The 55,295-nt window shown below is 67.3% G+C and carries 52 protein-coding genes and 1 pseudogene (1 of these 53 running past the window's edge); 19 read left to right on the top strand and 34 right to left on the bottom strand.

Going from position 1 to position 55,295, the window contains the following annotated elements:
• From CyaNS01_RS00260 to CyaNS01_RS14695, 10 genes are all read right to left on the bottom strand, one after another.
• A protein-coding gene (locus CyaNS01_RS00260; RefSeq protein WP_186697934.1) for a M48 family metallopeptidase crosses the window boundary here: on the bottom strand, window positions 1–460 show its 5' portion. Its footprint begins 260 nt before the window's first position; the window shows 460 of its 720 coding nt (coding positions 1–460); the start codon lies at window positions 458–460; its stop codon lies off the left edge, out of view.
• Window positions 460–3,504 carry a type I restriction endonuclease subunit R gene (locus tag CyaNS01_RS00255; protein ID WP_186697932.1) on the bottom strand — a complete coding sequence of 1,015 codons (3,045 nt, stop codon included), beginning with the start codon at window positions 3,502–3,504 and terminating at the stop codon, window positions 460–462. The genes CyaNS01_RS00260 and CyaNS01_RS00255 overlap by 1 nt, the downstream gene beginning before the upstream one ends.
• A complete protein-coding gene (locus CyaNS01_RS00250) occupies window positions 3,501–3,671 on the bottom strand; it encodes a hypothetical protein (RefSeq protein ID WP_186697930.1) in 171 nt (56 codons plus the stop codon). Before CyaNS01_RS00250 ends, CyaNS01_RS00255 begins: the two co-directional genes overlap by 4 nt.
• Window positions 3,668–4,252, bottom strand: coding sequence for a zeta toxin family protein (locus tag CyaNS01_RS00245; RefSeq protein ID WP_186697928.1), 585 nt, complete (start codon window positions 4,250–4,252; stop codon window positions 3,668–3,670). Before CyaNS01_RS00245 ends, CyaNS01_RS00250 begins: the two co-directional genes overlap by 4 nt.
• Window positions 4,249–6,198 (bottom strand): DUF262 domain-containing protein, encoded by a 1,950-nt coding sequence (locus tag CyaNS01_RS00240; protein WP_186697927.1) that lies wholly within the window; start codon window positions 6,196–6,198, stop codon window positions 4,249–4,251. The genes CyaNS01_RS00245 and CyaNS01_RS00240 overlap by 4 nt, the downstream gene beginning before the upstream one ends.
• Complete coding sequence (locus CyaNS01_RS00235; RefSeq protein ID WP_186697925.1) at window positions 6,195–7,439, bottom strand: restriction endonuclease subunit S; 1,245 nt, start codon at window positions 7,437–7,439, stop codon at window positions 6,195–6,197. The genes CyaNS01_RS00240 and CyaNS01_RS00235 overlap by 4 nt, the downstream gene beginning before the upstream one ends.
• On the bottom strand, window positions 7,430–9,838 hold the full coding sequence (locus CyaNS01_RS00230; protein ID WP_186697923.1) for a class I SAM-dependent DNA methyltransferase: 2,409 nt from the start codon (window positions 9,836–9,838) through the stop codon (window positions 7,430–7,432). Before CyaNS01_RS00230 ends, CyaNS01_RS00235 begins: the two co-directional genes overlap by 10 nt.
• A gap of 3 nt (window positions 9,839–9,841) precedes the next feature.
• Window positions 9,842–11,692 carry an N-6 DNA methylase gene (locus tag CyaNS01_RS00225; RefSeq protein WP_186697921.1) on the bottom strand — a complete coding sequence of 617 codons (1,851 nt, stop codon included), beginning with the start codon at window positions 11,690–11,692 and terminating at the stop codon, window positions 9,842–9,844.
• Complete coding sequence (locus tag CyaNS01_RS00220; RefSeq protein WP_186697919.1) at window positions 11,692–11,952, bottom strand: hypothetical protein; 261 nt, start codon at window positions 11,950–11,952, stop codon at window positions 11,692–11,694. Before CyaNS01_RS00220 ends, CyaNS01_RS00225 begins: the two co-directional genes overlap by 1 nt.
• A gap of 107 nt (window positions 11,953–12,059) precedes the next feature.
• Complete coding sequence (locus tag CyaNS01_RS14695) at window positions 12,060–12,194, bottom strand: hypothetical protein (protein ID WP_255460106.1); 135 nt, start codon at window positions 12,192–12,194, stop codon at window positions 12,060–12,062.
• A 124-nt stretch (window positions 12,195–12,318) separates the two neighbouring features.
• On the opposite strand from CyaNS01_RS14695, the gene CyaNS01_RS00215 reads away from it, so the two are divergent.
• Entirely contained in the window at window positions 12,319–12,561 is a 243-nt protein-coding gene (locus CyaNS01_RS00215) for a hypothetical protein (RefSeq protein WP_186697917.1), read from the top strand.
• 297 nt (window positions 12,562–12,858) lie between these two features.
• Here the strand turns inward: CyaNS01_RS00215 and CyaNS01_RS00210 are convergent, their stop codons facing one another.
• From CyaNS01_RS00210 to CyaNS01_RS00200, 3 genes are all read right to left on the bottom strand, one after another.
• Window positions 12,859–13,014, bottom strand: a complete 156-nt coding sequence (locus tag CyaNS01_RS00210; RefSeq protein ID WP_186700897.1) for a hypothetical protein — start codon at window positions 13,012–13,014, stop codon at window positions 12,859–12,861.
• A 395-nt stretch (window positions 13,015–13,409) separates the two neighbouring features.
• Window positions 13,410–13,556 (bottom strand): hypothetical protein, encoded by a 147-nt coding sequence (locus tag CyaNS01_RS14870; protein WP_186697915.1) that lies wholly within the window; start codon window positions 13,554–13,556, stop codon window positions 13,410–13,412.
• Between the two features lie 165 nt (window positions 13,557–13,721).
• Window positions 13,722–14,078, bottom strand: coding sequence for a hypothetical protein (locus CyaNS01_RS00200; protein WP_186697913.1), 357 nt, complete (start codon window positions 14,076–14,078; stop codon window positions 13,722–13,724).
• Window positions 14,079–14,144: 66 nt separating this feature from the next.
• Here CyaNS01_RS00200 and CyaNS01_RS00195 point away from each other — a divergent pair, with 66 nt between their 5' ends.
• From CyaNS01_RS00195 to CyaNS01_RS00185, 3 genes are all read left to right on the top strand, one after another.
• The gene (locus CyaNS01_RS00195) at window positions 14,145–14,660 is read left to right on the top strand and encodes an AbrB family transcriptional regulator (protein ID WP_186697911.1); all 516 of its coding nucleotides are present in this window, start codon (window positions 14,145–14,147) and stop codon (window positions 14,658–14,660) included.
• 68 nt (window positions 14,661–14,728) lie between these two features.
• A complete protein-coding gene (locus CyaNS01_RS14365; protein WP_225875709.1) occupies window positions 14,729–15,160 on the top strand; it encodes a DUF6554 family protein in 432 nt (143 codons plus the stop codon).
• Window positions 15,161–15,179: 19 nt separating this feature from the next.
• Window positions 15,180–15,539, top strand: coding sequence for a hypothetical protein (locus tag CyaNS01_RS00185; protein ID WP_186697909.1), 360 nt, complete (start codon window positions 15,180–15,182; stop codon window positions 15,537–15,539).
• A gap of 2 nt (window positions 15,540–15,541) precedes the next feature.
• Here CyaNS01_RS00185 and CyaNS01_RS00180 read toward each other — a convergent pair whose 3' ends face one another.
• Complete coding sequence (locus CyaNS01_RS00180) at window positions 15,542–17,128, bottom strand: DEAD/DEAH box helicase (protein WP_186699982.1); 1,587 nt, start codon at window positions 17,126–17,128, stop codon at window positions 15,542–15,544.
• Between the two features lie 74 nt (window positions 17,129–17,202).
• Between CyaNS01_RS00180 and CyaNS01_RS00175 the strand changes: the two are divergent.
• Both CyaNS01_RS00175 and CyaNS01_RS00170 read left to right on the top strand, forming a co-directional pair.
• Window positions 17,203–17,586: pseudogene (locus CyaNS01_RS00175) on the top strand (HNH endonuclease); the annotation flags it as partial.
• 366 nt (window positions 17,587–17,952) lie between these two features.
• Entirely contained in the window at window positions 17,953–18,828 is an 876-nt protein-coding gene (locus CyaNS01_RS00170) for an SDR family oxidoreductase (protein WP_186697905.1), read from the top strand.
• Here the strand turns inward: CyaNS01_RS00170 and CyaNS01_RS00165 are convergent.
• A complete protein-coding gene (locus tag CyaNS01_RS00165; protein ID WP_186697903.1) occupies window positions 18,792–18,989 on the bottom strand; it encodes a hypothetical protein in 198 nt (65 codons plus the stop codon). The two genes, CyaNS01_RS00170 and CyaNS01_RS00165, sit on opposite strands and share 37 nt — an antisense overlap.
• Before the next feature lie 13 nt (window positions 18,990–19,002).
• Here CyaNS01_RS00165 and pdxA point away from each other — a divergent pair, with 13 nt between their 5' ends.
• A complete protein-coding gene (gene pdxA / locus CyaNS01_RS00160) occupies window positions 19,003–20,013 on the top strand; it encodes a 4-hydroxythreonine-4-phosphate dehydrogenase PdxA (RefSeq protein WP_370561611.1) in 1,011 nt (336 codons plus the stop codon).
• 2 nt (window positions 20,014–20,015) lie between these two features.
• Here pdxA and accB read toward each other — a convergent pair whose 3' ends face one another.
• Window positions 20,016–20,504 (bottom strand): acetyl-CoA carboxylase biotin carboxyl carrier protein, encoded by a 489-nt coding sequence (gene accB, locus CyaNS01_RS00155; RefSeq protein WP_186697900.1) that lies wholly within the window; start codon window positions 20,502–20,504, stop codon window positions 20,016–20,018.
• A gap of 5 nt (window positions 20,505–20,509) precedes the next feature.
• On the bottom strand, window positions 20,510–21,070 hold the full coding sequence (gene efp, locus CyaNS01_RS00150) for an elongation factor P (RefSeq protein WP_186697898.1): 561 nt from the start codon (window positions 21,068–21,070) through the stop codon (window positions 20,510–20,512).
• Window positions 21,071–21,160: 90 nt separating this feature from the next.
• On the opposite strand from efp, the gene CyaNS01_RS00145 reads away from it, so the two are divergent.
• Both CyaNS01_RS00145 and thiL read left to right on the top strand, forming a co-directional pair.
• Entirely contained in the window at window positions 21,161–22,285 is a 1,125-nt protein-coding gene (locus CyaNS01_RS00145) for a peptidylprolyl isomerase (RefSeq protein WP_370561610.1), read from the top strand.
• Between the two features lie 12 nt (window positions 22,286–22,297).
• Window positions 22,298–23,326 carry a thiamine-phosphate kinase gene (gene thiL, locus CyaNS01_RS00140; protein ID WP_186697896.1) on the top strand — a complete coding sequence of 343 codons (1,029 nt, stop codon included), beginning with the start codon at window positions 22,298–22,300 and terminating at the stop codon, window positions 23,324–23,326.
• A 53-nt stretch (window positions 23,327–23,379) separates the two neighbouring features.
• On the opposite strand, the gene CyaNS01_RS00135 is transcribed toward thiL, so the two are convergent.
• Window positions 23,380–24,402, bottom strand: coding sequence for a type I glyceraldehyde-3-phosphate dehydrogenase (locus CyaNS01_RS00135; RefSeq protein ID WP_186697894.1), 1,023 nt, complete (start codon window positions 24,400–24,402; stop codon window positions 23,380–23,382).
• Window positions 24,403–24,593: 191 nt separating this feature from the next.
• On the opposite strand from CyaNS01_RS00135, the gene murC reads away from it, so the two are divergent.
• Genes murC through CyaNS01_RS00120 form a run of 3 tightly spaced genes read left to right on the top strand, consistent with a single transcriptional unit; the run spans window position 24,594 to window position 27,327 of the window.
• Window positions 24,594–26,030, top strand: a complete 1,437-nt coding sequence (murC, locus tag CyaNS01_RS00130; RefSeq protein WP_370561608.1) for a UDP-N-acetylmuramate--L-alanine ligase — start codon at window positions 24,594–24,596, stop codon at window positions 26,028–26,030.
• 4 nt (window positions 26,031–26,034) lie between these two features.
• Complete coding sequence (gene murB / locus CyaNS01_RS00125; RefSeq protein ID WP_186697892.1) at window positions 26,035–26,940, top strand: UDP-N-acetylmuramate dehydrogenase; 906 nt, start codon at window positions 26,035–26,037, stop codon at window positions 26,938–26,940.
• 45 nt (window positions 26,941–26,985) lie between these two features.
• Window positions 26,986–27,327: a YbaB/EbfC family nucleoid-associated protein gene (locus CyaNS01_RS00120; RefSeq protein WP_186697890.1), complete on the top strand. Its 342-nt coding sequence runs from the start codon at window positions 26,986–26,988 to the stop codon at window positions 27,325–27,327.
• Between the two features lie 5 nt (window positions 27,328–27,332).
• Here CyaNS01_RS00120 and rsgA read toward each other — a convergent pair whose 3' ends face one another.
• From rsgA to grpE, 4 genes are read right to left on the bottom strand one after another with little or no spacing between them, the layout of a single operon-like run.
• Window positions 27,333–28,394 carry a ribosome small subunit-dependent GTPase A gene (gene rsgA, locus CyaNS01_RS00115; RefSeq protein WP_186697888.1) on the bottom strand — a complete coding sequence of 354 codons (1,062 nt, stop codon included), beginning with the start codon at window positions 28,392–28,394 and terminating at the stop codon, window positions 27,333–27,335.
• The gene (locus tag CyaNS01_RS00110; protein ID WP_186697887.1) at window positions 28,384–28,638 is read right to left on the bottom strand and encodes a sulfurtransferase TusA family protein; all 255 of its coding nucleotides are present in this window, start codon (window positions 28,636–28,638) and stop codon (window positions 28,384–28,386) included. Before CyaNS01_RS00110 ends, rsgA begins: the two co-directional genes overlap by 11 nt.
• Before the next feature lie 3 nt (window positions 28,639–28,641).
• Window positions 28,642–29,766 (bottom strand): molecular chaperone DnaJ, encoded by a 1,125-nt coding sequence (gene dnaJ / locus CyaNS01_RS00105; RefSeq protein ID WP_186697885.1) that lies wholly within the window; start codon window positions 29,764–29,766, stop codon window positions 28,642–28,644.
• A 2-nt stretch (window positions 29,767–29,768) separates the two neighbouring features.
• Entirely contained in the window at window positions 29,769–30,539 is a 771-nt protein-coding gene (gene grpE, locus CyaNS01_RS00100; RefSeq protein WP_225875708.1) for a nucleotide exchange factor GrpE, read from the bottom strand.
• A gap of 98 nt (window positions 30,540–30,637) precedes the next feature.
• On the opposite strand from grpE, the gene CyaNS01_RS00095 reads away from it, so the two are divergent.
• The 3 genes from CyaNS01_RS00095 to CyaNS01_RS00085 all read left to right on the top strand — a co-directional run bounded on the left by CyaNS01_RS00095 (window position 30,638) and on the right by CyaNS01_RS00085 (window position 34,915).
• Window positions 30,638–32,488 carry a GspE/PulE family protein gene (locus CyaNS01_RS00095; RefSeq protein ID WP_186697883.1) on the top strand — a complete coding sequence of 617 codons (1,851 nt, stop codon included), beginning with the start codon at window positions 30,638–30,640 and terminating at the stop codon, window positions 32,486–32,488.
• A 76-nt stretch (window positions 32,489–32,564) separates the two neighbouring features.
• A complete protein-coding gene (locus tag CyaNS01_RS00090) occupies window positions 32,565–33,644 on the top strand; it encodes a type IV pilus twitching motility protein PilT (protein WP_186697881.1) in 1,080 nt (359 codons plus the stop codon).
• Window positions 33,645–33,658: 14 nt separating this feature from the next.
• Entirely contained in the window at window positions 33,659–34,915 is a 1,257-nt protein-coding gene (locus CyaNS01_RS00085) for a type II secretion system F family protein (protein WP_186697880.1), read from the top strand.
• Window positions 34,916–34,925: 10 nt separating this feature from the next.
• Here the strand turns inward: CyaNS01_RS00085 and CyaNS01_RS00080 are convergent, their stop codons facing one another.
• A complete protein-coding gene (locus CyaNS01_RS00080) occupies window positions 34,926–36,149 on the bottom strand; it encodes an NAD(P)/FAD-dependent oxidoreductase (protein WP_255460157.1) in 1,224 nt (407 codons plus the stop codon).
• Between the two features lie 130 nt (window positions 36,150–36,279).
• On the opposite strand from CyaNS01_RS00080, the gene dusA reads away from it, so the two are divergent.
• Window positions 36,280–37,305, top strand: a complete 1,026-nt coding sequence (gene dusA, locus CyaNS01_RS00075) for a tRNA dihydrouridine(20/20a) synthase DusA (RefSeq protein ID WP_186697876.1) — start codon at window positions 36,280–36,282, stop codon at window positions 37,303–37,305.
• 31 nt (window positions 37,306–37,336) lie between these two features.
• On the opposite strand, the gene CyaNS01_RS00070 is transcribed toward dusA, so the two are convergent.
• From CyaNS01_RS00070 to CyaNS01_RS00040, 7 genes are all read right to left on the bottom strand, one after another.
• Entirely contained in the window at window positions 37,337–37,792 is a 456-nt protein-coding gene (locus tag CyaNS01_RS00070) for an RNA-binding protein (RefSeq protein ID WP_186697874.1), read from the bottom strand.
• A gap of 64 nt (window positions 37,793–37,856) precedes the next feature.
• Window positions 37,857–39,284: an argininosuccinate lyase gene (gene argH, locus CyaNS01_RS00065; RefSeq protein ID WP_186697872.1), complete on the bottom strand. Its 1,428-nt coding sequence runs from the start codon at window positions 39,282–39,284 to the stop codon at window positions 37,857–37,859.
• Window positions 39,285–39,319: 35 nt separating this feature from the next.
• Entirely contained in the window at window positions 39,320–40,732 is a 1,413-nt protein-coding gene (locus CyaNS01_RS00060) for a PP2C family protein-serine/threonine phosphatase (protein ID WP_370561607.1), read from the bottom strand.
• Between the two features lie 35 nt (window positions 40,733–40,767).
• Window positions 40,768–42,327, bottom strand: coding sequence for a signal recognition particle-docking protein FtsY (ftsY, locus tag CyaNS01_RS00055; RefSeq protein WP_186697870.1), 1,560 nt, complete (start codon window positions 42,325–42,327; stop codon window positions 40,768–40,770).
• Window positions 42,327–42,986 carry a transcription antitermination factor NusB gene (gene nusB, locus CyaNS01_RS00050; protein ID WP_186697868.1) on the bottom strand — a complete coding sequence of 220 codons (660 nt, stop codon included), beginning with the start codon at window positions 42,984–42,986 and terminating at the stop codon, window positions 42,327–42,329. The genes ftsY and nusB overlap by 1 nt, the downstream gene beginning before the upstream one ends.
• Entirely contained in the window at window positions 42,986–43,711 is a 726-nt protein-coding gene (locus CyaNS01_RS00045) for a DUF502 domain-containing protein (RefSeq protein ID WP_186697866.1), read from the bottom strand. Before CyaNS01_RS00045 ends, nusB begins: the two co-directional genes overlap by 1 nt.
• A gap of 69 nt (window positions 43,712–43,780) precedes the next feature.
• Window positions 43,781–44,449 (bottom strand): HpsJ family protein, encoded by a 669-nt coding sequence (locus tag CyaNS01_RS00040; protein ID WP_186697864.1) that lies wholly within the window; start codon window positions 44,447–44,449, stop codon window positions 43,781–43,783.
• A gap of 45 nt (window positions 44,450–44,494) precedes the next feature.
• Between CyaNS01_RS00040 and queG the strand changes: the two genes are divergently transcribed.
• From queG to CyaNS01_RS00025, 3 genes are all read left to right on the top strand, one after another.
• Complete coding sequence (queG, locus tag CyaNS01_RS00035) at window positions 44,495–45,529, top strand: tRNA epoxyqueuosine(34) reductase QueG (RefSeq protein WP_186697862.1); 1,035 nt, start codon at window positions 44,495–44,497, stop codon at window positions 45,527–45,529.
• Between the two features lie 9 nt (window positions 45,530–45,538).
• Window positions 45,539–46,426, top strand: coding sequence for a tetratricopeptide repeat protein (locus CyaNS01_RS00030; RefSeq protein ID WP_186699972.1), 888 nt, complete (start codon window positions 45,539–45,541; stop codon window positions 46,424–46,426).
• A 112-nt stretch (window positions 46,427–46,538) separates the two neighbouring features.
• Entirely contained in the window at window positions 46,539–49,046 is a 2,508-nt protein-coding gene (locus CyaNS01_RS00025) for a DNA topoisomerase (ATP-hydrolyzing) subunit A (protein WP_186697860.1), read from the top strand.
• Between the two features lie 10 nt (window positions 49,047–49,056).
• Here CyaNS01_RS00025 and purF read toward each other — a convergent pair whose 3' ends face one another.
• Genes purF through dnaN form a run of 4 tightly spaced genes read right to left on the bottom strand, consistent with a single transcriptional unit; the run spans window position 49,057 to window position 55,122 of the window.
• Window positions 49,057–50,550, bottom strand: coding sequence for an amidophosphoribosyltransferase (purF, locus tag CyaNS01_RS00020; protein ID WP_225875707.1), 1,494 nt, complete (start codon window positions 50,548–50,550; stop codon window positions 49,057–49,059).
• Window positions 50,551–50,605: 55 nt separating this feature from the next.
• Window positions 50,606–53,008: a phosphoribosylformylglycinamidine synthase subunit PurL gene (gene purL / locus CyaNS01_RS00015; RefSeq protein WP_186697856.1), complete on the bottom strand. Its 2,403-nt coding sequence runs from the start codon at window positions 53,006–53,008 to the stop codon at window positions 50,606–50,608.
• A gap of 54 nt (window positions 53,009–53,062) precedes the next feature.
• Window positions 53,063–53,989: an RNA methyltransferase gene (locus tag CyaNS01_RS00010; RefSeq protein WP_186697854.1), complete on the bottom strand. Its 927-nt coding sequence runs from the start codon at window positions 53,987–53,989 to the stop codon at window positions 53,063–53,065.
• A gap of 5 nt (window positions 53,990–53,994) precedes the next feature.
• Entirely contained in the window at window positions 53,995–55,122 is a 1,128-nt protein-coding gene (dnaN, locus tag CyaNS01_RS00005; protein WP_186697852.1) for a DNA polymerase III subunit beta, read from the bottom strand.
• Between the last annotated feature and the right edge of the window lie 173 nt (window positions 55,123–55,295).

Raw genomic sequence — 55,295 nt, 5'->3', positions numbered from 1 at the left:
TCAGTTGCTGCTCCCATTTCTGGATCAGGATCGCAGCTTCCTTTCTGAGCTCATCGCGGTACCAGGCAGCGAGAATGCTCTGCCGCTTCTTTGCTGTTGAGCCGGATCGAATAAACAGCACCAGTGTGCTGGGATGCACTTCGATCCTCGGAGCCGCGTTCACTTCCTGGATCTGCAGCAGTAATCGTCGACCCCAGAGATGATGGGATTCCCGTTCCACGACCTGCCTTGGGCTTTCCCTCTGCTGGCCTTCAAGCCGGGACTGTTGCTTACGAATCCAGCTGAGCTTGCCAATGGCATAGGCCCTCACATGGTCGGGGCTCATCCGCTCCGGCGCAGAGATCCGCACGGAGCCATGGGGTGGCACCACCGAAAGGTGCAGGTGCTTGATCGGCTTCAGGGTGACCTCCACCGACAAGGACCCGATCACAAGCTGATGGCTGGGGAAAGCCAAGGTCATCAGTACTCAGGCTGGGCCACGAGGATGGGGAAGAGGCGCTCCACGTCTGCGGGATCTTGCAGGACACCGAAGAGAGCCGCCTTGATCAGCTGCTCTTTGGCTTGGGTACCACGCCAGCCATCAGGCCTGACCTCGCGAACGGTGCAGTCGATGCGGAGCGCCAGCTCCAGATTCCCATTCAGGTTGTTCCAGAGTGCTCGTTTCCCAGGCGTATCCAGCTGGGTTGGCGTGTTGTCAGCTTTCTGCTGGTTGAGCTGGCGAGCCAACTCCGCAACACGACGAAGGTACTCCTCGTAGGCCTCAGCCTGCTGTTTGCGGAAGTGGATAATTTCAGCAAGAACCTGCGACATACGATCGTAGAAAGCCGGATCATTGGCGCGCTCGCTGATGATCGTGCGGCGGATGTTGTTTTCGATTGTTTCGGCCACAGCCTTGCGGTTGCCGCGCGCCTTGCCAAACTGCTGTCGAATAGCTTCTGCAACGCCCGTCTTGATGATCAGCTCCAGCAGGCCGATGTCGTCAAAAGCTGAGATCTTTCTCGGCAGGTCAGCCTCAATGTAGGAGTCAATCAAATAGCGCATGTCGGCCTCGTAAGCCTTCAGATCGAGATTTTCGCCCGACGCAAGGCGAATCACCTGCCTCCACTCCAGTGCCTTGTCCCGTTGTCGGGTGATCCGGTTGGCTTCTGAAGCGGAGCATCCCGCCTCTGAAAGCTCATTGGCCAGGGCTGCATAGGCCCTTGTGAGCTCAGCGACGGCCTTGTAGTAAGCCATTCGCAGGGGTTCACGCTCCTGCAGGTCGTCCGGACACTCCGTGTTGCCGCAGAAGTGATGCAGAACAGCTAACTCATCCATTGGAGGCGGCACGGGCTCGGCGAGCAATGCCTCCTGCTCCAGGGCTTCCTCCAGCCGCTGCTTCGCCTTGGTGAGCCGGTCCTGGAGAAGCACATCGGGATCAGCCCCGCCTGCTGAGCGGTCCAGCTGATCGGTGGAGTACACGGCAATGGCATTCTCGACTTTCTTGAACAGGTCTTTGTAATCGACGATGCAGCCATAGGGCTTGTCGTCGCCATCGAGGCGATTGGTGCGGCAGATGGCCTGGAAGAGGCCGTGATCCTGCATCGACTTGTCGATGTAGAGCACGCTGCAGGAGGGGGCATCGAAGCCGGTGAGGAGCTTGTCGACCACGATCAGCAGCTTCATCTGAGCCGGCTGATGGATGAAGCGTTGCTTGGCCTGCTCCTCATAGGCCTCGGTGCGGGTCATTCCCGGCTGGGCGGCCATGCCATCGAGCAGGGTGGTGTAGGTGTTGTAGATGAACTGCTTATCGGTTTCGGTGTTGGCACCCACTTCTTCCCTCGTCACGTCTGCTGCCTTGGGGTCGTAGGAGGTGATCACGGCACATTTGCTCTTGAGTTCGCTCTGGTTGAACAACGCGAAGTAGCGGCAGGCCTCGTAGATACTCGAAGCCACCAGGATGGCATTGCCGCGCTGACTGGCCAATCGGGGTTGCACGGAAAAGTCGAAGAGAACATCGGCCACGATCCGGTTCATCCGTGCCTTGGAGCTCAGCACGTTCTGCAGCGTTCCCCATTGCCGCTTGAGCTCGCGCTGTTGCCAGGGATTGAGCCTCTCCGTCTTGACAGCAAACCACTGGTCCACCCTCGCCTGGGAGCTGAGGCGTTGATCAATGTCACGGGCTTCGTAGACCAGATCAAGGATCACACCATCTGCCACACCTTCGCTGAACTTGTAGGTGTGGATGTAACCTCCGAAAACTTCCAGGCTGGTGGCTTTGTCCTTCTTCAGCAAGGGGGTGCCGGTGAAGCCAATGAAGACGGCCTCGGGCAGCAGCGCCTTCATGACCCGGTGCAGCTTGCCGCTCTGGGTGCGGTGACACTCGTCGACAAAGATGAACAGCTCACCGACGGCCGGGCTGGGTTGCGCCTGGAGCTGCTCAAGGAAGGCCTCGAAGTCGTCGACGCCACGGACGCCGAACTTGTGGACCAGGGAACAGAGCAGACGGGGTGTGGGCTGGCCCAGGGCCTGCATCAGATCCCGGCCGCTGCTGCTGCGCTGGATGGTTTCGCCCGCGCCACCAAATACACCTTCAATCTGCTTGTCGAGCTCATCGCGGTCGGTGATCACGACGACCCGGGCATTGGGGTTGTTCGCAAGGATCCAACGGGCCAGCAGCACCATCACGATGCTCTTGCCGCTGCCCTGGGTGTGCCAGATGATGCCGCCACGTCGCTCACGCACATGCTGCTGAGCGGCCTTGATGCCGACGTATTGATGCACCCTGGGTAGCTTCTTGATACCGGCATCGAAGAGAACGAAGTCACGCAGCAGTTCGATCAGCCGTTCCTTGCTGCAGATCCGGCTCAGGTACTTGTCGAGCTTGAGGGAGCTGTTATCGGCTTCGTCTTCCTTCCAGGTGAGGAAGTATTTCTCCGGTGTGAGGATGGCCCCATAGCGCAGGCCCTCGGAGTCGTTGCCGGCAAACACCAACTGGTTGGTGGCAAAAAACCAGGCGTTGAACTCCGGCTGCTGGTTGGAGAGGTTCTGGCGGATGCCATCACCGATGCTGACGCGGCTGCGCTTGAGCTCGATTACGCCGACGGCAATGCCGTTCACGTAGAGCACGAGGTCGGGGCGGCGCTCCTTGGGGCCCTTCAGGGTGACCTCTTCGGCAATGGCGAAGTCGTTGGCGTCGGGTGTGTGCCAGTCGATCAGGGCCACGGTGCTGGTGGGTTGATCAGCGGCAGCCTTCACCTGCACCCCATAGCGCAGCAGGGCGTACACCCTGCGGTTGGCCTCATACAGCCCCACCTGGCTGATGTCGGCAGCAATCCGGAGCTGATACAAGGAGCCACTGATCTCTGCCGGGCTGTAGCCACGACGTTGGAGGTAGCCGGTAAGGATCTCCTCCTCGATGTTGCTGTTGCCAGCGCGGTCTTTCCAGTCCCCCAGATAGCGATAGTTCAGTTCCTCGTGGAACAGCCCGACGATGCGGTTCTGGGTGACCCGCTCCAGCGTGCTCATCCAGCCGCTGGGGGCTGGGGGGCATCAGGCCCCTGCATCAGGGCCTTGCCGTCCTGCCAGGTCACCACGTACTGGCCAAGACGGCGCTTGCGCTCCAATTCCGTGGACACGGCCTGCTGGAGCGCCACGAGGATCTGCTGATCCCTGGGGGAGAGGGCGGGAGTCATCGGGCGAGCTCCAGGAGTTGGGCATAGAGCGAGGGATCGAGAATGACGCGCTCGGCTCCGCTCTGGGAGAAGATCGGCGCCGGGTTGGGTCCGCCGTTCATGTTGCAGAGCACGTGGTTCACCGCTGGGGCGTAGGCGTTGAGCAGTAGCTGGAGGCTACGGGGAAAGCGGCGCCGCAGCACGGTTTCCGGCACGTTGTGCCCACCGTGGGCCACCCGCTCGGCCACGCGCAGGATCGAAAGCTCCAGGGAGGGGAGGGCGAGATAGATCAGCTCCACCCGCCAGCCGCAGGAGCGCAGGCGGTGGATGAGGCGCAGGTAGCCCCGCCCGGAGAGGGTGGTTTCGAAAGCGAAGCTGCGGCGTGCCGTCTCATGGCCTTCGATCTCCGCCAGCATCAGGCGACTGGCGGCCAGCAGCTGCAACTGCGGGGCCAGGGGGGAGAACCCTGCCGCGATCAGATCGGCATTGACGAAGGCCTGGGCATCGGGGAACTGGCGAAGGTAAGTGAGCGCGAAGGTGGTTTTCCCGGCACCGTTGGGGCCGGCGATGATGCGGCAGATCGGCTCCTTGGCCGGGATCATGCCATCACCGCGAGGATCTCCCGCTCCACATAGGACCGGAAGTCGGATGGCGAGGTGAAGCAGCGGAACCCGGCGGCGCTGGCCAGGGCCAGGGTGGCGGGCTCTTCGTTGAGCAGCACGGCCACGGGCTGGCTGAGTTCCTCCTGGATGCCGGCGGGCCAGGCCAGGTCGAACACGGCGCGCTGTTCGCCGGTGGCAGGGTCGGCGAAGTCGTAGGCGAGGGTGCCCAGCGGGAGTGCCTGATCGACCATCCAGGCGTTGAGGCGCAGCAACTCGGCTTCCTCTTCCTCGCTCGTGATACCGCCCACCGTTTCGGTGGCTGGCTGCGGCAAGGCAGCCGCGGGGCCGGACAGCCAGCGGGTGTCGCCATGGAGCAGCTCCTCCAGTCGGGCATTCACTTCAGCCGCGAGCAGGGCCTTGCGGGCCTCCAGGAAGGAGCGGAAGTTCCCGAGCTTCCACAGCGCTGGATCAGGCGGGATCCACTGGGAGGCCAGGGCGCCGGGATGGGCGGCCTCAATCTCCGGGAAGTAGGCCTCTGGCAGGCGATCGGTGATCTTGATGTTGGTGTCTTTGGTGAGAAAGCAGAAGTTGGCCAGGGCGTTGACCTCTGGCCTGCGGTAGTCGGCCTTGTAAAGCTGGGCCTTCGGGAAGATGTGATGCACCTCCAGGCGACTCATCTTGCCGAGCATGCCGGCCTTGAGCGGCATGCCAGTGCCCCAGTCGCGGGCAGCGCCCATGCGGGTGAGCAGGTAGAGCACGGGGTAGAAGCGGGCGCCGAGGCTCCAGCCGGTGAAGTGCCCGGGTTCAACCCGCAGCCCGCCATGCCAGAGGCGCAGCTGCTCCAGTAGGCGCTCGAGCCCGGCGCCTTCTCCCTCGAGGGCGGCGAGATCCTGATCGATGAAGGATTCGGTGGAACCGGAGAATCGTCCCCACATGCCGGCCTGCACGAACCAGAACAGCAGTCGGTCCCGCTCCACCTCATCCATGGGTCCGCTGCGCTGATCGAGATAGCGCACCATCACCGGGATGCCGAACCGCCCGAAGAACACCTGGTCGTGATCGAGGCCGAGGCGACCTGCGATCAGGTTGAGGCAGACGTCGATGTGTTTGGTGGCGCGCTTGAGCGCGTCCTGGATTTCAGGTGTGGTCTTGTCGTGCAGGTAGAGGAACTTGGCCTCACCAGTGAGCACCGTGTTCACCGAGCGCAGCAGCCAGTCGAGGTTGAAGCTGTAGCCGTGATCGGCCCACTCCTTGAGCTTGGCCTTCATGGCATCACGCCCTTCGGGCCAGTCGGCGCAGATCTTGGCGAGGGCCAGGTCGCCCTTGGAGAGCTTGGTGCCGCCACTGTTGACGCGGTTGAAAATGTCCACCACCACGTCGAGGGTCTTGTCGGCGCCGGTGACTTCTTCGATGTGGAGATCGATCTCTGTGATTCCCAGCAGCTGGCTCAGACGACCGATGAACTCTCCAACCCGCGGGGCCAGCTCGGGGTTCTGGCCGAACTCGGCGGCCAGCTTTCCGAGGCCAGCTGTCCCCATCCCGAGCAGGCTGGTGACATCGATCCACAGGGGATCGTCCTTCATCTTCACCGGCTGGTAGAAGGCAAACACTTCCTCTCCGAGATGGAAGCGGAGCCCGGTGAAGGCCTGGGCGTTGCCATCGAAGAACTTCGGAGCCTTGCCGCGCACCACGCCATAGAGGGAGGTCATGCGCTGTTGGCCATCGAGCAGCAGCTTGACCACACCAGCAGCCAGGGGACCATCGCCGCGATGGGTGGCGGTCTGCGACTCTGTGGCCCAGACCAGCAGGCCGCCGACGGGGTGGCGCTTGTAGAGGGAATCGAACAGCCCGCGCACCTGATCGCGATTCCAGACGTAACCCCTTTGGAACTCGGGCAGGGCCATATGGCCACTGTCTATGTGGTCGAGGATGGTTGAGATCTTCATTGCAGGCGGATCTTGCCGGTGAGGAGTTGCTGCATCATTCCTTGCTTAAGCTGAGAGGCCTTGAGTTTTCTTGCTTCTAACTCGTCAATCTCGATATCAACATCCTGCAGGACCTCTGAGATTGCCTTTTGTTCCGGCTGAGGTGGCAAGGAAAGCCATCTGTCATTGAAAAAAGAAGGCTTTAAGTTTGGATAAGCGCTTGTTGCGGTGTGCTCGACAAGCTTTGACCTTGCACATCTGCTCTTGAGTGCATACCCAATGAAGTGGCCATCTGCTTTGCCTCTTTGAGGCCTGATGATGCGAACAAAGTTGGACGCTGAATAGACTCCGTCTTGGTTGCAAGTCCATGACTTGCCCAAGCCGTTGCCACTTGCGGTCATTACTGTGTCACCAGGCCTGCAACCGGCCACTGAAATCTCATGATGGCTCAAAAACCTGCGTGCCGCACCGATAAGCCGTCCTTCTTCTGAGATATCGCCAGCCCTGATCACATTTGTCGAGTGTATTGCTTCGTTACCTGACTCAGTGCGCCCCCAAAAACCCGTAATTTTTTCGGAGACCTGGGATAATGCAACAGTCTCCCACTCCCCCTCAAACCCCGGCAGCCGCCGCTTGCCGGTGAGAAGCTCCTGCATGGCGGCCTGTTTAACTGCACGTTTTTTAGCGATGAGATTCTCTATCGACGCAAGGAGCTCCTCAACGGCGCCAAGGACATTTGAGACTTTTGTTTGCTCTGAAACTGTTGGTATAGGTATCGGCATTTTTTTTAGAGTGCCCGTATTTACGTTCTTTTGTGCTCCTCCGATCTGACTAGATTCGAAGAATCGCTGCCCGTGTTCAGAGTTAATAAAAAGGCATAGGAATTCACTGGTAATTTGTGCAATGTCCGGCCTTGTTATGAGAGTCGTGAAACTCTGAGCGGCTTTGTATTTAGCGGGGACGATGCATGTTGTTCCCGGATAGCCGGTTCGAGTAGTCAGGAGATCGCCTTCCAGCAGCCTCTTGTTTCGGTACGTCTTTTCGTATTCTTGATCAATAAATAGAAGATCACTATCTAAAAGGTGGCCGGGCTTAATATTCTGATTCCTGATCATGGGTATGCCGCTAAGTCGATATGCATGGGTTGCGGCACTGGCAATGCCGACCATGATCCTTAGGGATATGTTCGAAAGAGGTCTTACATCCCAATCTTCCGGGATCACCCCCACCTCCGTCTGCTTGTAACCCGGCTTCAGTTCCATGCGAACCCCATCCGCTCAAGGTGCCCGGCCACGCGTGCTTCCAGTTCCTCCACTCGCTCGCTGATCGCCGGTAGGGCCTCGCCGTAGCGCTCGCCCAGTTGTTTGAGGCGGCCGGTGAGGGCCTGGCTGACCCGTTCCACCTCGGAGGCAACCGCCTGCTCCAGGGTGGTTAGCCACTTGCCCTCCACCACCAGCTCGCGCACCTCGGCCTCTGTGAGGTTGTCGTAGCGGCCGAAGGCCTGGTCGTCGAGGTCAGCCTCGGCGGCCTTGAGGGCCTTCTTGGTGGCGGCTTCCTCGTCGCTCAGCTCCAGCCATTCCCGCAGCACGGTCAACTCCTCAGTGGCGTCGGGATCCTTCCTGATCTCCTTGATGCGAGCATTCACAGCCGCCTTGTTGATCTTGTCCAACTCACTGAAGGCGCCCTCGTCGCCGCTGTGCTCCTCCTCCAATTCGGCCAGGCGTCTGCTGGCCTCCTCCAGTTGGGCGCGGAGCGCTTCGATCATCTCCAGATCACCGGCGAACAGCTGCCGCACCAGCAGCTCCTTGGGCACCAGGTCGCAGGTCCAGCCCTTGTCCTTGGTCTTGCCCTTCTTGTCGGTCTCCAGCAGCCGGTAGGCCTCGGCGCGCCAGCCGTCAGCGCTGATCGCATACACGTCGTCCTGCATCGTCTCGGCCCACTGGTCAAGCAGCAGCTGGTACACGGCGTAGGCATCGATTAGGGGCTGGCCCTGGTAGCGGGCCAGCAGGCCCTCGCTCAGCTCGCGGATCACCGCCTTGGGGTGGCAGCCCGGCTCCAGGGAAATCAGCTGGGCCGCCGCCTGTTGCCGCCAGGCCGCAAAGTGCTCGGCCATGCCCGCCAGGAAGCCGGCGAACTGGGGATGGGCGGTGATCGTGGCCTTCAGCTCCGCCGGCGGCACCGCCAGCTCCAGATAGCCGGGCCGCAGCGGCTGGAACAGGACCTCGCGCAGCTTCGGACATACCTGCCAGTAGGCCTCCAGGGCGTCGATGTCGCGCTCGGGGATGCCGCCGCGCAGGTGGGCCTCGATGTCCTGCAGGTCTTCCGCTTCTGAACTGTCGATGTAACGGGGCAGGTTCAGGTTGTAGTCGTGCCCGGCGATCTCTTCATTGCGCACGAAGCGCGAATAGCCGGGCACCTCCAACCGGCGGGTGAACACATCCACGATCTTGTGGATGTCGCGCTCGCGCAGGCGGTTCTTGGGGCCGTCCTTGATGAAGCCCTTGCTGGCATCCACCAGGAAGATCCCCTCGCGGCTGCCGGCCCCCCGCTTGTCGACCACCACGATGCAGGCGGGGATACCAGTGCCATAGAAGAGGTTGGCGGGCAGGCCGATGATGCCCTTGAGCAGCCCCCGCTGGATCAGGTTCTTGCGGATCTCGGCTTCGGCGTTGCCGCGGAACAGCACGCCATGGGGAAGGATGCAGCTGCCGCGCCCGCTGCTCTTGAGCGTGCGCACGATGTGCAGCAGGTAGGCGTAGTCGCCCTGCTTGGCTGGGGGGATCCCGAAGCCCTCGAAGCGCCCGAAGGGATCCTTCGCTGCATCCAGGCCTGTGCTCCATCGCTTGTCGGAGAACGGCGGATTGGCGATCACGAAGTCGAACTGCTTGAGGTGGTCACCCTTGATCAGCTTCGGGTCGGCGATCGTGTTCCCCTGCCAGATCGTGGCCGTGGGGTTGCCGTGCAGGATCATGTTCATCCGCGCCAGACCGCTGGTGGCCGCGTCCTTCTCCTGGCCGTAGAGCGTCACCGGTGTGCGCGCCTGGGCGGCCACCTTCAGCAGCAGCGACCCCGATCCGCAGGTGGGGTCGCAGACCGTGGTGTCGGGGGAGGTGTCTTCCTTATCGATCTCCAGCACCTGGGCCTTGATCCGGCTCACCTCAGCTGGCGTATAGAACTGCCCCTTGCTCTTGCCGCTTTCGCTGGCGAAATGGCACATCAGGTATTCGTAGGCATCGCCGAGGATGTCGTCGTCATCCGCGCGATTACGGGCGAAGTTCAACCCCGGCTTCTCGAAGATCGCGATCAGGTTGGTGAGCCGCTCCACCAGTTCCTTGCCACTGCCGAGCTTGGCCTGGTCGTTGAAATCGGGAAAGTCGCTCTGGCTGAGCTGCTGGTTGGCCGCCACCAGCGGGGCGATGATCGTCTTGTTGATGTCATCGCCGATCTCTGCCTTGCCCTTGAGGGCCACCATGGCGTCAAATCCCGCGTCCTCGGGGATCACCAAGGGCGCATAGGGTTGGCCGGCGTACTTGTCGCTGATGTACTTGATGAACAGCAGCACCAGCACATAGTCCTTGTACTGGCTGGCATCCATGCCGCCGCGCAGTTCATCGCAGCTGGCCCAGAGGCTCGAATACAGCTCGGATTTACGGATCGCCATGGTTCAGGCGGCCTCCCCTTGGGCGCTGGCCAGCAGGGCTGGGGGGATGTCCTCCAGCCAGCCCTGCTGTGACAGCTGCTCCAGCCGGCGGCTCAGTTCCTGGACCTCCAGGCTCAGGGCCACGCACTCCTGCTCCAGGGTCTCGGCCCGATGGAGCTCGCTGGGTTGGGGGATCACGACGGGCAGGCTTTTCACTTCGCCCATGGGCAGAAAGGCCACTGCTGTTCCCTGACCTGCCTTATTCAACAGCGTCTGTCCCACGGCACTGCGGAGATACTGCCCCAGGGCGGCTGGGGTGAGCGGGGCATTAGGCCGCAGGCGGACCACGCAGAATGCCTGGCCGGGCACTGTGGGGTGCTGGAGGTCCTGAACCACTGCCACCCTGCCGAGGCCGCCCTTGATCGATAAGAGCACATCTCCCTGCTCCAGCAGCTGCTGTCGTCCCTTGGCCAAGGCAGCCTCCGGTAGCCGGATCTGCTTGGAGCCTTGGCGGAGCTGGCCGGAGTCGTCAATGTCGCCGGGAGTGACCTCCCGAACCTCGATGCCGTCGTCCTCCTGGCGGCCAAGGGAGGCCACAGGCCTTTTGATCTCGGCCAGATCACCCAGGTGCATCGTTGTCCGTGATTCCAGATAGCGCTGCAACATCCGGTCTTCTTCTGTGAGGAAGTAGCGGCTCACCTGGAAACTGAAGCCGTTTGCCTCCAGTTCCTCGGCCGGGATCAGACGGGCACATTCACCTTCACCTCTCTCGTTGAGGAGTTGGGCGAGTTCCTTGCACCCGGTTGGATTCCAGCTCTGCTTTGTGTTTCTAGCTTTCGTCGGGGTTAACAGATCGTGGGCCGCAATCATCTGAATGGGAGCACCAGCGGCACGATCCTGCTTGAGGACCAACAGCAATCCCTCGAGGTTGGTTCCTGCATGGGCCCCGGAAGGCAGGGAAATCACGGCATCCAGCCAATTCTTCTTCAATAACTCCTCGCGGAAGTACTCCAGATCTTTGGAAGTCCGAAAGCCGATTCCTGGAGACATCAGGGCGTAGGTGGTGCCACTGCAGCGCTGATGGGCGGCAAACACCCTTCGTGCTTCGCTGTCTCTGATTGCCGAGGGGCAGTCGAGCGGTGATGGCGGCAGCCAAGGGTCGTCGATCAGCAGTTCACGCATTCGCGCTCCCCAGGGTGGGGCTGCGATGGCAACAGGCCATTGGTCCTGATCCGCGATGGACTGCAGTTTCACCTCTTGCGGATAGAGGCGGAGCAATCCCAGAACCCAATGAGCCTGCGACGGATTTGCTGAACTCAACAGCACACCATGGTCCATCCCCAGGAAAGGGGCTGCTGCCACTCCCATAGGGAAGAGGCAGGCCACTGGAGCGCCAGGATGAATGGCCAGCAGGGCTTCCCAGAAGCCGCCCATGGAAGCAGAGCATTCCAGCGCCCCACCATGCCGATCGCTGGCTTTCAGCTCCGAGATCGCTTCGATCACGGCCTTGCACTGCAAGCGGTCACCACTGTTCAAAGCTCTCCCAACTGGCAACAAGGTGCTCCTCAGTCGCTCGAGAGATTCAGGCCCGAGTCGATCCGTCGCTGCTCCGGGAGGCCAAGACATTGCGGAACGTTCAGTGATGGCCTTCTGGATGGAGTTCCATTCATTTGCGTTAGCCAAGCTGCGCATGGAATCGAAGTAACCGACTAAATCCCCTTCGGAAGCTGGAACCCAGCGGGCCCAGAGCAGCACATCCAGCACGGCCTCCAGGGCCTGATCTGCAGGAAGGGCGCCTCGGAGCTCATCGCAGGCCTCCCAGATCGGCTTCTCAACGCTGGCCCGGCTGATTGAATTCGACGTCATGGTGGCCATCAGTAGCGGTTGAAGCTGTCGAAGTCGTAGGCCGTGACCAAGGCGCCGCCGCACTCGACGACGATCACGCCGCCCTTGTCCATGGCCCTGATCAGCTCCTTGCGCTCGCGATCAAGCGCCTCCAGGACCGCAAGGATCTGCTTGCGACCCAGCACCAGCTTGTCCCCGTGGGGGATGCCGTGCTGTTGGGCGAGCTCGACGGTGGCTTCACGGATGCCGCGCTGGGAGACCCGAGCGCCGTAGTGGTTGGTTTTGGCCATGCCTCTCCTGGGCTTGATATGCAGAGCATGGCAGGCAGCGAAGATCATGTCAAGCTTGTAAGGACATGTCAGCAGCTGACACATCTTTTCTCGGGGGATCGGCTGAGCTAAGGCGCGACCTGGAGCTCCAGCTGCTGATCCGGCGGGCGCCTGACGGTGATCTGCTCCACCCGCACCAGCCTGGGCTGCTCATGGGCCGCAGCCTCGTAGCTGCCCTTCACCCGCACGGCGGCATTCAGCATGCCGCTGCTCGCGCCTCGCCCCCCTGAAACTCGCGATCGCTCTTTAGGCGCCGGCTGATGGGGGTATTGAGGCTGCGGCCCGGGATCTGGCGGCTCTGCCTGGAGCCGGTGCGGGTCAGCCTTGATGCCCCCTGAGTTCGGCTTTTCTCTGCAGGCCCTGCCACGGATTGTGGGCTTATTCCAATGCTGGCCTCATCCCGAGGGCGGCCGCCTGGCGAAAGCGGTCGCGATCGAGCGAGCGCAGTTCAACTCCACCCTGCAGCAGGCGCTCGAACTGCTCCCCAGCGGCCAGGCGTGCCTCAGAACGGAGGCCGTGATGGCGCTGCTTGATGCCCAGGGCGCTGGTGTCGAGATAGACCACCAATAGGTCAGCATCACCAGCGTTCACCGCCGCGGCAGTCCTCGTTCACCAAAGGGGTGAGAGGCATGGTTGCCTGAAGCCGGCGCAGATCTGTGGCCAGGGCAGCGCGATCCAGCTTGCGCAGAGGCTCCAGGCTCAGGCGGCCATCCGGTCCAACAACGATGTCGATCTGATCGCCTTCCTGCAGCCCCGCCAGACGCAGGCAATCGGTCGGGAGTCTGTCCGCCAGGCTGTTCCCCCAGCGGCGGATCGCCTGCGGGAAGTGCTGGCAGGTGTCAGCTGAGCGAGCTTGCTGAAAGCCCCTCAACCTCGCGGCTTGATCAGCTGCAGCACCTGGGGCCCGGTATTGGCCAGGCGCCGCTCTGATTTCAGCAGTTCGAGGATCAGGCGCGCCGATTCGGCCACCTGGCCCTCGGCGGCAGCCTGCCGTGCCGCTGTATCGAGCTGGCTGATCTGCACCTGAATGTTGGCAACGGGCTGGGGCTTGGTGGGAACCCGCCTGGACTGGGGACGCCCTGGGGAGAGGGCAGAAGACCGTGGCCGGACGTGGAGATCGGGGGAAAGGGCGACTGTCATGCAAGGACGGAAGAAAGGACCGAAACGGGCTGGGTGGGCGCTAAGAGACGGCGTGGGTCAGCGTCAGTAGCCAGGCCGCAGATCCCAGCTGGAGCTGATCGATGAGCCGGCGGAAAAAGACGGGTGGTCGCTAGAGCGCCGGCACCCCATGACTGCATCAACAAACTCAGGCGCCTGGACATTGCAAGATCCAGACGCCCATCAGAGTTGGCGCAAGCCTACCATCAATGGCTATTGCCAGAACGTCGATTTGTGGGTTTGGAACAAATCCGAAACCCTCAGGTTCCTGGCTCCACCCCGCCGGCTCCAAGGGCCGAGATCTGCCGCCGCAGGCTCGCGCAACGCTCGGCGTCGCCGCGGCTCACGGCAACGGCGAGGGCAAATTCGAGCTTTTCGCGCTGGTGATCCGCCTCGCTGATCAACACCCTCGGGAACCCTGCGCCGCAGCGGGCTGAACTACTCGGTGCAGCCTGGCTGGTGGGGTGAGTGGACTGGGGGTGAGAGGGGGTGGAGTGAGAGAACGTGGGGTAAGCCATGTTTCACTTTCTTTCCATTCTGCCACCGCTGACCAGTCAGTGCTTCTTCTGCCCTCAGGCCGCCTGGTCGTAGGGCTCAGCCGTGTCGTAGGGATCAGCTGGGGCATGATCCTCGATGGGGCTGAAGGAGGTCTGGAGAGTCGTGTCCTGCACGGGATGGCCCTCGTCGGCTGGCGCGGCCTCGAGATCCAGCAGGCAGCGGCAGTCATGCAGCAGCCGTTCAACGTTGTCGAGGCTCGACATTTCCTGCAGATCGGGTTCAGCCTCCTGCTTCTGGTGGCTCTCGAGCTGCAGGGCCATGGCCTGAACATGCTGCTCCAGGGTGATCAGGCGCCTGGACAGCGCGTGAATCGTCTGGGCCAGGTCTTCAGCGTTGCGGGTGATCCGAAAGGAAACCGACTCGGGGGCCATGGCATCAGGCGCGGTGGAGCCGATGACAGCACACTTTGCTGGCGCAGCCAAGGTCAGACTGGGGCAATGAGCCACCCCTGGAACCTGGTCGTGTATGCCTGCGCCGGGCTGGCGGGCGGCCTGCTGGCGCTGCGCACCGGGATTCCCGCGGCCCCCCTGGCCGGCGCGCTGCTGGCGGCGGCGCTGGTGAGCATCGTCGGGCAGCTCGAACCGGCCCAATGGCCCGGCGGGACGCGCACCCTGCTGGAGATCGGGATCGGCACGGTGATCGGCACCGCCCTGAACAGCGCCGTGCTGCAGCAACTGCAGCAGCTGTGGCGGCCGGCCCTGGTGATCACCCTCAGCCTCGTGCTCGCCGGCTTGGCAGTGGCCCTGGCCTGCAGCCGGCTGTTCGGGGTGGACCCCACCATCGCCCTGCTGGGCGCCGCCCCGGGCGGCATCAGCGGCATGAGCCTGCTGGGGGCCGAGTTCGGCGTGGGGGCTGCCGTGGCGGCCCTGCATGCCGTGCGGCTGATCACGGTGTTGCTGGTGCTGCCCCTGGTGCTGAAGCTGGTGCTGCCCCAGGGCACGGGTTCGCCCTGAGCAGCCCACCCTCTCGACGCCGGCCGTCTCGATCGATACCTTGAGCCCTGCTTGCCGGATCTGTTCCCATGGCCCTGCGCCAGACGTTCGCCCTGTTCTCGCGGCAGCGGCCCCGGTTGCTGGCAGCCCTGGCCCTGACGCTGGGCCTGGGGCACGGGCTGCCCGCCTTCTCCCAGGCGACTGAAACCGGTGTCGTGCTGGAGGGGGCCGGGCCCAGGGGCGCCCAGATCTACTGCTTCATGCGCGGCAGCGGTAACAGCCACCAGGTGAGCTGGGATGCGGCCTATGCGGTGATCAAGCGCCAGAGCGATCAGCTGTTCAAGACCTCCCCAGAGCACGCGGCGGTGATGATCACGGAGGCCGTGGTGCAGTATTCCGGCTCCTTCCCAGACTGCGGCCGCTACCTCGGTGATCTGTTCAGCAAGCCCGAACCCGTGGAGGCCGCGCCAACCCGCATCCCGGTGTCCGGTGCCACCCGCAGCGAGCGCTTCGGCTACTGACACGGCGCCCCGGGGCCGGTTGTCACTGCCGCTGCTGGCGCTGCTGCTGCTGGCCGCCGCCGGCTGCGCCGAACAGCCCCTGCCCCAGCAGGCCATCCGCCGCGACGACTGCCTGCGCAACGTGCGCCTGGAGCGGCTCGAGCAGCAGATCAGCCGCTGTGATGCGGTGGTGGCCGCCTTTCCGGACGATCCCGGGCCCCGCAACGACCGCTACCTGCTGCGCAGCCTGGCGGGCCAGGACGCCGCGGCCTGTGATGACCTGCGGGAGGCGGTGAAGCTCGCGGAACGGCAGCCAGCCGAGGACCTCGATCCCCAGCTGCGCAGTGATCTCAAGGTGCGGCAGCAGCTCTGCAGCCAGGTCGCCAGCCCTGCGCCCTGAGCTCACCAGTTCTGCATCAGGTCCCGCACCATGGCAACCAGATCGCGGCGGCGCAGCTCCTGCTGACCGCGGCCCAGCAGCACGGCGATGCGCTCCGCCTTGCTGGCGATCAAGCCATCCACCAGCTGGTCGGCCACGCCCAGCTGCAGCCAGTGGCAGATCAGGGAACCCGCCATGCCGATGCGGTGGCAGCGGTCTTCGGCCTGCTCCGCATCCCCGGGTGTCCAGGGGCGCTCGATCAGCACCACATGGCGGGCCCTGTGCAGCGTGAAGCCCAGCCCGCCGGTGCCGTAGGTGGCGATCAGCAGCGGGCTGCGGCCCTCCTGGAAGTGGTCCACCAGCTGCTGGCGCCGGCGCGGCTCGAGGGCTCCGGTGAGCAGGGCTCCGCCCAGCTCCGCCTGCAGCAGGCTGGCGGTGGTGCGGAAGGCCGTGAACACCACCACGGCCTCGCCCGCGGCCAGCTGGCGCTGCACCAGCTCCCTGGCCGCCGCCAGCTTGGAGTGGGAGGCGATCTGGCGCAGGGCCGTGAACACGGCGAGCACCTCGGCATCGCGGCGCACCTCCCCGCGGGCGGCGCGGCGGCGGTAGGCGTCCACCTTGCGCTGCAGCCGTTGCTCGAAGCCCAGGGCCTGGTCAGGCTCCAGCTGCACGGGGATCAGGGCGCGCTGCTTGGGCGGCAGATCGAGGCAGTCCTGCTTGCGACGGTGCAGCACCAGGGGCCTGGTGAGGCGCTGCAGTTCGGCGAGGTTGGTGGCGCCCGTGGCCTGCCACACCCGCCGCCCGCCCTGGTCGCGCCAGTGCCCCTGGCAGAACAGCTCCTCGTAGGCCCGCTGATGCCGGGCCAGGGGGTGGCCGATCGCCGCCAGCAGGGGAAACAGCTGGGCCGGTCGACCGTTCTTCATCGGCGTGCCGGTGAGCAGCCAGATCGCCCGCAGCCGGGGGTGCCGGGCCAGCCGCAACAGGGCCTTGCAGCGGGCCGTGTGGGCGTTCTGGGCGAAGTGGGCCTCGTCGGCGATCAGCACCGTGCCGGCCGCAGGCAGCTCCGGCGGCAGCCGCGCCCAGCTGTGCAGCTCCAGCCGCAGACCCAGAGCCAGGGCTTCGGCGCGCCAGTGGTCGTGCAGGCCCACCGGGGCCACCACCAGGATGCGGCAGTCCGCCAGGCGCACCATGGCCCGGGCCGCCGCCAGGGCCGAGAGGGTCTTGCCGAGGCCCATCGCATCCGCCAGCACCGCCCCGCGCCGCGCCAGCAACCAGCGGCCGGCGGCGCGCTGGTGGGCCAGCAGGCGGCGGCCATCCTCGAGGGGCTGGTCCAGATCGGCGGCCCGAACCAGCTGCCGGTGGGGCGGCAGCGGCGGCAGGGGCTGCTCCAGCCAGGCCAGCCAGGTGGCCAGCTGGGGCTCCACCGGAAAGCGACCGGCCAGGGCCTGCTGCAGCGCTGCGGCGGCCTCCTGCGGAAATTCCCAGCAGCCCCGCCGCGCCAGCCACTCCCCCCGGGGCCGGATGGCCCGCAGCTGGGCGCTGGTGACCGCATCAAAGGGGCTGACCACCTCGATCAGTCCGGTGGCACCCAGCCGCAACAGGCAGCGCATGCGCGGAATGGCAGTCCTCGACACATTGCCACCCTGGACACTGGCTGCAAACTCCCCGCAACCGAGCCAAGCGCATGCAGGCCAGGGACTGGGCGGCAGGGAACGCAGGCGGCAGCAATGCCGTGTTTCTCGAAGAGCTCTGTCCCAAACTGCGTGCCCGGCGCTGGCGTCAGTCCCTGCATCAGCACACCAACCGGCGCTGCATCTACTGCGGCTGCCGCTCTGAATCGATCGACCACGTGCTGCCCAAGAGCCGGGGCGGGCCGAGCGTCAACGAAAACTGCGTGCCGGCCTGCCTCGGCTGCAATGGCCGCAAGGGCGACAGCGAGGTGTTCAGCTGGTACCGCCAGCAGCCCTTCTACGATCCGCGCCGTGCCATGGCGATCCGGGCCTGGACCCAGGGCGAGATGGCCCTGGCCACGCGCCTGCTGGCCTGGACCGCCCCACCCGCCAGTTCACCAGCCGCTGCGGCCTCCCTGGCGCCTGAAGGCCCCAAGGCCGGCGAACGCCCGGGCGACCACGACCTGGTGGCGCTCCCTCAGGCCAGCGAAGGAGCTGAGGCCGAGGCCCCTCACCAGACGCGGCAGGCCGCCGGCCCGTTGTGGCGCTGGCAGATGGCGGCCTGATCCTGGGGGGCCTCCGGGGCCAGCACCGCAGCCAGCAGCAGCAGCCCTGCCGCCAGCAGAGCGGGGAGGGGCCAGGAGCGTGCCCGAAACTGTATGGAGGCCGCTGCAGGGCGCTGCAGCGGCGGAGCCCAGCACCAGCTGGCCTGAACAGGAGAGGACACCACCATGAGAAACATCGAGAGTAATACAGGTGTACTGATGCTTTCTGAGGATGTCAAGCCCGCCGCGAATCTGCTGGTGCTCGGGGCAGGCTTCACCGGCGGCCGTCTGGCGGCCGCCGCCGCTCAGCGGGGCTGGGCGGTGACGACCACCAGCCGCCAGGCCCCGCAGAACCCAGGGCCCGGCCACTGGTTGACCTTCGACAGCAGGGAGGGCCTGGTGCCCGAGCCCGATGCTCTGGCTGGGGTGACCCATCTGTTCGTGTCCATTCCCCCGGACGGCCAGCCCGGCGATCCGGTGCTGAGGCTGCTGGGACCCGTGCTGCGCCAGCTGCCGCTCCAGTGGGTGGGCTATCTCTCCACCACCGGGGTCTACGGCGACAGCCGCGGCGCCTGGGTGGATGAGCAGGCGCCCACCCCGGCACGGCCTGGCCGCAGCCAGGCCCGCCTCGAGGCCGAGCGGGCCTGGCGCAGCAGCGGCCTGCCGGTGCAGATCTTCCGGCTGCCGGCGATCTACGGTCCGGGCCGCACCCCCTTCCGCGCCCTGCAGGCCGGCGAGAGCCGGCTGATCCACAAGCCCGGGCAGGTGTTTTCCCGCGTCCACGTCGATGACATCGTCGGCGCGGTGCTGCACTGTCTGGCCCTGCCCGCCAGCGAGCGGCCCGCCCTGCTGAACGTGGCGGATGACTGCCCCTGCTCCTCCACCGAAACCCTCAGCCACGCCGCCCATCTGCTGGGCCTGCCGCTGCCGCCCCTGCAGCGCTACGACGAGATCGAGGCCAGCCTGAGCCCGATGGCCCGCAGCTTCTGGCAGGAAAACCGACGGGTCAGCAACCGCAGGCTCTGCCAGGAGCTGGGCTACCAGCTGCGCTATCCCAGTTACCGGGAGGGCTTTGGAGCGAGCTTGTCGGCATAGGGGGATCCCTTGGGATAGCAGCGGGTGCGATCCTCGGGATCACACACGAACGGGAAGCCCATTTCCCGCATCAACAGACCCCAGCGCAGCTGCAGCCAACCCCGGTTGAATCCCGTTCCCAGGCCATACAGCAGCAGTCCGAGCAGCAGCCAGCGCACCATGGGCCTCTCCTCCTTGCCTTCCATCCCATCCAACTCCGCTGAGAGCCATCTGGCCATCGCCCTGGGGGATCCGGCGGGCATCGGTGCCGAGGTCACGCTCAAGGCCCTGGCCCAGCCCGAGGCGCGCGGCCTGGAGCCTGTGCTGGTGGGCTGCCGCCGCTGGCTGGAGGGCCAGTACGAAGCCCTGAGGCCCCTCAGCCGTGACCCCCTGCGCGATCCGGCCGAGCTCGCCATGGTGGACCTGCCCCTGGAGGAGCCCGTGGCCCCGGGCCGCAGCGGCCCGGCCTGCGGGGACGCGGGCTTCCGCTGGCTCACAGCGGCGGCGGAACTGGTGCAGCGGGGCGACTGCAAGGCCCTGGTGACCGCACCGATCGCCAAGGCCAGCTGGTATGCCGCCGGCCATGCCTACCCAGGCCAGACCGAGCGGCTGGCGGAGCTGGCCGGGGTGGCGGAGGCCTCGATGCTGTTCACCGCCCGCGCCCCGCAGGGCCACTGGCGGCTCAACACGCTGCTGGCCACCACCCACATCCCCCTGGCTGCCGTGCCGGCCAGCCTCGATCCGGCCCGGCTGCGGCGCAAGCTCGACCAGTTGCTGGCCTTCTGCCAGCGCTTTTCGCCCCGGCCGCAGCTGGTGGTGGCCGGCCTGAATCCCCACGCCGGCGAGGCCGGCCAGCTGGGACAGGAGGAGGAGGTCTGGCTCAACGACACCCTCAGCCAGTGGCAGGCCAGCCATCCCGAGGCGGAGCTGCTCGGCCCGTTGCCGCCGGACACCTGCTGGTTGAGTGCGGCGCAGGCCTGGCAGCAGGGCAGCCCAGGGCCTGATGGCTACCTGGCCCTCTACCACGATCAGGGCCTGATTCCGGTGAAGCTGCTGGCCTTTGACGCGGCGGTGAACACCACCCTGGGCCTGCCGTTTCTGCGCACCTCACCAGACCATGGCACCGGTTTCGCCATCGCCGGCCAGGGGGTGGCCCGGGCCGCCAGCATGGCGGCCGCGATCAGCACAGCCCTGGAGCTGGGTTGAACTCAGGCGGGCTTGACGCGCATCAGCACCTGGCCGAACTCCACCGGCGTGCCGTTCTCCACCAGGATCTCCACCACCTCACCGCTCAGCTCAGCCTCCAGCTCGTTCATGAGCTTCATGGCCTCGAGGATGCAGATGGTCTGACCCACCTTGATGCGGACTCCCGGGGCCACGAAGTTCGGCTCTCCCGGCGCAGGGGCGCTGTAGAAGGTGGCCACCATCGGCGCCGTGATCTCCACCAGGTCGCTGCGGCTGGCCGCCGCGGCGGGTGGGGGCGTGGAGGGGCCCGGCGGGCCTGGCTGGGCGGCGGCCACCGGGGCAGCGACCGGGACCGGCGGCTGCACTGGGGCCGGCAGCGGCGCCGGGGCGAGGCTGGGCAGGTTGCGGCGCACCTCCAGCCGGAAGTCATCGCCCTCCAGCTTGAACTCCTGGATGTCACTGTCACCCAGCAGGGCCAGGAGCTGCTGGAGCTGGTCGTGATCGAGCTGCATGGGGATCAGTTCTCCCGCCCGAGATAGCTGTCGCTGCGGGTGTCGATCTTGATCTTCTCGCCGATCGAGAGGAACAGCGGCACCATCACCTGGGCGCCGGTTTCGACGATGGCGGGCTTGGTGCCGCCGGTGGCCGTGTCGCCCTTGACGCCGGGATCGGTCTGGGTGATCTCCAGCACCACCGAGTTGGGCAGCTCCACCTCCAGGGGCTTGCCGTTCCACGACACCACGTTCACCTCCATGCCCTCCTTGAGGTACTTGCGGCTGTCGCCGATCTGCTTGGCCGTGAGGCGTGTCTCCTCGTAGCTGGCCATGTCCATGAACACGAAGTCGTCCCCCTCCATGTAGGTGTGCTGCAGAGTGCTCTTCTCCAGCACCGCCTGGGGCACCATCTCGCCGGCGCGGAAGGTCTTCTCCACCACGTTGCCGCTCTGCACGGCCTTGAGCTTGGTGCGCACGAAAGCCGAGCCCTTGCCCGGCTTCACATGCAGGAACTCAACGACCCGCCAGACCTGGCCATCCAGCTCGATCGATGTCCCGGTACGAAAGTCGTTGCTGGAGATCATTCCGGCGGATCGGATCTGGCGGATTGTACGGCTGGCTACCGGCCCCGCCCCCAAACCTTCTCTGCAGGCGGGGCTGGGCCCGGGAAGGCTGTGCCAAAGTCCGACCAGAAGGAAGACGCTGTGATGGCCGCACCGTGGATCCACCGGGCCGTGGCTCGCGCCATGGCATGGGCCCTGGCCCTGTTGCTCGCCCTCCCCCTGCAGGCCCTGCCCGCAGCCGCGGCCCTGCCCGAGGGGAACGCGGTGAAGGATCCGGCGGCGATTCTGCGCAATGCCCTGCCGGTGGAGGCTCCCGCCCTGCAGAACCTGCAGCACCGGCTCGAGGACACCAGCACCGACCTGCGGGCCAAGCGCTGGTCGGCGCTCAAGGCCACCACGCGCCGCAGCCAGTCGCAGCTGAGCAGTCGCCGCAAGGAGATTGAGGAGGGCTTCGGGGCTGGCGAAGCGGAGCAGGCCTCAGCGCTGATGGCTGAACTGGAGGGCGATCTTCAGGCGCTGGCCAGCGCGGCCGAGGTCCAGGACCGGGACGGCTTCCTGGACGCCCGCCGCCAGGCCCTCGCCACGATCGGCACGGCCGAGGCCCTGCTGGTGGGTCCCTTCCCGTTCGCCATTCCCGCTGAGTTCGACGCCCTGCCGCGCCTGCTGGGGCGGGCCACCGTGCAGATCAGCACCAGCCGCGGGCCCCTGGTGGCCGTGGTCGACGGCTACAACGCGCCCCTCACGGCCGGGGCCTTCGTGGATCTGGCCCAGAAGGGCTTCTACGACGGCCTGCCCTTCACCCGCGCCGAGGACTTCTACGTGCTCCAGACCGGCGATCCCAAAGGACCGCTGGACGGTTACGTCGATCCCACCACCAAAGAGCTGCGGCGAGTGCCCCTGGAGATCAAGATCCCCGGCGAGCCCGTGCCCTTCTACGGCCAGACCTTCGAGGATCTGGGCCGCTACAAGGCCGAGGCGGTGCTGCCCTTCGCCACCCTGGGCACCCTGGGCTGGGCCCATTCCGACCAGAGCCTCGACGATGGCTCCTCCCAGTTCTTCTTCTTTCTCTACGAAGCAGAGCTCACCCCGGCCGGCCTGAACCTGGTGGATGGCCGCTATGCCGCCTTCGGCTACGTGGTGGAGGGCTTCGACGTGCTGGAGGAACTGGGGGTGGATGACGTGATCGAGCGGGTGCAGGTGGTGGACGGGGCCGAGAACCTGCAGCCCCACGCCTGAGGAGCGCACGCCATGGGCCGCGGCCACGATCCCGCCCTGGCCGAGCTGGGAGAGGAGGAGCTGATCCGCCGCCTGGGGGCCTTCGCGCCGCCGGGCCAGTTCCAGGACGATGGGGCCATCCTGGCGGCCCGCGGCCCGCTGGTGCTCAACACCGACGTGCTGGTGGAGGGCAGACACTTCAGTGACGCCACCACCGAGCCCTTCGACGCAGGCTGGCGCGCCGCCGCCGCCAACCTCTCCGATCTGGCCGCCATGGGCTGCACTGATGCCCTCGGGATCACCGTGGGGCTGGTGGCCCCGGCCCAGACGCGCTGGTCGTGGGTGCAGGGGGTGTACGAGGGGCTGCAGGCCTGTCTGAACGCCCACGGAGCTGGAGCCATCCTGGGCGGCGATTGCAGCGGCGGCGAGCAGCGGATTCTGGCGCTGAGTGCGGTGGGTGAGCTGGCCACAGCTGTCGGGGCAGAAGCTGGCGGCGATGCGATTCGACGCGGCGATGGCCAGCCCGGCGATGTGCTCATCGCCAGCGGCCCCCATGGGCTGAGTCGCCTCGGGCTGGCCCTGCTGCAGGACACTCTGGCGCCGGGGGTGCGGGAGGGTCTTGACCCCGATCTCGTGGACCGGGCCCGGGCCGCCCACCGCAGACCCCGGGCCCGTTTCGATGTCGTGCGAGCTCTACGGGCCTCCAGGCCGGCGGCCTGCCCCTGGCGGGTGGGCGGCACCGACAGCAGTGACGGCCTGGCCGTGGCCGTGGAGGCCCTGGCAGCAGCGGGTGGCTGCCAGGCCGTGCTGCAGCGCAGCGCCCTGCCCCTCGATCCGGCCATGGCAGCACTGGATCAGGCGGAGGCCTGGTGCCTCAGTGGCGGCGAGGACTTTGAACTGGTGCTGGCCCTGGCACCGCCCTGGGCGGCAGCCCTTGTGGCGGCGCTGCCAGGGGCAGTGCCCCTGGGGGTGCTGCGCAGCAGTTTAGGAAGCGAGGCCAGGCTGATCTGGAAGGACGGCATCGCAGTGAGCGCAGGCGAAACCGCCTACCGACACTTCTAGGCCTAGGCGTATCGGGATGGCGAGGGCCAGGTGCGGGCTTAGACCGGCTGGGCTCACGTCCAGTGGCGCGCCACCAGTTCGGCCAGGTCGACCACCCGCTGGCTGTAGCCCCACTCGTTGTCGTACCAGCAGATCACCTTCACCATGTTGTCGCCCATCACCAGGGTGAGGTCGGAGTCCACGATCGTGGACTCATTCGTGCCGGCATGGTCGCTGGACACCAGCGGCAGATCCGAATACTTGATGATCCCCTTCATGCCGTTCTCGGAGGCGGCCTTGAGGGTGGCGTTCACCTCCTCGCGGCTGGTGCCGCGGCTCACTTCCAGCACCAGGTCCACCACCGACACGTTGGGGGTCGGGACCCGCAGGGCGATGCCGTTGAGCTTGCCCTTCATCGGCGGGTACACCAGAGCCACGGCCTTGGCGGCCCCGGTGCTGGTGGGCACGATGTTGATGGCGGCGGCCCGGGCACGGCGCAGGTCGCGGTGGGAGGCGTCGAGAATGCGCTGGTCACCCGTGTAGCTGTGGGTGGTGGTCATCGTGCCCTTGACGATGCCAAAGGCCTGGTCGAGGGTTTTGACGATCGGGGCCAGGCAGTTGGTGGTGCAGCTGGCGTTGGACACGATGTCCCAGTCTTCGTGGCGGTACTCGGAGTCGTTCACCCCCATCACGAAGGTGCCCACGCCGTCGCCCTTGCCAGGAGCTGTGATCAACACCTTGCTGGCCCCCGCCTGCAGGTGCTTGCCGGCACCGTCCTTGTCGATGAACACCCCGGTGGATTCAATCACCAGATCCACATCCCACTCTTTCCAGGGAAGGTTGAGGGGGTTGCGATCGGAGAAGCACTTGATCGTCTTGCCGTTGACGATGATGGCGTCGTCGGTATAGCTCACTTCCGCATCGCGGATGTGACCCAGCATCGAGTCGTACTGGAGCAGGTGGGAATTGGTCCTCGGATCTGAAGTGTCGTTGAGACCCACGACTTCGATGCCGGTGTCAGCACCACGGCTGAGCCAGCAACGCATGAAGTTGCGACCAATCCGGCCGAATCCATTGATCGCAACTTTCAGTGTCATGGCAAAAAGCGGAAGAAACCGCTTGGCAAGGGGGATTTGGCTGCCGATCATACAGAAATCCCCTCCGCCCCCCTTGCCGCTTGCAGTGGCCCAGGCGGCACGATGAGCCCAGATGCAGCATCTCGTAATGGCGCGAGAGACCCCGGCCGGACTAACTTCTGCTGCAGCAGCGTCCCGGTCCGGAACCCACCTTGATCCCCCAGCTTGAGCGCGACCAACCCCTGCACTTCATCGGGGTCGGAGGCATCGGCATGTCAGCCCTGGCAGGCATTCTGGCCGAGCGGGGGTACGCGGTGAGCGGCTCCGACCCCCGCGACAACGCCGTGCTCACCTGCCTCAGGCGCCACGGGGTGCGGGTGTTCCAGGAGCAGACCGGGGCCACGGTGGCGGCCATCTGTGCCGACGCCGCCGCGCCCCCCCAGGTGGTGATCAGCTCGGCGGTTCCGGAGACCAATCCCGAACTCATGGAGGCCCGCCGGGCCGGGCTGGCGATCTGCCATCGCTCCGATGTGCTCGCCGCCCTGATCCGCGACCAGGAGACGATCGCGGTGGCCGGCAGCCACGGCAAGACCACCACCAGCAGCCTGATTGCCACCCTGCTGGCCGCCACGGGCCACGACCCCACCGCCGTGATCGGCGGCATCGTGCCCGCCTTCGGCAGCAACGGCCGCCACGGCCTGGGCCGACTGCTGGTGGCGGAGGCCGATGAATCGGATGGTTCCCTGGTGAAGTTCACCCCATCCCTGGGGGTGCTGACCAACCTCGAACTCGACCACACCGACCACTACCCCGATCTTGACGCCCTGATCAGCACCCTGCGCCGGTTCGCCGAGGGCTCCCGCCGGCTGCTGGCCAATCGAGACTGCGCGATCCTGCGGGAGCATTTCGAGGCCGACCACTGGTGGTCCACCACGAGCGCCGAGGGGGTGGAGTTCTCCGCCCTGGCCATCGACGAACGTGGCGACGGCACCACGGCCGAGTTCTATGAGCGGGGCCAGCGGGTGGGCACCCTGCAGCTGCCCCTGCCAGGCCGCCACAACCTCAGCAACGCCGTGGCCGCCCTGGCCGCCTGCCGCCTGGAGGGGGTCGGCTTCGCCGAGCTGCAGCAGGCGGTGGCCGAGCTCAAGCCCCCGGGCCGCCGTTTCGACTTCCGCGGCATCTGGAACGGCCGCCTGGTGGTGGATGACTACGCCCACCACCCCAGCGAAGTGGCCGCCACCCTGGCGATGGCGCGGCTGATGGTGGACAGCGGCCGCAGCCCCCTGCCCGAGCCCCCCCGGCGGGTGATCGCCGTGTTCCAGCCGCACCGCTACTCGCGCACGGCCCAGTTCCTGGATGGCTTCGCCGCAGCCCTGCGCGATGCCGATACCGCGGTGATCGCACCGCTCTACGCCGCGGGAGAGGCCCCGATCCCCGGTGTGAGCAGTGGGGCGCTGGCCGCGGCGTTGCAGCAGCTCGCCCCCCAGCTGCCGGTGCTGGTGGCCGACAGCCTCGATGGCCTGGCCCAGCAGGTGGAGGCCTGCAGCCTGGCTGGGGATCTGGTGCTGGCCATGGGCGCCGGCGATGTGAACGGACTCTGGGACAGGCTCAACCGTCTCCAGCGCCCGGCCCTGGAGCTGGCGGCCTGAGCGGATGACCCCCAGCCTGAGCCAGTTGCCCGGTCTGCGTCAGGGCACGGACCTGCGAGCCTTCACCACCTGGAAAGTGGGGGGTCCGGCGGAATGGTTTGCGGAGCCCGGCTCTGATGCGGAGCTGGCGGCCCTGGCGGCCTGGGCCTGGCGGGAGGGGCTGGCGCTGCGTTGCATCGGCGCGGGGTCGAATCTGCTGATCGCCGATGCGGGCCTGGCCGGCCTGACGCTCTGCAACCGGCGGCTGCAGGGCGCCAGCCTGGATGGCGGCAGCGGCTGGGTGGAGGCCGCCGCCGGCGAACCGATCCCCACCCTGGCGCGCAAGGCGGCCAGGGCCGGCCTGAGCGGCCTCGAGTGGGCCGTGGGCATCCCCGGCACCGTGGGAGGCGCCGCCGTGATGAATGCCGGCGCCCAGGGGGGCTGCACGGCCGAGTGGCTGCACTCCGTGCGGCTGCTCGACCCGGCCCGCCCCGACCAGGTGGTGGAGCTGGAAGCCAGAGACCTGGACCTGGCCTACCGGCACAGCCGGCTCCAACAGGAGCCCTGGATCGTGCTGTCGGCCCGCTTTCAACTGCAGCCGGGCCATGACCCGGAGCTGGTGCGCGAGCGCACCAGCGCCAACCTGCACAGCCGCACCAGCACCCAGCCGTATCAGCAGCCGAGCTGCGGCAGTGTGTTCCGCAACCCCGAGCCCCACAAGGCGGGTCGGCTGATCGAGGAGCTGGGCCTCAAGGGGCTGCGTATCGGCGATGCGGAAGTGTCCAGAATCCACGCCAATTTCATCGTCAATGCCGGCGAGGCCCGGGCCGCCGACATCGACGCCCTGATCGCGGACGTGCAGCGCCGGGTGCTGGAGCGGCATGGCATCGCCCTCCATCCCGAGGTGAAGCGGCTGGGTTTCCAGCGGTAGGCCGAGGGGTGCCACCCTTAGCCTGGTCACTGCTTTTGAAACGGCATGGCCGGCTTCGGACTTCCCAATTTCGGTCAGCTCACTGAGGCCTTCAAAAAGGCCCAGGAACTCCAGCAGAACGCCCAGAAGCTCCAGGAAGAGCTCGACGCCATGGAGCTGGAAGGCAGCAGCGCCGATGGCCGCGCCAGCGTGTGGCTCTCCGGCAACCAGCAGCCCCTGAAGGTGCGTCTGGCTCCAGAGCTGCTGGCTGACGGCGTCGAGGCCTGCGAAACCGCCGTGCTGGAAGCCCTGCAAGCCGCTTACGCCAACTCCACCGGCACCATGAAGGGCCGCATGGAGGAACTGACCGGCGGCCTCAATCTCAACCTGCCGGGCCTGGGGGGCTAGGGCGCTCAGCTCTGGCCAGGGCCCCGGTCCTCCCGTTCCTCCTGCTGACGCTGACTGCGGCGGGAGCTGCGCCGGTACCGGGCTGCGAGCAGGGGTTCCAGCCGGCCGCCGCGGCGGCGCAGACCGGCTGGATCCGAGCTGGGGGCCGGGGCGCGCTCCAGGTCCTGCTGCAGATCGTCGAGGCACTGGCGGTAGAGGGGCCAGCGCTCCCAGGCCATGCCCACGGAGCAGTCAGGCTCGCCCTGGTGCAGGCAGTCGCTGAAGCGGCAGGGGCCCTGACGGGCCAGCGCGGCACGCACTTCCGGGAAGAGGGCCCCGAGGGCGGCAGGATCCCGCGGCAGCCTTGGGCGATTGAAGCCCGGGGTGTCGGCCACCAGGGCACCGGGGGCCAGACCGAACAACTCCACGTGGCGGGTGGTGTGGCGGCCTCGCTGGAGCCGGCCCGAAACCGCCGTCACCCGCAGGTCGAGGGCCGGCAGCAGGGCGTTGAGCAGGCTGCTCTTACCCACCCCGGAGGGCCCACAGATCACGGTGATGCCAGGCTGCTGGAGCTCCTGCCGCAGGGCCTCGAGACCCTGCCCCGTGGTGGCTGCCACGGCCAGCGGCGCGTAGCCCCACCCCTGCAGGCGCCGGCACCAGTCGGCCACCGCCGTGGCGGGCAGCAGGTCGGCCTTGGAGAGCACGGGCAGCACGGGGGTGCCGCTGGCCTCGGCCGTGATCAGAAAACGGCTGAGCTGCAGCGGATCGGCCACGGGCTCCGCCAGCGCCACCACCACCACGATGCGGCTCACATTGGCCACGGCGGGGCGCTCCAGCAGGTTGGTGCGGGGATGCACGGCCGCCACGGCAGCGCGCCCGGCCGGCCAGTCGATGCCCTCGACCCGCACCCGGTCCCCCACACAGATGCTCTGCCCACTCTTGGCCAGGCGCGTGCGGCGGGTGCAAAGCAGCTGGCCGGCGCCACCGGGGCCTGGCTCCTCCAGCGCCACGCTGCAGTAATTGGCCTGCAGGGCCGTCACCAGGCCGTTGAGCCCCTCGCTGACGCCGCCCGCAGGCTCAGGCCCCATGGCGGCACACCAGCAGCCGGATCGCCCCCTGCTCCGCCTCGGGATGGGGAGCCTCCTGCACCGCGTGGCCCTGCTGCCGCAGGCCGGAGCTCACCTGCTCTTGCGCTTCGCCGCGGTCCAGGTCGAGCTGGAGCCAGGAGCCCGGCTCCAGGCCTTCGAGGGCCAGTCGCGCCCTGATGAAGTTGAGGGGGCAGGGGGTACCGCGGAGATCGAGCAGGAGAGAGGGGTGTGGGGCGGAGGACACGGCTCAGTCGCGGTGGCCGAACAGGCCACCGAACAGACCGCTCTTGTGCGGATGCTTCTGGCCCCGGTTGGTGTGGTGACCCGCCAACTGCTCCAGCAGCTCCCGCTCCTCACCGCTGACCTTGGTGGGCAGCTGCACCTTGACGCTGAACAGGTGGTTGCCGCGGGCCACCGGGTTGCCCAGCTTCGGCACTCCCTTGGCCTGCATGGTGAGAATGGCGCCCGGCTGGGTGCCCGGTGGAATCGTGAGCGGCTCCGGTCCATCGACCGTCTCCACCTCGATGGTGTCGCCGAGGATCGCCTGCAGGTAGTTGAGGGCCACCTCCGAGTGGATGTTGATGCCGTCGCGGCGCAGCTGGGGATGGGGCTGGACGCTCAGGAACACGTAGAGATCCCCGGGCGGACCGCCCCGCTGGCCGGCGTTGCCCTCCTGGGCCACCCGCAGCCGGGTGCCGGAATCCACGCCGGCGGGAATGTTGATGCGCAGTTTCTTGCGCACCTGCTGGAGGCCCTGGCCGCCACAGGCGGTGCAGGGGTCGTCGATCATCTGGCCGCTGCCCTCACAGGTGGGGCAGGGGGCCACCTGGGTGAAGCTGCCGAAGGGGGTGCGGGTGGCGCGACGCACCTGGCCGGCCCCCGAGCAGGTGGTGCAGGTGGTGGGGCCGGCACCCTCCTTGGCCCCGCTGCCCTTGCAGCTGGAGCAGGTTTCGAGGTGGCGGATCTGCACCTCCCGCTCGATCCCGAAGATGGCCTCCGCAAAGCTGATCGTGAGATCGAGGCGCAGGTCGTCGCCCTGCCGGGGCCCGCGGCGGCGGGGACCACCCGCCTGGGCGCCGCCGAAGCCGCTGAAGAAGGTCTCGAACAGATCGGCAAAGCCGCCCATGTCGCCCATGTCGGGCATGCCGTCGCCGCCACCGAGGCCGGCCTCGCCGAACTGGTCGTAGCGGGCGCGGCTCTGGGGATCACTCAGCACCTCATAGGCCCGGCCGATTTCCTTGAACCGCTCCTCGGCGCCGGGATCCTTGTTGATGTCGGGGTGGTACTGGCGGGCCAGCCGCCTGTAGGCCCGCTTGAGGCTGTCCGCATCGGCATCGCGGCTCACAGCCAGCAGGTCGTAGTAGTCCGCCATGGTCAACCCTCGTGGGGAGGCGCACTGGACTCCTGCTCAGGCCCTGCCTGGGCCTCTCCTGCAGGAGAGGCGGCATTGCTGGGTCCCGGTCCCATGGACACCTTCACGAGGGCATGGCGCAGCACGCGGCCATTGAGGTGATAGCCCCGCTGCAGTTCCTCGATCACAACGTCCTCGGGGTGCTGGTCACTGGGCTCCCTCAGCACGGCTTCGTGCAGCATCGGGTCAAAGGGCTCGCCCTCCACCCGCATCGGCGAGACGCCCAGCTGCTTGAACACATCCACCAGCTGGCGGTAGAGGCCCTGGTAGCTGCGGTGCAGTGACTGGGCCTCCTCATGCTGGGGATTGAGCTGCTGACGGGCCCGATCGAAGTTGTCGAGAACCGGCAGGATCTCACCGAGGGTGGCACAGGTGATCTGCAGCCGCTGATCCTCACTGTCACGGCTCTGGCGTTTGCGGAAGTTATCGAAATCCGCCGCGAGCCGCATGTGCTGACCGTTGAGGCTCTCGTGCTGGCTCCTGAGGCTGGCCAGCTCCCGCTCCAGTTCCACCACGAGCCTGGCCGCGCCGGCGGGATCAGCCGGCGCTGACGCCTCCTGGGCCGCAGCGGCGCTGTGGTCGCCGGATCCGGCATCCGGGGGGGCTTCCCCAGCGCCTGCCGCGGCGGAAGGGTCGATCAACTCGGCCGCAGTGGAGTCCACCGCAGCCTCCATCGGAGCCTGAAGATCCTGGGTGGGGTTGGTTTCGGGAGGTACCACAGGTTCACCGCTCATGCGTGACAACAAGCACGTTCAGATCTAGACATGTTGGGGCCCTGGCGGACGGCTCACAACGGCGGAAGCCCGCACCTCCCCATCCTGGCGCCAAGCGCATGCCGCTCAGACCGTTTCCCCCCTTCCCCCCGCTGCCTCCAGGGCCCCTGCCTGGAGACCACAGCGCTGCTGGAGGTGATCAGGCCGCCGCAGGGCTGCTGCAACAACCTCTGCTCGATCGGGGAGACCTCACGCCGGAGGAGGTACGCAATCCCGGCCTGAGCTTCGAGCGCTGGGGCGAGTTTGGCGCCTGTCCCATCGCCGAACGCCCCGGAGTGCTGGTGGTGGCCGTACCGAGCGACTGGGGCCGCGAACCGCGGAGGGCCGTGCAGCTTGCCTTGAGCGCGCTGGGCCTGGAGGCGGACTTACTCCAGGCCAGGAGCAGGGATATCACCGATGCCCTCGAGCAAATGGCCCTGCTGACCTCCCTGGAACAGGAGGAGTCGTCTCGTGAAACGGCTGGGAAGGACGAGGCCAGCGACCTGATGGAGCCACGCTCGCTCACGAAGGATCTTGAGCTTCCCAGCGCCAGCGGTCAGCTGCAAGAGGTGCTGGAACTGGAAGACCTGGAGGTCAGCGAAGCCGAAACCAACTCCAGCGCCAATGCCTCACCGATCGTGAGCCTGGTGGATCGGATCCTGATCGAAGCCCTCAGCATCGGCGCCAGCGACATCCACGTCGAGCCCTACGACCAGACCCTTGAGATCCGCTTCCGGATCGACGGCGTGTTGCAGAAGCTGTTTGAGGATCTGCCCCGAAGTCTGGTGCCTGCCGTCACCTCCAGGCTGAAGATCATGGCGGAACTGGACATCGCCGAACGACGGCTGCCTCAGGACGGCCGGATCCGACGCCTGTTCCGGGGACGCAAGATGGACTTCCGCGTCAGCACCCTGCCGACACGCAATGGCGAAAAGGTGGTGCTGCGGCTGCTGGACAGCAGCTCGACTGAGCTCGGCCTGGACACGCTGATCACCAATCCCGACGCCCGCGCAACCCTGCGGGAGCTCGGCAGCAATCCTTACGGCATGGTCCTGGTCACGGGCCCCACGGGCTCCGGCAAATCCACCACGCTGTATGCGCTGCTGTCAGAGCGCAACAATCCAGACATCAACATCTCCACGGTGGAGGATCCCATTGAATACACCTTGCAGGGCATCACCCAGACCCAGGTGAACCGTGACAAGGGGCTGGACTTCCCCACCACCCTGCGGGCCTTCATGCGCCAGGACCCCGATGTGCTGCTGGTGGGAGAAACCCGCGATCTGGAAACGGCCAAAACAGCCATCGAGGCCGCCCTCACCGGGCACCTGGTGTTCACCACCCTGCACTGCAACGATGCGGCCAGTGCCATTACACGGCTGGATGAGATGGGGGTCGAACCCTTCATGGTGAGCGCTTCTCTGCTGGGCATCGTGTCGCAGCGGCTGGTGCGCCGGGTCTGCAGCCAGTGCCGCATCAGCTACCACCCCGACCCAGAAGAACTGAGTCGATTCGGACTGTTGGTAAGCGAAGTTTCCGATGTGACCTTCTATCGGGCCGACACGGGCCATGGGCGCCAGAAACGTGCCTGCCCCAACTGCAATGGCAATGGCTACAAGGGGAGGGTGGCGGCGTTTGAAGTGCTGCGCATCAACGATGCGATCTCCACCGCCATCGCCCAGCGCCAAACCACCGATGTGATCCGGCGCCTGGCCCTGGAAAGCGGTATGAAAACCCTGCTGGGCTATGGCCTTGAGCTGGTGCGGGAAGGCCACACCACCCTGGCTGAAGTGCAGCGGATTCTGCTCACGGATACAGGGCTCGAGAGTGAGCGTCGCTCCCGTGCCTTGAGCACCCTGACCTGCAAGGACTGCGGAGCCGGTCTCAGTGATGCTTGGCTGGAGTGTCCCTACTGCCTCACGCCCCGGTGAGGCTTCCCAGCCAGCCTCCCGGGCAGCCCAGGCCCCGATCCCTGGATTCCGTCGCCGATCTCTTGCTCTGAGACCCATGGCCGTGATGATCGAAGATCTGATGACTGAGCTGGTCGCTGCTGGTGGCAGTGACCTCCACATCAGTTCCGGGCTACCGCCCTATGGGCGCTTCAACGGGCAGTTGAGACCCATCGTTGAGGAACGACTCGATGAGGAGGACTGCAACAAGCTGATTTTCTCGATTCTCAATAATTCCCAGCGCAAGCGTCTTGAGCAAGACTGGGAACTTGACTGTTCCTACGGCCTCAGGGGTGTGGCCAGGTTCAGGATCAATGTCTACCGGCAGCGCGGCACCTATGCCGCCTCTCTGAGGGCCCTGGGTAGCACCATACCCTCGCTGGAGAGTCTGAACATGCCATCCATCGTCGAGGAGATGAGTCGTTCCCCTAAGGGTCTTGTACTCGTCACCGGGCCCACGGGATCAGGCAAGACCACCACCCTGGCAGCCATCCTGAATCACATCAATCAAACTCGCACTGAACATATTCTCACCATTGAAGACCCGATTGAATTCACCTATTCTTCAGACAAGAGCATGATCCATCAGCGTCAGCTGAATGACGACACCCGCAGCTTCTCCAATGCGCTGAGGTCAGCACTACGGGAAGATCCCGATGTGATTCTCGTTGGAGAAATGCGTGACCTTGAGACCATTCAGCTGGCCATCACTGCCGCTGAAACAGGGCATTTGGTGCTCGCTTCGCTGCACACGAGTTCGGCCTCTCAGACCGTGGACCGCATGGTGGATGTGTTCCCCGCTGCCCAGCAGAGCCAGGTCAGGGTTCAGCTCAGCGGCAGCCTCGTAGCGGTGTTTGCTCAGACCCTGTGTAAACGCCACAAGCCAATGCCCAATCAGCTGGGTAGGGTCATGGCCCAGGAGATCATGATCAGCACTCCGGCCATCGCCAACCTGATCCGCGAAGGGAAAACAGCTCAGCTCTACTCCCAGATTCAGATGGGTGGTGAACTGGCCATGCAGACTCTGGAGAAGTCCCTGGCTGATCTGGTGCTCAGCAACAACATTCTGATCGATGAAGCCATCACCAAAACCAGTCGACCCGAAGAGCTCAAGCGACTGCTGAACCAACTCGGCTGAGTCCAGCCACCACCATGCCGACCTTCATTGCCAGCTACGAGAAACGGGGCAAGCAGACCTCCATCAGGGTGGAAGCTGCTGACGCCCTGCAGGCGAAGCGCAGCTTGCGTTTGCGGGGGATTCGGGTCACGGAGATCAAGGCCTCATCCAACACCTCTGCGATCAGTCAGAAGGCAGTTCGACAGCTGAAGCAGAAGCTCAGAACCACCAGCCTGATCAGTGCCTTTGAAAGCAGGCCTGGCACCCGGGCCAAGGCTGTCTTCGCCAACAAGCTGGCGGCACTGGTGACGGCAGGGGTGCCGATCGTGCGCAGCATCGACCTGATGGCCTCGCAGCAGAAGATGCCGCTGTTCAAACGAGCCCTGGAATCCGTGAGCCTGGAACTGAACCAGGGCCTGAGCCTGGCGGAAGCCATGCGGCGTTGGCCGAAGGTGTTTGACCGCCTCACCCTGGCGATGGTGGGGGCCGGCGAAGCAGGTGGTGTGCTGGATGAGGCGCTGCGCAGACTGGCCAAGCTGCTGGAAGCCAATGCGCGGCTGCAGAATCAGATCCGGGGTGCGATGGCCTATCCAATCGCAGTGTTATGCATCGCCATTGCTGTGTTCCTCGGAATGACGATCTTTGTGATTCCCACCTTTGCCAAGATCTTCGAAGATCTCAACGCCGAGCTTCCTTGGTTCACTCAGTTCATGGTGGACTTCAGCCAACTACTGCGATCACCATTCTCATTTTTTCTGATTGGAGTGATTGCCATCGCAACCATTGGTGCCCTCAAGTTCTATCAGACCCCCTTCGGCAGACGCTGGATGGATGGGCTTTCTCTGAAACTCCCGGTGTTTGGTGATCTGATTCAGAAAACCGCTACAGCCCAGTTCTGCCGCACCTTCGGGTCACTCACCCAGGCTGGCGTGCCAATCCTCCAAGCCCTGGGTGTGGTTCGGGACATCACCTCCAATTCCGTGGTATCAGACACGATCCAGGGAAGTCGTCAGTCGCTGATGGAGGGCATCCCCTTGAGCGTCGCCCTCAGTCGCCGTCAGGTCCTGCCGGAGATGGCCCTGAGCATGCTGTCGATCGGTGAGGAGACTGGGGAAATGGACACCATGCTCTCCAAGGCGGCAGATTTTTATGAAGACGAAGTGGAAACAGCCGTGAAGGCACTCACCTCCCTGCTGGAGCCGATGATGATTGTGCTGGTGGGGATGATCGTGGGTGCGATTCTGATCGCCATGTATCTGCCGATGTTCTCGATCTTTGATCAGATCAAGTAATCACCTACCTTCAGATCCCCGTCTGACAGATCGCTGACTGGCTGGCCGCCGCGATCGCCCGGCCGGCCAGCCAGCCGGAGGTCCAGCAGTGCTGAAAGTTGAACCCACCGGTGACGCCATCCACATCGAGAAGTTCCCCGGCCATGTACAGGCCCGGCACGGAGCGGCTCTCCATGTGCGCCGTGCTGAGCTCATCGAGGGGCACGCCGCCGGCGCTCACGAACTCTTCCCCGAAGGGTCCGCGGCCCCGCACGCTGTAGCGGGAGCGGCGCAAGGCCTGGACCAGGGCCTGCTGGTTGCGCCTGGTGAGGTCCGCCCAGCGCTGGGCGGGATCCACCCCCTGGCTCTGCAGCAGGTGCAGCCAGAGGCGTCGACTGAGCTCAGGCCAGGGCCGGGCATTGGCCAGCTGCCGTTTCGCCTGGTCTGAGCGGGCCGCGGCCAGTAGCGCCGTGAGCTGCTGCTCCGAGCGGCCCCCGGTCCAGTCCACCAGGAGCTGAGCCCGATAGCGTGCGGCATGCAGCGCACGGGCCGCGAAGGCCGTGAGCCGCAGGGTGGCGGGCCCACTCAGCCCCCAGTGGGTGATCAACACGGGGCCGTCCTGCTGCACTCTGCTGCCGTCAGGAAGCTCCAGGGTGAGCTGCACAGGGTCCATCACCACCCCCGCCAGGGAGGTGAGCGCCTGCGCCTCCAGCGTCAGGGTGAACAGGGAGGGCACGGGAGGCACCTGGGTGTGGCCGAGGCTCACCGCCAGGCGGCGGCCACTGGGGTGGCCGCCAGTGGCCAGCACCAGCCGTTCGGCCAGCAGCGGCAGGGTGGACGCCCCACTGACGCGCACCTGAAGCGCAAAGCCCCCTTCCCGTCGCGCCACCTGCTGGGCGCTGGTGCCGAGGTGCACGGTCACCCCGGCCCGGCGGGCCGCCTGGCGCAGGGCCGAGACCACCGAGCTGGAGCGGTTCGAGCGGGGGAAGAGACGGCCATCGGCCTCTTCGACCAGATCCAGACCATGCTCAGCGAACCAGGCCACGGCATCGCCGCAGGCAAAGCGCGCGAACGGCCCGCGCAGGGCTTTCTGGCCGCGCGGGTAATGGCCCACGAGGCTGCGCGGATCCCAGCAGGCGTGGGTGACATTGCAGCGGCCGCCACCACTGATGCGCACCTTCTGCAGCGGCTCCGCCGTGGCCTCCAGCACGTGGATGTCACGCACGCCGGCTTCGGCGGCGATGATCGCCGCCATGAACCCGGCCGCACCGCCGCCCACCACCACCACCGCCGCCCGATCCGGCAGTGCCCCCGGCTCGGAACGCGGCTGGCGATCCGATGACCCCAGCGGCGGTTCAGGACCCATGGATCGGCAGCATGGGGCGATGAGGCAGCACGGCCAGAGCAGCCACCGCTTCAGCGTGGCTCCGATGATGGACTACACGGATCGGCATTTTCGGATGCTGATGCGCCAGATCACGCAGCACAGCCTGCTCTACAGCGAGATGGTGGTGGCCAATGCCCTGCACCATGCCAGGCAGGCGCCGGATGCGGCCAGGTCTGGGGGGCGATTGGAGCGGCTGCTGGGATTCCACCCGGCGGAGAAACCCCTGGCCCTGCAGATCGGGGGCGACGATCCCGCCCTGCTGGCGGCGGCCACGCAGCTGGCGGCCGACTGGGGCTACGACGAGGTGAATCTGAATGTGGGCTGCCCCAGCGAGAAGGTGCGCAAGGGGCGCTTCGGCGCCTGCCTGATGGCTGATCCAGCGCGCGTGGCGGCGTGCGTGGCCGCCATGGCCGCCGCCTCGCCCCTGCCAGTGACGGTGAAGCATCGGATCGGCATCGACGACCAGGACTCCTACGCCGAGCTGCTGGCCTTCGTGGACAGCGTGGCCGCCGCCGGCGCCAGCGGCTTCGCCGTTCACGCCCGCAAGGCCTGGCTCAACGGCCTCGACCCCAAGGCCAACCGCACGGTGCCGCCGCTGCGCTACGACCTGGTGCACCAGCTCAAGCGCGACCGGCCCCAGCTGAACCTGGAGATCAATGGCGGCCTGGAGACCCTGGAGGCCTGCCAGCTGCAGCTGCAGCTGGTGGATGGGGCCATGGTGGGCCGGGCCGCCTATGCCCATCCGATGCACTGGGTGGGGGTCGACAGCCAGATCCACGGCGATGCCAGCCGTCCTCCGGCCAGGGCCTCAGAGGTGGTGCACGGACTGATCCCCTATGCCGAGCAGTGGCTGGAGCGGGGTGAGCGGCTCTGGCCCCTGGCCCGCCACCTGGTGCACCTGGTGCAGGGGGTGAGCGGGGCGCGGCGGTGGCGGCAGCAGATCAGCACCGCCGCGAGCGGGCGGGAGGCGGGCCCGGAGGTGCTGCGACAGGCGGCCCAATGGCTGAGCAACCAGGGGCTGTGATCCTGCTTCTGGCCGTTCCATGGCTGCCGCGTCAGGCCTGCTGGGCCCCGTCACCACCACTGCTGCGCCGGCGACGGGTGCGACCCGCACCGAAGGAATCGGCGGCGCCGCCGCCGTAGCTGCGATCTTCCCAGCCCTGGGATCCTGAGCCGCGATCGCCGCCGCCGCCATAGCCGCCTCCCCCGCCGCCGTAGCCACCACCGCCGTAGCCGCCACCACCGCGACGGGGGCCACCACCGCCGCCACTGCGGGGTTCAGCCTTGTTGATGCGCAGGGGCCGGCCCATCAGCTCGGCTCCCTGCAGGGCCTCGATGGCACGGGATTCCATCTCCGGATCCGCCATCTCCACGAAGGCGAAGCCCCGCTTGCGACCACTGTCGCGCTCCAGCGGCAGGGCACAACTCACCACGTCACCGAAGGGTGAAAACAGCTCAGTCACATCCTCCTGCTCCGCGCGGAAGGGCAGATTGCCGACAAAGATGCTCACGAACCAAGGGTAGGCACTCGGGCCTCGAACGGCATCAGCCTAGGCCCGCCAAAGGGCCGCGCCCTCAGCCCTCCAGGCGACGGCGTGCCAGGTCCAGCTGCTCCCTCACCCGCTCAAAGGAGGTGCCTCCCTCACTGCGCCGGGCGGCCACCACCTGGCGAGGATCGATGGCCGCATAGATGTCATCGCGGAAGGCCGGGTGCAGGGCCTGCCAGCGCTCCAGGGGCAGATCCCGCAGCAGCACACCCTCCTGGAGACAGCCCTTCACCAGCCCTCCCACAAGCTGGTAGGCCTCCCGGAAGGGCACGCCGCGGGCCACGAGGTAGTCGGCCACATCGGTGGCATTGGAGAAATCGGCTGCCACGGCCGCCTCCAGCCGTCGGGGCCGGAACTCCAGGCCCTCCTCGAAGAGAATGGCCATGGCCTCGAGGCAGTCGAGCACGGTGGCCACCCCGTCGAAGAGGGCCTCCTTGTCTTCCTGGAAGTCCTTGTTGTAGGCGAGGGGCAACCCCTTGATCATGGTGAGCAGCCCCATCAGGTGGCCGAACACGCGGCCGCTCTTGCCGCGCACCAGTTCGGGCACATCCGGGTTCTTCTTCTGAGGCATCAGGCTGCTGCCGGTGGCGCAGCGGTCGCTGAGGGCCACGAAGCCGAACTCCTCGCTGGCCCAGAGGATCACCTCCTCGCTGAGCCGGCTGAGGTGGGCCAGCACCAGGGAGGCGGCCGCCATGAACTCCACGCTGAAATCCCTGTCGCTCACCGCATCGAGGCTGTTGTCGTAGATGGCGTCAAAGCCCAGCTCCGCCGCGGTCTGGCGCCGATCGATCGGCACCGGGGTGCCGGCCAGGGCCGCGGCGCCGAGGGGACAGAGGTTGACGCGGCGGCGCACATCGCCAAGCCGTTGGCGATCCCGCTCCGCCATGGCGACGTAGGCCAGCAGGTGGTGGGCCAGGCAGAGCGGCTGGGCCCGCTGCAGGTGGGTGTAGCCGGGAATCATGGTGTCGATGTGCCGTTCGGCCTGCTGCAGCAGGGCCCGCTCGAAGCGCACCAGGGCCACATCGATGGCATCGATCCGCTGGCGCAACCACAGCCGCAGGTCCGTTCCCACCTGGTCATTGCGGGAGCGGCCGGTGTGCAGCTTCTTGCCCAGCGGTCCGAGCAGCTCAATCAGCCGCCGCTCCACGGCGAAGTGCACATCCTCAGCCTCCAGGCCGGGGTTGAAGGCGCCGGCGGCCGCCTCGCGCCGCACCGTCTCCAGCCCCTCGATCAGCCGAGTGGCCTCCGTTTCGCTGATCACTCCGCAGCGGCCCAACATGCGGGCATGGGCGATCGAGCCATCCAGATCCTGCTGCAGCAGCTGGATGTCAAAGCCGATCGAGGCATTGAAGCGCTCGATGGCCGGATGCAGCCCCTGCTCAAAGCGGTTGCTCCAGCCGCCGGCCTCAGCGCCGGTGACACCGGCCTGCGGCGCGGGGGAGGAAGGGGCGGCCATCGGGACTGGGGCAGTCAGATCCGTCAGCTTGCCACTCAGCTTCCAAGGGCGGGCAGGCTGGGCAGCACGGGCTGGTCGCGCACTTTCAGCACCACGATCGAGGCGTCATCGTCGAGCTGGCGGTTGGCGCCCACGAAGCGATCGAGGCGGGCAAACAGCTGATCGAGAATCTCCTGGGCGCCGAGACCGGCCCGGCAGGCGGCCTGAAAGCTCTGCACGAGCCGCAGTTCCTCGTAGCGCTCGCCGCCGAGACCGATGGCCTCCGTGAGGCCATCGGTGTAGTACAGCACCACGTCACCGGGGGCGAGCACGGTGCCGTCCACGCCGTAATCGGCGTCGCTCTGCAGCCCGATCAGCGGGCCCGCCGCATCCAGCCGCTCCAGATGGTCCGCCTGGCGCCGCCACAGCAGGGGTGGATTGTGGGCGGCATTGCCGTAGCGCAGTCGCCTGGTACGAGGGTCGAAATCGGAATAGAAGAGGGTCACAAAGCGGTGGGAATGGGAGAGGTCCTCCTGGGCCAGCTGGTTGAGGTCGTGGAGGATCCGATCCGGTGGGTGGCCGCTCAGCACCTCGGCCCGCAACATGCCCCGCAGCAGGCTCATCAGCAGCCCGGCCGGCACACCCTTGCCCATCACGTCGCCCATCACCACGGCCCAGCGCTCTCTCTCGGGCGGGTGGCCGGGCCGGGCCGGCCGGGTGGGAATGAAGTCGTAGTAGTCGCCTCCCACCTGGAAGGCCGGCCGGCAGCGGGCCGCCAGCTCGATCCCCTCGATCACGGGGCAGCGATCCGGCAGCAGCTGGCCCTGCACCTCAGCGCCGATGCTGAGCTGGCGATCCACCCGCTCATGGCGCCGCATGTCCTGGAGCAGGGTGTCGTTTTCGAGGGCCACGCCGGCCAGATCGGCCACCAGCTGCACGTGGCGACGATGCACCTCGCTCCAGCTGTATCCCTGCCGCTGACTGAACACGTAGAGGCGGCCGCGCTGGCGGCTGCGGCAGACCACGGAGGTGGCGAAGACCTGAGCGCCGCCGATCAGCCGCGCCACGCGCTGATCGAGGCCACTGAGGTCGGTGGGGTCATCGTGCAGCAGCGGCCTCTCGCTGCTGGCCAGAGCCCCCAGCTGCCGCAGCAGCTCGGCGCAGCGCTCGTAGGGCGTGGCCTGAAGCTGCTCCTTCCAGAGGCGGCCGTCCTCATGGAACACCACCAGCACGGCCCCGTCCGCCTCCACCAGCCGCGCCGCCACCGCCGGCACCAGCTCCAGCAGGCGGCTGAGGTTGGTCACGCTGCGCAGCGCGAAGGCCAGGGAGGCCAGCAGATCCAGGTTGCGGCGCTGCTCCCGGTTCAGGCTGTCGAGCAGTTGCCGCATCGAGGCCGCCGCCGCAGGGTCAGGTGCTGCAGCCGCAGGGGCCTGGTGGGCCTCAAGGGGTGTGGGCGGCTTCTGGCTCAAGGAGCGGCCGCGGAGGATCCGAAGGGTAGCGGCGATCAGCCCGCCATCAGGGCTTCCACAAACTCAAAGCTGTTGAACGGCCGCAGGTCGCGGATGCCCTCGCCAGCCCCCACGAACCGGATCGGCAGCCGCGCCTCCGACGCCACCGCCAGGGCGACGCCACCGCGGGCACTGCCATCCAGCTTGGTGAGCACCACGCCGGTGAGCCCGGCGGAGCTGGCGAAGGCCATCGCCTGCCTCAGCCCGTTCTGGCCCTGGCTGGCATCGAGCACCAGCAACGACTCCACCACGGCCTCGGGCGCCAGCTTGTCGACGATGCGCCGCACCTTGGCCAGCTCCTCCATCAGGTTGTGCTTGGTCTGCAGCCGGCCGGCCGTGTCCACCAGCACCAGTTCCGTGCCCTGGGCCCGGGCCGCCCCGAGGGCGTCGTAGACCACGGCGGCGGGATCAGCGTTGGCACTGGGGTTGGAGATCACCGCCACGCCACTGCGCTCACCCCACACCTGCACCTGCTGCACGGCAGCGGCCCGGAACGTGTCGGCAGCGGCGATCAGGCAGCTGTAGCCGCTGCGCACCGCCAGGTTGGCGAGCTTGCCCAGGGTGGTGGTCTTGCCCACTCCATTGACTCCCACCAGCAGCCACACATTGAGGCGGCCGCGCTCGGGGGCCAGCAGGGGGCTGGCGCTGCCCTGGCTGGGGTCATCGAGGATCTGGCGCAGCTGTTCCTTGAGAAAGCGGATGCCCTCGGCGGGATCCACCACCTCGCGGTTGAGGCGCTGGCGCAGGGCGTCCAGCACGTGATCAGTGGCGCTCACGCCCACATCGGCCCGCAGCAGGGTGGTTTCGAGGTCGTCGAGGGTCTCGGGGCTGAGGGGGTCATCGCCAAGCCGTTCCAGCAGCTGGCTGACAAAACCCTGGCGGGTTTTTTCCAGCCCCTGGCGCAGCCTCCCCAGCCAGTCGATCTCCTCGAGCGACACGTCCTCGACCCGTCGTCCCTGGGCCGCCAGCACCTCGGCCGACCAGGTGAAGGTGTCGTCGAACGCCCCCAGCTGGGGTTCCACTGCCCGGGATGGGACTGGGGCGCCGGGCTCAGGCGGCTTCTGGGCAGGGGCCGCTGGCGTGGTGGCGGCATCAGCTGTGATCGCAGCGGCAGCGTCGGTGATCGCCTGCTGGCGCTCGGCCCGCTTGGCCGCGGCCTGCTCGAGCAGCGAGACCGGAGCTACCAGCGTGGTGGAGGGCTCGGGGCCGGGGGGAGGGGCCGGGGCCGGGCTCGCTGAATCTTCTGTGGCGGCGCCTGCTGGTGGCGGAGCCGGAGCGGCAACCGCTGGCTCAGGCTCAGGGGTCTGGGCTGGCTGCTCGGCCGCCAGCTGCTGGGCCTTGAGGCGGGCATAGGCCTCCCGGGCCCAGGCGAGGGCGTCCTGGTCAGTGGCTGGTGTGGCCCCAGCAGGGGCAGGCTCGACGAGCCCCGGCTCAGGCACTGACTCGGACGGGGCCGGCTCTGGCGTTGGCCCTGCTTCGGGGGAAGCGGTGGGGGGCGTGTCGCCTGCAGCCGGGGCCGGGGAAGCAGGCCTGCGCCTGAACCAGTCGAACACCATCAGGAGGCCGTCACTGCGTTGGTGAAGCGGCGCAGCACGCCGTTGATCATGCGCCGGCCCTGTTCATCGCTGTAGCGGTTGGCCAGATCCACGGCCTCGTTGCAGGCCACGGCGGCTGGGGTGCCGAAATCGGCGAGATCCACGGCGGCCAGGCGCAGGATATCGCGGTCGATGCGGGGCAGCCTGGTGAGGCGCCAACCCTCCATCACGGCATCGAGGCGGCGATCGATGTCGTCGCGCTGACGCAGCACGGCAGCAGCACGGTCCAGAGCACCGCGGCGCACCTCTTCCTGGTCAGCCAGCATCAGCAGGCGCGGCAGTTCCAGGCTGGCCGAGAGGCGGTTGAGCGCCTGCTCCGCGGCGGCCAGGCCATCGTTGAGATGCTGGCGCACCCGGGGCAGCTGGCTTGGGCCCTGATCCTGCAGCTCGCTGTCGAGCAGGTGCTGCTGCGACAGCTGCAGATCGGCGGCGGAGCGATCGAGGGCTTCGCGCACGTGCTGGCTGAGGCTGGCCAGGGCCTGCTGCAGCAGCTGATCGAGGGCCAGATCGGCGGGAGCCTGGCTGGCAGCGGCCGCCTTGGCTGCAGCGCCATCGCCACGGTCACTGATCTGGCCGAGCATCAGCAGGGCCAGTTCGCGGGAGAGGGTGCGGCTCTGCATCAGGACATCTGGGGGGCGCGCAGCTGGGCCAGCAGGCTGGAGAAGCTGCGGTTGGGGGTTTCGCGCTCGTCGGGGTTGACGATGCCTGCCGAGATGATCGTGCGGAAGGCGTCCTCCACGGAGAGATTGAGGTCGCGCACGGAGGCCTCGGGCACCACCGCATACCAGCCGGTGGTGGGATTGGGAGCGGTGGGGATGAACACGCTCAGCATCGGCTCAGTGAAACCGGCCTGCAGGGCGCTGCCCAGCACCCCCGTGACAAAACCCAGAGCAAACTGACCCTCACGCGGATATTCCACCAGGACCACGCGGCGGAAGCGGGTGGCATTGCCCTGCAGGAAGGTTTCCAGAAGCTGCTTGAGGGTCTTGTAGACGGAGCCCGCCAAGGGGATGCGCAGCAGGGTGCCCTCGCCGAACTCGAGCAGCCAGCGCCCCACGATGTTGCGGGCCATCAGGCCGATCAGCAGGATGGCCAGCAGCGGCACCACCAGCCCCACCCCCAGGTTGATCAGCTCCTGCAGCAGCGGGCTGAGGGTGTTGAACGGGTTGAACTGCTTCGGGATGGAGGTGAGGAACGCCAGCACGAAGCGGCTCACCGTGGTGGCCAGCCAGATCGTGGTGGCGAGGGGAATCACCACCAGCAACCCGGCGATCAGGTCGTTCTTCAGGTCCTGCTGGAGTCGGTTGCTCAGCGGCTGATCTGGTTTGGGACTGGATTGAACCAAGGCAAAACCCGGGGATCCGGTCGACAGCTGCCACGGGCACAACTTAGCCAGCCGGGCCGCCGCCCCGTTTCAGACGAGGGCGACGAGGGCAACAAGCACGAAGGCCACCGCCAGCACCATGGCCCGCCCCGTTCCACCGAAGCGGCGCTGCTGCACGGAGAGATCACGGCCGAGGCGCGCCTGGTCGATCTGCTGCTGCGCCTGGGCCAGCTGGGGTTTGAGCTGGCTGTCGATGAACTCCTGAGCCCGCTGCTTCTTGAGTTCGTCGCTGGCATCGGCCGGAATCCGGCCTTCCCGCTCGGCCTCCGCGATCAGCTGGTCCACAAAGGCCGGATCCTGCAGCTGCTGTTGCTGCTGCTCCAGCTGGGAGGTCTGCTGGGCGATCTGGGCTTCCGACTCCTGCATCTGGGTCATGAGGGAGCGCTCCGCCTCCACGGCAACGGGCACCGTCACCACCATCGCCACGGCCAAGAGGATGGCCAGCACGCCCGTGGTCCAGCGCAGGGCCGTCCGGGAGGAGGCCGCCTCGAGGCGGCTGCCGAACAGCATCAGCAGCAGGCCCACCAGGGCCATGGGCGACTCGGACACGAGTCGATCGACGAACACCTGGCGGAACGGCTCCAGCGACCAGTTCCAGGCGGCAACGAGAGCTGCGATCTGCAGCGCCATGAGCAGCACCAGGGTGAGGCCGATCCAGCGCAGGAGGAAGGCCAGGCGGCCGTGGGGAGCTGTACTCACTGGCGTTGCGTTGCAGAATGAGATTGCGTGGCAACTGTACGGGCGATGCCGAGCGGCACCCAGCGCGCCCGCTTCGGCCATGGCCGCAAGCCAGAGCCGACGGGCGATCCGGCCGATCTGGCGGAGGCCCTGAAGCAGCGGGCCCTGGCCCTGGGATTCGATCCCGTGGGGGTGGCCGCCGTACCGGGAGGGCCGCGGCTGCCACTGCGCAGCGCGGCGCTCGAGCGTTGGCTGCAGCGGGGAGACCAGGCAACGATGGCCTGGATGGCCGATCCGCGCCGTCGTGAGGTGGAAACGCTGCTGCCCGGCGTGCGCAGCCTGCTGGCGGTGGGGCTGAACTATCACGTTGCGGCGGAACGGCCCCGCGGCGCCCTGAAGGTGGCCCGCTACGGCTGGGGTCGGGACTACCACCGGGTGATCGACGGGCGCCTGCGGCAGCTGGGCCGCTGGCTGGAAAGCCAGGTGCCCGGCTGCCGCTGGCGGGCCTGTGTGGACAGCGCACCGCTGATGGACAAGGCCTGGGCGGAGGAAGCCGGTCTGGGCTGGATCGGCAAGCACGGCAACCTGATCCATCGCCGTAAGGGCTCCTGGCTGCTGCTGGGCCATCTGCTCACCAGCGTGGCGCTGCCGCCGGACCAACCGGCCGTGCCCCTCTGCGGCAGTTGCAGCCTCTGCCTGCCGGCCTGCCCCACCGGAGCGATCCGGGAGCCCTTCGTGGTGGACAGCCGGCGCTGCATCGCCTTCCACACAATCGAGAGCCGCGACCCGCAGCTCCCCGCCGCGATCGCCGAGCAGCTGCAGGGCTGGGTGGCGGGCTGCGACCTCTGCCAGGAGGCCTGCCCCTGGAACCAGCAGCCCCTGGAGAGCACAAGCGATCCCGACCTGGCACCGAGACCCTGGTGGCTGAGCCTTTCGGCCGACGCCCTGCAGTGGAGTGACGCGCAGTGGGACGAGCGGCTGCGCGCTTCGGCCCTGAGGCGGATCAAGCCGTGGATGTGGCGACGCAACCTGCGGGCGGCCCTGGGGCGGCCGGAGCCTGAACCGGTTCGAAAGCCACTCCCTAGGGTGGGAGAGCCTTGATCCATGTCAATGAGTTCGCGCTGGCTGCGCGCCCTTGCACGCGTTGCCCTGGGACTGACCCTCAGCCAGACGCTCCCGGCCCAGGCCCTGGTGCCCTACGCCTACGTTCCGAAAGCCGAGGAGCTGCAGGGTGCCGGCCTGGGCATCGCCCAGGCGGCCGCCAGGCTGCTGCGTCTGGGCCAGGCCGAAGACGCCGCCCGGCTGGCTGCCCTGACGGTGCAGCTCCTGCCTGGCGATCCGCGCGGCTGGATGCTGCTGGCGGAGGCCCAGCTGCGCAGCAACCAGCGCCAGGAGGCGGCCGTCTCCCTGGCCAGGGCGAAGCAACTCGATCCCAGCAACGCCGGCATCTGGTTCGCCGAGGGGTCCCTGGCCCTGCGGGATGGCCGCCCGGAGCAGGCGATCGGCCTGCTGGAGCAGGGCCTGCGGCTCGACAGCCGCAACGCCAGCGCCTACTTCGACCTCGGCAATGCCCACATCCTGCTGAACCAGCCCTCCCAGGCCCTCAAGGCCTTCGAGCGGGCCAGTGGCCTGCGCAAGGACTTCTGGGAAGCCATCAACAATCAGGCCCTGGTGCTCTACGAGCAGGGCAGCGTGGATGAGGCGATCAGCCGCTGGCGGCGGGTGCTGCGGATCAAACCCGACGCCGCTGAACCCAACCTGGCCCTGGCCGCCAGCCTGTTCCGCCGGGGCGGTGAAGCCCGCAGCGAAGCCCTGGAGCGGGCCGGCAAGGCGCTCGACGCCGAACCCAACTATGTGCTGGACAGCTATCAGAAGGAGCAGTTGTGGGGGCCGAAACTGCGCACCACCACCCAGCAGCTGTTCGAGCAGCGGGAGCTCAGGGCCCAGGTGGACCGCGCCATGGCCAATGCCAGCCCGGAGGATGGCATCGGCCTCTGAGCGATCGGGTGAGCCATCGGCAGCGGCGGCGGCACTCCTGGGCGCCGCAATCCCCCACGGCAGCTGATCGGTAGGCTGAGCCCCACCTCTCGCCCCCAGACTTCAGCAGCGGATGGCCGAGGAGCGCGGCAACGAAGGCAACGGCGGATCCGAGTGGGCGGGCCGCATCCAGCCGATTGCCCTGCATCAGGAGATGCAGCGCTCGTATCTGGAATACGCCATGAGCGTGATCGTGGGACGGGCCCTGCCCGACGTCCGCGATGGCCTCAAGCCGGTGCAGCGGCGCATCCTGTTCGCGATGCATGAGCTCGGGCTCACCCCCGACCGCCCCTACCGCAAGTGCGCCCGCGTCGTGGGCGACGTGCTCGGCAAATACCACCCCCACGGCGACCAGGCGGTCTACGACGCCCTGGTGCGCCTGGTGCAGACCTTTGCCAGCCGCCATCCGCTGCTCGATGGCCACGGCAACTTCGGCTCGGTGGACGACGATCCGCCGGCCGCCATGCGCTACACCGAAACGCGGCTGGCCCCGATCGCCAACGAGGGCCTGCTGGATGAGATCGGCAACGACACCGTCGATTTCGCCTCCAACTTCGACGGCTCCCAGCAGGAGCCCACCGTGCTGCCGGCCCAGCTGCCGTTCCTGTTGCTGAACGGCTGCACCGGCATCGCCGTGGGCATGGCCACCAACATCCCTCCCCACAACCTCGGCGAGGTGGTGGAGGCCCTGGTGGCCATGATCCGCAAACCCGATCTGAGCGAGGAGGAGCTGCTGGCCCTGGTGCCCGGCCCCGACTTCCCCACAGGAGGGGAGGTGCTGATGAGCAGCGGCGTGCGCGACACCTACCGGCTCGGTCGGGGCAGCATTCCGATGCGGGGAGTGGCCCACATCGAGGAGGTGCAGCCTGGCAAGGGACGGCACCGGCGCAGCGCTGTGGTGATCACCGAGCTGCCCTACCAGCTGAGCAAGGCCGGCTGGATCGAGAAGCTGGCCGAGCAGGTGAACGACGGCCGCATCGGCGGCATCGCCGACATCCGCGACGAGAGCGACCGGGACGGCATGCGGGTGGTGGTGGAGCTGCGCCGCGACGCCAGCGCCGACAACGTGCTGGGGGAACTGCAGCGGCGCACGGCCCTGCAGAGCAACTTCGGCGCCATCCTGCTGGCCCTGGTGAACGGCCAGCCGGTGCAGCTGAGCCTGCGGCGGATGCTGCAGGAGTTCCTGGACTACCGGGAACTCACCCTGCTGCGCCGCACCCGCCACGCCCTGCGCCGCTGCGAAGACCGGCTTGAGGTGGTGGAGGGTCTGCGCAAGGCCCTGGCGGCCCTGCAGGACGTGATCGCCATGATCACGGCAGCTGCCGATGCCGCCAGCGCCCGCGCCAGCCTGCAGGTGCGGCTCGACCTGAGCGAGCGCCAGGCCGACGCCGTGCTGGCCATGCCCCTGCGCCGCCTCACCGGCCTGGAGCAGGAGAGCCTGCATAAGGAAGCCCAGGATCTGGTGCAGGAGCGCACGCGGCTGCGCCACCTGCTCGACGACCGCACCAGCCTGCTCAAGGCGATGGTGACGGAGTTCAAGGCCCTCAAGGCGCGCTTCGCCACACCCCGCCGCACCCGTCTGGTGGAGGGCGGCGACGACCTGGTGGCCCAGCGGACCGCCGCGGCCAGACCCAATGCGGAGCTGCAGCGCCAGCAGGCCCTTGAGGCCCTGCCGCCGGACAGCCGGCTGGTGGTGCAGGCCGATGGGGCGGTGAAAATCGTGACGCCCCAGGTGCTGGGGCGGCTTCACCTCGATGAGGCGATCGCGCTGGGCGACCATCCCGCCCCCGGACAGCTGGTGCTGGCCGTGACCGGCCAGCCGCCGGTACTCGCCTTCACCACCGACGGACGGGTGGCCCTGCTGCGCTGGGAGTTCGCCGGCCAGCAGCCCGGCCCGCTGGAGCGGTTCCTGCCCGACAGCCTCGATGGCGCCACGGTGTTGCAGTTGCTGCCGCTGCCGCAGGACAACCCGGAGCAGCCCCTGAGCATCGGACTGCTGAGCAGCGACGGCCGCTTCAAGCGACTCCCCCTCGACGCCTTCCAGGAACTCTCCGGCCGCGCCGCCACGGTGCTCAAACTCAAGGACGGCGTGCACCTGCAGCAGGCGGTGCTCTGCCGGGAAGGGGAGGATCTGGTGGTGGCGAGCAGCACGGGCCGGATGCTGCGGCTGCTGGTGCAGGAAGCGGATGTGCCGCTGATGGGCCGGGCCGCCCAGGGGCCGGTGCTGCTGCGGCTGCTGCCGGACGAGCAGGTGGTGGGGGCCAGCTGCCTGGCCGGAGACGGATCCGTGCTGCTGGCCAGCCGCTGTGGCCTGATCAAGCGGCTGGCGGTGCAGAGCCTGAGGCGCTGTCAGCGGGGCGATCTGGGCCAGATCGGCCTGCGCTTCAGCCAGCGGGGCGATGCCCTGGTGGCCGTCTGCGACGACCGCAGCAAGGTGGTGGCCGTGCTGGTGGGCGAGGGCCGCAGCAGCCGCTTCATCCCTGGGAACCTCAGGCTGGAAGACGCCAGCAGTGCCCCTGGGGAACCCCTGCCGATGCGTCCAACCGAAACCTTGCAGGCCCTCGTGCCCCTGCTGGGCTGAGCAAGGGGGCTCAGCGCAGGCTTGCGGCGATGCCGGCGGGCTCGAGCATCAGCTTGCTGGAGCGCACGTCGTCGTCCATGGCAATCGGATAGTTGCCATCGAAGCAGGCGGTGCAGAAGTGGGAGGAGTTGGCCTGGGCGGCCTCCACCATGCCCTCCTGGCTCAGGTAGGCGAGCGAGTCCACGCCCAGGTGGGCCGTGATCTCCTCGAGGGTGAGCCGGGCGGCGATCAAGTGATCCTGGCTGTCGGTGTCGATGCCGTAGAAGCAGGGGTGGGTGACGGCCGGTGAGCTGATCCGCATGTGCACTTCGCTGGCACCGGCATCGCGCAGGGCGGCCACCAGCTTGCGGCTGGTGGTGCCACGCACGATCGAGTCGTCGATCACCACCACCCGCTGGCCTGCCAGCACATCGGGCAGAGGATTGAGCTTCACACGGATGCCGGCCTCGCGCATCGCCTGGGTGGGCTGGATGAAGGTGCGCCCCACATAGCGGTTCTTGATCAGGCCATCGGCATAGGGGATCCCGGTGATCTGGGAGTAGCCGATCGCCGCCGGAATGCCCGAGTCGGGCACGCCGATCACGATGTCGGCCGCCACGGGGGTTTCGCGGGCCAGCACTTTGCCGATGCGCACCCGGTAGCTGTAGAGCGATTCACCGAAGAAGCGGCTGTCGGGGCGGGCGAAATAGATCATCTCGAACACGCACAACTTGGCGGGTTCGTCACACCAGAGGCTGCGCCGCGGCTCGGCCTCCCCCTGCAGGTAGTGGATGATCTCGCCTGGCTGCACGTCGTCTTCGAAGCTGGCGCCGATGATGTCCAGCCCGCAGCTCTCGCTGCTCACCACCCACTGGCCGTCGCCGGGTTCACCGAGGTGGCCGAACACCAGCGGGCGGATGCCATGGCCATCGCGCAGGGCAAACAGGGAGCCGGCGGTGCCGATCACCAGGCTGAAGGCCCCACGGCAGAGACCCGCCGCTTCGCGGATGGCGGGATCCCAGTCGAGCCCACGGTTCACGGCCCGCTGCACGGCAAAGGCGATCAGCTCCGAATCGGTGGTGGAGGTGAGTTCGCTGGCAATCTCACGCAGGTCTTCGCGCAGCTGGGAGGCATTCACGAGGTTGCCGTTGTGGGCGAGAGCAAAGGGACCCAGCCGGGTGTTGAGCACCACGGGCTGGGCATTGCACACCTTGCTGCTGCCGGTGGTGGAGTAGCGGTTATGGCCGATAGCCAGGTGGCCGGGCATGCGCTCCAGCACGTCCTGATCAAACACCTGGCTCACCAGGCCCATGTCCTTGTGCAGACGCACCTGCTGGTCGTCATCGAACACGGCAATCCCCGCCGACTCCTGCCCCCTGTGCTGCAGGGCATAGAGACCGAAGTAGGTGAGGTTGGCCACCTGCTGACCCGGAGCCAGCACGGCGTACACACCGCAGGCCTCTTCGGGCTTGTCAGAGCGCTCGTCGGGGGACGCGATGGACGGGGCGGGCTCCGGATGCTTCACCGCCACAAGCCCACTGTCACAGAGGTCGTCGTCGCATTCTGCACGACCACACCGCTCAACTGGTGGGGGGCAGATCCACACCCATGCGGCGGGGAATGGCCTGCTCGAACTGCTGCGCCAGGGCGCTGACCGGCACGTCCAGCAGGGAGTGGCCAGCCAGGCTGATCTGCAGCTGGGGCGTGGCCTCGACGCTCCCCAGCCGTTGGGCCGGCAGGTCATCCCCCGCCTGGACCAGGGCCTGCTGCCAGGCTCCAGCGTGGCAGGCCGGCACCCCCACCAGCACCCTGGCGCCGCCCTCGGCAAACAGGAGGCGATCAATCCTGTGGCTGCTGGCGGGCAGGTCCAGGCCAGCACCAAGGCCGGAGGCGATGCAGCTCTCGGCCAGCGCCACCGCCAGGCCGCCATCGCTGAGGTCGTGGGCGGCCGTCACCAGCTGGGCTGCAATCGCCTGGCGCAGGAAGGACTGGACGCGCTGCTCCAGGGGCAGATCCACCAGGGGCGGGCGACCGGTGATCTGGCCGTGGATCGTGGCCAGGTAGCTGCTGCCCGCCAGCCCGAAGCGCTCGTCTGCCTTCCCGCCATGCTCCTGCTGCCCGATCGGCAGGCCCAGCAGCCAGATGGCATCGCCAGGCTGGCGCCAGCCCAGGCCACAGATCCGGCTGAGGTCATGCACCAGGCCCACCATGCCCACCACGGGCGTGGGGTGGATCGGCTGCATGCGGCCGTCGGGGAGCCTGGTCTCGTTGTAGAGCGACACGTTGCCCCCGGTGACGGGCGTGTCGAGGGCGCGGCAGGCCTCCGAGAGGCCGCGGCAGGCCATGGCCAGCTGCCAGTAGCCCGTGGCGGTGTCGGGGGAGGGGAAGTTGAGGTTGTCGGTGATGGCCAGGGGCTCGGCACCCACGCAGCTGAGGTTGCGGGCGGCTTCGGCCACCGCCGCCATGGCACCGCGCTCGGGGTCGAGGGCCACCCAGCGGTTGGGGCAATCCACCACGGCCGCCACGCCGCGGCTGGCCCGCTGCATGGCCCCCTCCCCCTGTTGGGGCCGCAGACGCAGCACCGCCGCGTCGGCGGCTCCGGGCGTCACCACCGTGTTGGCCTGCACCTGCTGGTCGTACTGGCGGTACACCCAGCGCTTGGAAGCGATGCTGGGGTCATCGAGCAGGGCCAGCAGCACCGCGTTCCAGCTCAGGCGGGCGGCAGCGTTGGGGCCGGCGGCAGGCGTGATGCCGGCGGCGCTGGCCTCGGGCAACTGGTCCTCGCTCCAGCGCCAGTGAGCCTGGATCGGCTCAGGGGGTTCGGCCAGCAGGTCGTGCTGGTTGATCGGCGTGTCCTCGGCCAGGGCGCTGGCGGGCACCTCGGCGGCCACCCGGCCGTGCTGCAGCACCCGCACCACGTTCTCCTGCAGCACCCGGCCCACCACCGCCGCCTGCAGCCCCCAGCGGGTGAAGCGGGCCATCAGCGCCTGCTCGCGCTCGGGCTTCACCACGAAGAGCATGCGCTCCTGGGATTCGCTGAGCAGAAACTCGTAGGCGCTCATGCCGCTCTCGCGGGCCGGCACGCGATCGAGATCGAGCTCGATGCCCAGGCCCCCCTTGGCCGCCATCTCCGAGCAGCTGCAGGTGAGGCCGGCGGCGCCCATGTCCTGGGCGGCCACCACATCACCACTCTGAAAGGCCTCCAGGCAGGCCTCGATCAACCCCTTCTCCAGGAAGGGATCGCCCACCTGCACGGCGGGGCGGTCGTCGAGGGAGGCCTCGGTGAGCTCGGCTGAGGCGAAGCTGGCGCCTCCCATGCCGTCGCGGCCGGTGGTGCTGCCCACGTAGACCACCGGGTAGCCCACCCCCTCAGCGCCGGAGCAGACGATCTCGTCGGTTTCCATCAGCCCCAGGGCCATGGCGTTCACCAGCGGATTGCCGGAGTAGCTGGGGTCGAAGGCCACCTCGCCGCCCACCGTGGGCACGCCCACGCAGTTGCCGTAGTGGGCGATGCCGGCCACCACGCCCTCCATCAGGCCCACGTTGCGCTCGTCCTCGAGGGGCCCGAAGCGCAGGGCGTTGAGCAGGGCGATCGGCCGGGCGCCCATGGTGAAGATGTCGCGCAGGATGCCGCCCACGCCGGTGGCGGCCCCCTGGAACGGCTCCACGGCCGAGGGGTGGTTGTGGCTCTCGATCTTGAAGGCCAGGCGCTGACCCTCGCCCAGATCCACCACGCCGGCGTTCTCACCCGGGCCCACCAGGATGCGCGGGCCGCTGGTGGGGAAGCCCTGCAGCAGCGGCCGCGAGTTGCGGTAGCAGCAGTGCTCCGACCACATCACGCCGAACATGCCCAGCTCGGCGCGGTTGGGGGCGCGGCCGAGGCGGCGGCAGATCTCCTCGTAGTCGGCCTGGCTGAGGTTCTCCTTGCGCAGGGCCTCGGCGAGGGGGAAGTCGGGAGCCGGATCGTGGAGGGCAGCAACCACAGCCGGAGCGGATCAGGAACTGCCAGTGTGGCTGAGCGGCCGAGCTCCCCCTGATCAGCCCCAGGGATCCTCTTGCTGCTCCTGCTCCGCATGCCTGGACGCAGGCCGGCGGCGCCTTGAAGACCGGGGCAGCGGCGGTCCGTCCTGCTCCTCCTCCATGGCCTCGCTGGGCTCCTCCTGCCAGGGCTCTTCCCAGGGCTCCAGGGGCGCTTCGGCGGGCTGGTCCTGGAAGTCGACCGGCTGCCGCCGGGTCGGCTCCAGGCCCGGGTCCCAGTCCTCGTCCCAGCCAGGATCCCAATCCGCGGCGCGGCGCAGATCCGGCGCTTGCGGGCCTTCACCCCAGGGGGGCTCCTCCAGCCAGCCCTCCACCCGCTGTTCGACGCGATCGCCCACCTGCTGGAACTGGTCGCGCAAGCGAGTGGTTTCCTCCTGCATCTGATCCCGCCAGCGCCTGGAGCGCCGCAGGAACTGCTGCCGCACGCTGGCCCGGGCCAGGGGCAGGTCATCGAGACCCTGCAGGGCCGTGAACACCTGGCCGGGCTGCTGGTCCACGATCCGCTCCGGGCTCAGGCGCCAGCGGCTGCTGCCCGGCAAGCGCGGATCACTGCGGCTCACCAGGTAGTGAAGGATCCGGCCGCTGGCCAGCTCGATGGCGGCATCGGCCAGGGTGCCGATCGGCTCGCGCCTGCTATCGAGCAGGGAGGCATCGATCAGCGTGGGCAGCCGCTCCAGGGTCTCCTGGTCGGTCTCGGCGGGTTCCCCCTTCACCAGCACCTCCAACTCGAGCAGCCCCCTCAACTGGTCGAGACGCCAGACCAGGCGACGCGAGCCGAAGGCGGACGGACGGCTGACCCAACCCAGCACCCGGTGCACCGGCGGGTGCATCCACACCATCACGCCGGCGCCCCGCTCCAAACCCTCCTGGCAGCGCACCCGGCGCCGCAGCAGATCACTGAGCAGAAGCTGATCGGGGAGCCCCACGCTGCTCAGCTGCGGATCTGCACCGGCATCACCAGGTAGGTGAAGTCCGAAGCCTCGCGGGGCCGTAGCACCGCCGGGGTGGTGGGGGCGTTGCAGTGCAGGTCCACCTGATCGGAGCCAATCGCCTTGAGACCTTCCAGCAGATAGCGCACGTTGAAGGCAATCTGCAGCCCCTCGCCCTCGATCGTGGCCGGCAAGGACTCCGAACCCCGGCCCACGTCCTGGGCGTCGGCCTGCACCTGCAGCGTGCCGCTGGTGGGATCGGCCGTGATCTTCACCACGTTGTTGTGCGGGTCGGCCAGCACGGCCACCCGCTCCAGGGCGGCGATCAGGGCGCGACGATCAATGCCGATGCGTCGCGTGAACGCCTCGGGGATCAACTGGGGGTAGTTGGGGTACGTGCCGTCGAGGCTGCGGCTGGTGAGCACCTGGTCTGCCCAGAGAAACACCACCTGGCCGTGCTCACAGAACAGGCTGAGCGGATCCTGGGAGTGGCGGCTGGAGAGCAGGCGCTCCAGCTCGCGCAGGGAGCGGGAGGGCACGGTGACCGCGAAGGGCTCACCGATGGCGGCGTGGGCCAGGCGCAGCACCGACAGCCGGTGACCATCGGTGGCGGCGCACTCAAGGCCCTGTCCATCGAGCCGCAGGTGCACGCCGGTGAGCATCTGCTTGGCCTCATCGCCACTGCTGGCGAACAGGGTGGCCCTGAGCCCCTGAGCCAGGGCCTCGGCCTCCAGGCGCAGCGGCTCGCCGCTCTGCACCAGTGGCAGATCGGGGAAGTCATCAGCGGGCATGCCGCGCATCTGATAGGTGCCCGAGAGGCTGATCAGATCCACGAGATCGGCCTGGTCCGGGCAGGTGATCGTGATCGGGCCATCGGCCGACAGGCGCGAGACGATCTCGGCGAACAGCCTGGCCGGCAGAGTGATGGCGCCGCTCGTTTCCACCTCGGCCGCCATGCTGGTCTGGATGCCAAGGCTGAGGTCGTAGCCGGTGAGGCTGAGGCGGCCGGTGCCGGCGTCTGCGGTGAGCAGCACGTTGGCCAGCACGGGATGGGTCGGCCGCGTGGCGACGGCACGACTGACCAGCTGAAGGCTGCCGCTGAGTTCTGTCTGGGAGCAGACCAGCTTCATGGCGATGCGGTGCCGTGCCGGAGGACGGTCTGACGGGAGGCTCCACGGTTCCACAGCGCGGCTGATTGCGCAACGGCGGGGATCCGGCGCTGGTCTGCCGACTTCTCTGAACAGATCAGATCATTAGAAGCAAGAGCAACCCGTCGTCGTAGAGCCTGTGGAAACGGCGGAAA

The organism is Cyanobium sp. NS01, from assembly GCF_014280235.1.
Lineage (GTDB): Bacteria > Cyanobacteriota > Cyanobacteriia > PCC-6307 > Cyanobiaceae > NIES-981.
Note: the sequence above shows the minus strand (reverse complement) of the source record. Positions and strands in the feature narration are given on the sequence as shown.

Coding starts and splice junctions, on each gene's coding strand:
- CyaNS01_RS00255 (WP_186697932.1), bottom strand. CDS start 3,504: ATGAGCACGCTGGAGCGGGTCACCCAGAACCGCATCGTCGGGCTGTTC.
- CyaNS01_RS00250 (WP_186697930.1), bottom strand. CDS start 3,671: ATGACTCCCGCCCTCTCCCCCAGGGATCAGCAGATCCTCGTGGCGCTC.
- CyaNS01_RS00245 (WP_186697928.1), bottom strand. CDS start 4,252: ATGATCCCGGCCAAGGAGCCGATCTGCCGCATCATCGCCGGCCCCAAC.
- CyaNS01_RS00240 (WP_186697927.1), bottom strand. CDS start 6,198: ATGAAGATCTCAACCATCCTCGACCACATAGACAGTGGCCATATGGCC.
- CyaNS01_RS00235 (WP_186697925.1), bottom strand. CDS start 7,439: ATGGAACTGAAGCCGGGTTACAAGCAGACGGAGGTGGGGGTGATCCCG.
- CyaNS01_RS00230 (WP_186697923.1), bottom strand. CDS start 9,838: ATGGCGATCCGTAAATCCGAGCTGTATTCGAGCCTCTGGGCCAGCTGC.
- CyaNS01_RS00225 (WP_186697921.1), bottom strand. CDS start 11,692: ATGGCCACCATGACGTCGAATTCAATCAGCCGGGCCAGCGTTGAGAAG.
- CyaNS01_RS00220 (WP_186697919.1), bottom strand. CDS start 11,952: ATGGCCAAAACCAACCACTACGGCGCTCGGGTCTCCCAGCGCGGCATC.
- CyaNS01_RS14695 (WP_255460106.1), bottom strand. CDS start 12,194: ATGCTGAATGCCGCCGTGCGGGTGAAGGGCAGCTACGAGGCTGCGGCC.
- CyaNS01_RS00215 (WP_186697917.1), top strand. CDS start 12,319: ATGCCCCCTGAGTTCGGCTTTTCTCTGCAGGCCCTGCCACGGATTGTG.
- CyaNS01_RS00200 (WP_186697913.1), bottom strand. CDS start 14,078: ATGGCCCCCGAGTCGGTTTCCTTTCGGATCACCCGCAACGCTGAAGAC.
- CyaNS01_RS00195 (WP_186697911.1), top strand. CDS start 14,145: ATGAGCCACCCCTGGAACCTGGTCGTGTATGCCTGCGCCGGGCTGGCG.
- CyaNS01_RS14365 (WP_225875709.1), top strand. CDS start 14,729: ATGGCCCTGCGCCAGACGTTCGCCCTGTTCTCGCGGCAGCGGCCCCGG.
- CyaNS01_RS00180 (WP_186699982.1), bottom strand. CDS start 17,128: ATGCGCTGCCTGTTGCGGCTGGGTGCCACCGGACTGATCGAGGTGGTC.
- CyaNS01_RS00170 (WP_186697905.1), top strand. CDS start 17,953: ATGCTTTCTGAGGATGTCAAGCCCGCCGCGAATCTGCTGGTGCTCGGG.
- CyaNS01_RS00165 (WP_186697903.1), bottom strand. CDS start 18,989: ATGGTGCGCTGGCTGCTGCTCGGACTGCTGCTGTATGGCCTGGGAACG.
- accB (WP_186697900.1), bottom strand. CDS start 20,504: ATGCAGCTCGATCACGACCAGCTCCAGCAGCTCCTGGCCCTGCTGGGT.
- efp (WP_186697898.1), bottom strand. CDS start 21,070: ATGATCTCCAGCAACGACTTTCGTACCGGGACATCGATCGAGCTGGAT.
- thiL (WP_186697896.1), top strand. CDS start 22,298: ATGGGCCGCGGCCACGATCCCGCCCTGGCCGAGCTGGGAGAGGAGGAG.
- CyaNS01_RS00135 (WP_186697894.1), bottom strand. CDS start 24,402: ATGACACTGAAAGTTGCGATCAATGGATTCGGCCGGATTGGTCGCAAC.
- murB (WP_186697892.1), top strand. CDS start 26,035: ATGACCCCCAGCCTGAGCCAGTTGCCCGGTCTGCGTCAGGGCACGGAC.
- CyaNS01_RS00120 (WP_186697890.1), top strand. CDS start 26,986: ATGGCCGGCTTCGGACTTCCCAATTTCGGTCAGCTCACTGAGGCCTTC.
- rsgA (WP_186697888.1), bottom strand. CDS start 28,394: ATGGGGCCTGAGCCTGCGGGCGGCGTCAGCGAGGGGCTCAACGGCCTG.
- dnaJ (WP_186697885.1), bottom strand. CDS start 29,766: ATGGCGGACTACTACGACCTGCTGGCTGTGAGCCGCGATGCCGATGCG.
- grpE (WP_225875708.1), bottom strand. CDS start 30,539: ATGAGCGGTGAACCTGTGGTACCTCCCGAAACCAACCCCACCCAGGAT.
- CyaNS01_RS00095 (WP_186697883.1), top strand. CDS start 30,638: ATGCCGCTCAGACCGTTTCCCCCCTTCCCCCCGCTGCCTCCAGGGCCC.
- CyaNS01_RS00090 (WP_186697881.1), top strand. CDS start 32,565: ATGGCCGTGATGATCGAAGATCTGATGACTGAGCTGGTCGCTGCTGGT.
- CyaNS01_RS00085 (WP_186697880.1), top strand. CDS start 33,659: ATGCCGACCTTCATTGCCAGCTACGAGAAACGGGGCAAGCAGACCTCC.
- CyaNS01_RS00080 (WP_255460157.1), bottom strand. CDS start 36,149: ATGGCGGCGATCATCGCCGCCGAAGCCGGCGTGCGTGACATCCACGTG.
- dusA (WP_186697876.1), top strand. CDS start 36,280: ATGAGGCAGCACGGCCAGAGCAGCCACCGCTTCAGCGTGGCTCCGATG.
- argH (WP_186697872.1), bottom strand. CDS start 39,284: ATGGCCGCCCCTTCCTCCCCCGCGCCGCAGGCCGGTGTCACCGGCGCT.
- ftsY (WP_186697870.1), bottom strand. CDS start 42,327: ATGGTGTTCGACTGGTTCAGGCGCAGGCCTGCTTCCCCGGCCCCGGCT.
- nusB (WP_186697868.1), bottom strand. CDS start 42,986: ATGCAGAGCCGCACCCTCTCCCGCGAACTGGCCCTGCTGATGCTCGGC.
- queG (WP_186697862.1), top strand. CDS start 44,495: ATGCCGAGCGGCACCCAGCGCGCCCGCTTCGGCCATGGCCGCAAGCCA.
- CyaNS01_RS00030 (WP_186699972.1), top strand. CDS start 45,539: ATGAGTTCGCGCTGGCTGCGCGCCCTTGCACGCGTTGCCCTGGGACTG.
- CyaNS01_RS00025 (WP_186697860.1), top strand. CDS start 46,539: ATGGCCGAGGAGCGCGGCAACGAAGGCAACGGCGGATCCGAGTGGGCG.
- dnaN (WP_186697852.1), bottom strand. CDS start 55,122: ATGAAGCTGGTCTGCTCCCAGACAGAACTCAGCGGCAGCCTTCAGCTG.